Below are 41,688 nucleotides of genomic sequence, written 5' to 3'. Positions count from 1 at the left end.
ACGCTGCGCCTGGCCGTACCCGCCGAAGAGGTCGCCCTGCGCCCGGAGACCGCCGACATCTACGGCGTCAAGAGCCTCCCGGTCACCTGGGACGCGTAACCACAGGGCGCGGGCTCGTACCGAACGGTCGCGCCGGTAGGCGTCAGGTGAGCGGCCGAGAAGAGCAGCGATGAACGAGCAGCGCCGCCGGATCCTGCGAATACCAGCCGAGGCAAGAGTGACACCGCCACGGGCCAACAGAAGGGAGCACCCGATGACACAGGAAATCCGCGTGCAGGGTCTGGAGAAGTCCTCCTCACCGGCGCTGCGCGCGTCCGACGCGGACCGCGACCGGGTCACCGAGCTCCTGCGCATCGCCGTCGCCGACGGCCGGCTCGACCCGGTCGAGTTCGACGAGCGGCTGGACGCGGCGCTGACCGCCCGCACCCTCGACGCGCTGGCCCCGCTCGTCACCGACCTGGTCGCGGTGCCGGGCAGCGCCGGCGCACTCACGCTGCCGCTCGCCGGGACGCCCGCTGAGCCGGCCGCCGAACTGCTCACCATCAAGGAGCGGCACGGCTCGGTGCGCCGTGACGGCCGGTGGACGCTGCCGCACCGGCTGGCGCTGCGCACCGCGTGGTGCGACGTGCTGCTGGACCTGACCGGCGCCGTGCGCAGCTCACCCGAGCTGGTCATCGAGCTACGGGTGAGCGGCTGCAACGTGGAGCTGGTGCTCGCGCCGGGCATGGCGGTGGACGCCAACGGGTTGTCGGCGCGGCACAGCACGCTGGCGATCAGCAGGCACACCGACGACACACCGGAGGCGCTGCGCATCCGCCTGACAGGCCGGATGCGGCACGGACGGCTCGACGTCCGCCGGCAGACGCCGCCCCGGTGACGCGGCGCGGCTCGAACGGACGCACCGACCGGCTACCTGGCGCCCCGTCCTGGGCGAGTCACCAGCCAGCGGTCGATCTCACTGGGCCAGTCAGTATGCAGCGCTTCCTCATGACTCATCTGGAAACGTTCGGCATGGGTGCGGCGGCTTGTGAGCTGATCCGCCTCCAGCACCACGACCAGCTCGGACGAACTCGGCACGAACGTCACGTCGACCTCGTGCACCGCTCCGGCGTGATGGTCCGGAGGATAGAACTTGATCTTCTGGAGGAACGGCAGTCCGTGATACGCGTCCGCTTCTCGACTCGCCTGCAGGACAGCGGATTTGAAGGGACAGCCCAGTCGCGCGAACGCCTGCAGCACCCGTGACTCTGAGGGCGCTGGCCAGACGGCGACCCGGTCGAGATCGCTCCTGCCCACGTTCGTGGCGATCGCGACCTCGGTACGCACGCCCAGTGCCATGCCCGGCAGGTGCCGGCCGCCGATCTCGCTGATGGGTGTCCCCCACGGGACCGCGGCCCGGAAGGCGATCGCTCTTTCCTCGCCCGGCCGCAGGACGACCGGACCCGAGACCTGAACCTGCGAGAACTCCTCGATTGGATGGTGGCCGCCGCCTTCCTGCGCCGGCCGTGGCGAGGTGATCAGGCCGAGGCCGAGGCCGATCCGGTCGATCGCGACGTCAACGTCACCCCCCTTCAGCCGTACTTCGCCGGACAGCACACCGCCGGGCTGCGTTCGCGGTGTGGCCAGGAGCGTGACCACGGAGGGCGCGCTCGCCCCGCCGGCATCGGACAGCCGCATGAAGATCACAGTTGATCTCCCGCCTCGCAGGGATCGAGCCACTTGCCCGTCTGAACGACCAGGCTATGGCCTGAGTTCCAGTGGGTCATGACATCCTGTCGTCCCAACCCGATCAGGCGTCGAATGGCCTCGCCGCGCGGTGCGGTCTGAGCCGGTCGGAGACCGCGGCGGGTGGGCTGGCCTGCGTGCGCGCCGTCCGCTACAGCCCGCAGGATCGCGAGGTGCTGATCACGGGCAACCGGCACGAGGATGGGGCGGAGATCCGCGTGATCGACCGCGGCCCCGGTGTCGGCCTCGGCCTCGCGCTCTCACGGGGGCTCACCAGGAGCCCCGCATCGTGGCCGTGCCACACTAGCCGTTCATGATCTGGGCGAGCCGGTCCCAAGCCGGGGACGACGCTCCGGGCTGGGATTGCACGGCCAACCGGGCGATGGCCGCGTTCTGGACGGGGCGGGTCTCGGATCGGCTGTGGTGCTGGGTGAACCAGTTCCGGGTACGGTCCGCGAGGGCCGGAAGGCGCGGATCGTCCGGCGACCAGTCGTAGGCGGCGTCATGGTCGAGGTAGAGGGCGACGAACTCGGGGTCGCTCATGAGCTCGCGTTTTTCGGCGATCCACACGGCGGCGTCCTCCGGTGAGGCGGTCTGCATCAGGATCCAGCCGTCGCGTTCCAGGTTCCGCTGACGTTCGCTCACGCCGAGCCGGCGCAAGTCGTCGAGGTAGTCGGCGACTTCAGGGGAGACGAAGAGCCGGTCACCGCCGCGCAGCTGGGCGAGGTGCTCGCGGGTTTGCCCCAGCTGCGCGATGCGGTCCTGGAGATCGTGGTCGATCTCGGCGATGGCCGCCGTGAGCGTGGCCGGATCGGCCTCAAGAAGATCTTTGATGCGGACCAGGGGCACGCCCGCATGCGCCAGGGTCCTGATCTTGACGAGGTCGATGGCGTCTTGGGCGGTGTAGCGCCGGTAGCCGGAGGAGTCACGGTCGGGCTCGGTGAGCAGACCGCGCTGGTGGTAGTGGCGGATGGCCTTGATGGTCACTCCGGCGTAGTCCGCGAGCTGGCCAATCGTGAGCATGCCGGACATCCTTCCATCCGGTAGGTCGGAACGGTCAGGCCCGTCGGGTCAGGCGGCCGCCGCCGTTGCGGAAGCGCGCCGAGCCGTCGCGGACGTCGTGGTAGGAGACGAGCAGCAGGCGCAGGTATCCGTCGAACGCCTCCAGCGGGTATCCGGCGGGCGCGAAGAGGCCGGGCCGGATCGGCACGTAGCGCTGCGGGGGTGCGGAGGTCGTGCCGCCGGCGAACTCCGTGAAGATCCGCTCCTGCGAGGCGTCCGCCGGTTCGTAGGTGGTCCGCTCCTCGAGCTGGCCGTCGACGATGCTGACGTCGATGCGGAGCTGGTTGGAGCGGTAGGTGCCCACGTAGGGGGTGAGGTCGACGTCCTGCTCCACTTCGGTGACCAGCGTGGGGATCGGGACACCGAGGTGCTCGCTCAGGAGCCACTGGAGCAGCTGGTCCTGCAGCATGATCGCCCCGGGGGTGTTGCCGTAGGCGGTGAAGACCAGGTCGTGTTCGGGGACGACGCACAGGATGGACACGCCGCCGGGCGACGCGCCCGACATGGCCAGGACGGTCGTGTCGCCGAACGGGTACCGCACCCAGCCCAGGCCCATCGGGGGGACGTTCGGCGTCGCCATGTCGTACGAGACCTGCTGCATCACCGCGGTCGACTCGGCTGACAGGACGCGTGTGCCGGCGGGGGACACCCCGCCCGCGAGGTGGGTGCGTCCGAACGCGAGCAGGTCGGCGACCGTACCGATCGGCGTGCCGCCGGCCGGCCCCCAGGTGTCGGGCAGCATGAACATGCCTGTGGGCTTGGCCGCCATGGTCTCGGGGTCCGGGAAGTGGCCGATCGCCGTGCTGCGCAGGATGGCCTGCTCGGCCGAGGTGCTGGAGTCCTTCATGCCGGCGGGTGCGTAGATGTCGCGCTCGAGCAGGTCGGGGAAGGGCGTGCCGGTCACCACTTCCAGCAGGCGGCCGGCGACGATCATGCCGCCGTTGGAGTAACTGAGCTGCTCACCGGGCTCGAACAGCAGGCCGCAGTCGCTCGCGAGGCCGGTGACGTAGGTCTGCAGGGCGTCGCGGCCCTTGGCGTCGGGGAAGAACAGGTCCGCGTCGATGCCGTTGGTGTGGGAGATCAGATGCCGGACGAGGATCTTGTCCGCCGCGCCCGGCGCGTTCAGGGCGAATTCGGGAAGGTACGTCACGACCGGCGTGTCGAGGTCCAGTAGGCCACGATCGACCTGCTGCAGGACCAGCGTGGTGGTCAGGACCTTGGTGACGGAGCCGAAGAGGAACCCGGTGTCGGTGAGCATCGGCGCGCCGGTGGAGACGTTCGCGGTGCCGTGGGCGACAACCGTCTGCTCGCCGGCGTGGTGGACACCGGCGACGAACCCGGGGACGTTGTTGGACGCGCAGTAGGCGACCACCTGCTCGCGGATCTTGGCTTCGACGGTGTGCAGTGCGTTGTTGTTCATGCGACGATCGTCGGACCTTGACCCAGGGGCAGGGTCAAGCCCCGGCACCAAGAAGGCGAAACGGCGGATCAGCCAGCGCCCGCGTTGGACCTGGCGGTGCCCGTACGGCAGCACCAGCGCGAGCACGGTGAACCCGGCGACGGCGCGGCGCGGCCGGTTGCGGATGGCGGAGATGGTCACCGCGACCGCGCCGGACGGCATCAACCCGGCCGTCGCGGAGGCACCGTGCTTATGTCGTACGCCGAACCCGCCGCGCCCCTCGAACAGCGCGTCCGTCCACGTGGCCGGCGCGTCGGGCGAGGCCGACACCTCGGCCAGCCCCACGACGACGACCACAGCGTTCAGCCCGAGGAAGATCGTCACAGCGGGACGGCCACCCCGACCGCCTCGGCGAAGCCATCACTTCACTCGGCCCTACCGCCGCAGCACGAGAACCGGCCCAGAGTCGAACCCGGCATGAGCGAGCCGAGAAGCACCCAGGAGACCGTCTCCGCCGACAATGTCCCGCAGGTGGCAGCCACGGCGGGCGTGCCGGGCCGAACTCAGAACCGGAAGCGCACGATGCGAGTGGACCGTTTCATGCCCGGCAGCAGGTTCATGAGGCGGTACATGCGGCGGATGTTCGCGGGGGCCTTGGCCATCAGGAGCGGGGAGTCGTTCATCGGCGCCTCGTCGACGTACTCGAGCCGCGGGTGCCAGTCGGCCAGCGCGGCCGGGGTGTTGAAGCCGCAGTGGAACTGGGCGTCGTATTTGCGCAGCATGGGGTCCCATTTCGAGGTGCGCCACGCCCAGACCGACACCGTGTCGATCTGGATCTGGCCGGCGGGGAAGGCGTCGACGACGCTGGTCAGCAGCCGCCGGACGTCCGGCTCGGTCAGGTAGGGCACCAGTCCCTCGGCGATCATCAGCACCGGCCGGTCGTGGGGGATGCGTTCCAGCCAGGTCAGGTCGGTGGCGCTGGAGCCGATCAGGGTGTAGTGCTCGCGCGGCGGCAGGAACCGTTGCCGCAGTTCGATGACGGCGGGGTAGTCCAGGTCGTACCAGTCGACAGTGGCGGGCGGGTCGATCCGGTACGCCCGGGCGTCGAGGCCGCAGCCCAGGTGCAGGACCACCGCGTCGAGGTGATCGGTCAGGAAGCTCCGGGCCCAGTCGTCGTGGGCCTTGGCGCGGACCACGGCCACGAGGCCCAGCTGGCTGGTGCCGAATCTGCGCTGGTCGTAGCCGGGGTCGAGGCGGCGCATCACCTGCTCGGCGTATTCGTCGCCGAGGATCGGGTCCGGCAGCCGGTTGTCCAGAGCCTTGGCTTTGAGGACGGGGCTGAGGGTCTTCTGCACTCCGACGAGTTCGGTCTCCTTCACAACAGGGACGCTACTCTTATTTCACGAATTTCGTGAAATATCTGAATGATCTAAACTGTGAGGCCCACGACGAGGAGGGAGCCGCGGTGACGCGAGCGGACGAGGGCGCCATCGCCGGTTTCCGGGAACGGTTCGCGCAGATCATGGTCGAATCCGGCATGCCCCGGATGGCCGCGCGCGTGTACGCCGCGCTGCTGGTCACCGACTCCGGCAAGCTGACGGCCGCGGAGCTCGCCGGGCAACTGGGCGTCGGCGCGCCGGCGATCTCGGGAGCGGTCAAATACCTGGTGCAGGTGCGGCTGGTCGAACGTGGTCGCGAACCCGGCACGCGGCACGACTTCTGCCGGATCCACGAGCACACCTGGAGCCACTTCATCAGCCAGTCCGACCCGGTGCTGGTCCGGGTGCAGGCCGGCGCCGACGAGGGCACCGCGCTCCTGGGCCCTGACTCCCCCGCCGGGCGACGGCTGGACGAGACCGGCCGGTTCTTCGCGTTCATGCGCGAGGAGATCAAGCAGTCGATGGCGAAGTGGGCGCGGCTCCAGGCGCCCGGACGCGACACGGGCTGAACGGCCGGGTCGAGGACCAGCCATACCGCTTGACCTGCACGGACGACCGGGCCCTGGGATCGTGTTCGGCGCACCTCCGTGTTCGTCACCCACAGCGTCGAGGAGGCGATCTTCCTCGGCAGCCGCGTCATCGTGCTCACCAGCAGACCCGGCCGGATCGCCCTCGACCTCGACATCCCCCTGCCCCGCACCGGCCTGGAGCCCGACGAGCTCCGAGCCCTCCCCGAATACGCGGCGCTGCGTGCCACCGTCAGCCACGCCGTCCGCGACGCCGCCGGTTGAAACCCACCCGAACAGGAGCGCACGTGTCCACGTCACTTGCCGCCCAGCTCACCCTGCAGCCTGGTAGGAGAGGTTCGAGGTGAACCGTACAGGCGCGCTGGTACGACGACGGCAGCCGCGACTCACACGCGTCGTCCTGGCCGGTGTTGTGCTTGGCGCGGTATTGGCGATCGGAGTGTTCAGCCAGGCGGATCACCCACGCATCCAGTCGGGAACGTCCTGGCCGGTGATCGCGCGGTACTCGCGGGAGACCCCCGCGGAGTCGCCCGCGTGGGCAAGGCACAGCTGTGCCATGATCGTGTAGATGATGTCCCGGCCGTGGTCGGGCAGATGGCGACTGGCCGGCAAGGCGTGCAGCAGGGGTGCGACCGATTCGCGAAACCTGGCCTCCTCCACCAGGATGAGCCCGAGGACTGTCAGAGCCTGCACATACGACGGCATATGAGCGACCGAGTCGAGCTCGGCCAGCTGCGCGTACAGGACGACGGTCTCCTGCGCGAGCGGGACAGCCTCGGCGCGCCGCCCGACCCCCGCCAGCCGAAGCGCGCAGTTGTACAGCGAGAGCGCCAGATCCGGCAGATACTCGGCCCGGTCGAGCTCCACCATCTCCCGCCACAGGGCCACCGCCTCCTCGGCGACCGGGGCCGCCTCCGCCGCCCGCCCTGCCTCGGCCAGCCGCCCGGCGTGGTTGTTCAACGCGCTCGCCAACATGGGCAGGTGAGGCGGGCGATCGAGCTCCGCCAGCTCCCGCCACGAGGCCACCGCCACTTCGGAGTACGGGAGCGCCTCGGCCCGCCGCTCCTCGCCCACGAGCCGCAGCGCGTGCCTGGATGACAGGTCGGCCAGGCTCTCCAGCGTGGACACCAGCTCAGGAAGGCGAACGGCCGGATCCTGCCCGGCCAGCTCCCGCCGCAGCGAGACGGCCTCCGAGAAGAACCCGACCGCCTCCGCCTCGCGCCCGGACGGGACGAGCTTGAGCGCGTAGTTGTGCAGCGAGGCAGCCAGCAGAGGCAGGTAGGCTCTCCGGTCGGAATCGGCCAGCTCCCGGCACACGTCGATCGTCTCCACCGAGAGCCGGATGGCCTCGTCCATCCGTCCGGCCTGTGCCAACAGCCCGATGTGGTTGTTCAGCGACACGGACAGGTCGGGCAGGTGGGCCGCCGGGTTGAGCTCGGCCAGCTCCCGGCACAGGGTGAGGCTCTCCTCGGAGAGGGGAAGCGCCTCGTCCAGCCGCCCTACCCCAGCCAGCCGTCCGGCGTGCCTCTCCAGGGCGGTGGCCAGGTCGGGCAGGTAGGCGGCGGGGTTGAGTGCGGCCAGCTCCCGGCCGATGGTGACGGCCTCCTGCGAGAGCGGGACCGCTTCGGCCCGCCGCCCCATGTCTGCGAGCTGGAGGGCGTGGTTGATCAACGACGGGGGCAGGTTGGGCAGGTGGGCGGCGCGGTCGAGCGCCACCAGCCGCCGCCGCAGGAGAAGGGCCTCCTCGGAGTGCGGGAGCGCCTCGTCCAGCCGCCGCGCTTCGGCCAGCGAGGCGGCGTGGTTCGCCAGGGCGGTTGCCAGGTCCGGCAGGTGGGTGGCCGGGTCGGCGGCGGCCAGCTCACGCCGGAACGCGATGGCCTCGTCGAGCAGCGGGAGCCCTTCGTCCCGCCGGCCCAGCGACATCAGCCGCGTGGCCTGGTTGTTCAGGGAGGCGGCCAGGTTGGGCAGATGCCTGGCGCGGTCGAGCGCCGCCAGCTCGCGCATGATCTGGACGGCCTGCTCGCCCTCGGCGAGGGCGCGAGCGTGCAGCCCGGCATAGCCCAGGCGGATGGCCAGATCCTCGTGGACGCGGGCCTGCAGGGCGGGCTCCGTGGTGGCCGCCAGCCGATGCCGCACGAGCCGGGAGGTCACGGCGGCGATGCCGATGTCCAGGTCGATGTGCCGGTGATCCGGCAGGACGGCCGCGATGCCCTCCAGGAGATCGGGATCGATCCCGTCCAGCGCGGCCAGGGCGGCCAGGGTGGCGCTCCCGGCCTGCAGGGCCAGCTCGGGGTACGCATCCAGCAGCGGGTACAGCTGGCCGGCGGCCAGATGCGGCCATCGCCGCGCGGCCTCCACCAGAGTGGCCAGCGCGTGGGGCGCCCACACCCGGCCGGGGTCCTCCACCGGTGTCTCCTCCGCCGGCGCGAGCAGGCGGGCCGGTGCGCCGTCGGCCCATGGGTCGGCCGGGAACTCATGAGAATGGCCGGAGGTCATCAAGGCGACGAAGTCCTCGCCCAACCGGTCCGGGTACAAGGGCTCCAGGACCGTGTCCCGCGCCCCCGGGTAGCAGACCGCGTGATCCTTGAGAAGCTGCCCGGGAGCCTCTCCGGAGTCGATCCCGGCCAGGGCCAGCGCCGCCCTCCCGTCGGCGTGGCCGAGCCGGCCGGTCAGCGTGGCGGTGTAGACGACCTGCCCCAGCGCGTCGGGAGTCGTACGGAGCGGGTTGTCGCGAGTGGGCGCGGACATCGCCTCCCAGTGATCGCGCTCGCGGGCCAGGAGGAAGGCCGACACGGTCGCGGGGTCGGCGGGCGGGGGATCACCGCGGTCGTAGGCCAGCACCGCGGCCAGCGCGGCCATGTGCACGGTCAGCACCAGCCGGTAGGCCTCGTGGCGGGCCCACGCGGGTGGCGGGTCCACATTCCCGGCGTCCGGTATACCGAGCAACTCGGCGAACCGGTCACGCGCCGCCTCGAACAACCCGGCGCGCGTGACGCCGGGCCCGTCCTCCAGCGGTCCCAGCTCCGTGCGGCCGGGCGTCAGGTGGACGTCACGCTGGATCCGGTATGCCAGGCCCTGCCACCAGGTGCCGGACGGGCGGGCCAGCAGCAGCACGCGTACCGGCAGCCCCGCGCCGACGCGGGTGTCGGCCAGCAGCGACAGCACGTCGGCGGTGTCCCACCGCTCGGCGTAGTCCACCACCAGCAGCACCCCGGCGGCCCGCGCCAGATCGGGAACGACGAAGGGCTCGGGCGCGGAGCGGTCGCGCCGGTGGTGTGCCGCCAGCACCACCCACCCGTCTCGCTGCCATGTCCGCGCCACCTCGTGGGCCAGGCGCGTCTTGCCCTGCCCGCCCGCTCCGTGGATCAGCCGCACCGCGAGGCCCGGCCCGTCCCGCCAGCGCCGCAGGTCGTCCAGCAGGTCGCGGCGTCCGGTGAACGCGATCAGCCCGTTCGCCGCCTGCAGCAGGCCGCTGGGCCGCGCCCGGGCCTGCTCCGGCGGCGGGGCGGCGGCAGGGGCCGGCCAGACCGCCAGCCGGTACGGCTCCCCGCCGCCATGAACGATCATGTCGCCGGCGGCCTGGTAGATGCGCGCGAACCCCGAGCCGGTTGCCTGCTGGTGAACCCGGCGCACCCCTTCTGGACCGCTCATGACGGTCATCATCGGCCGTACCCGGGACCTGCGCCACCGCGCCGGGCTAATCGGGTCGTGATCATGTGGCCGGGAAAAGGGTTGGACGGGATGATGCTCGGGCTTGTAGCTTGCAGGCGACCGTGACACCGCCCGAGGAGGTGAGCCCCATGAACGCTGTATCGATGTGGGTGCTCCCCCTTGCCGTCACGGTCGGGCGATCGAGGTAGGTGTCGCCGGGAGCGCCTCGCCAACAAGGCACTCCCGAAAGGCAACACCTATGCACTCTCCGCAGGCCACCGCCGAGCTGTCGTCGAACGACAGGGTCGAGCGTGGCTCCACCGTGGGCGAGATCCCCGGAGTTCTCCGGTCGCCGGCCTCCGGCACCGATCCCGCGCCCCTCATCTTCGATGTGATCATTGCCGGGTGCGGGCCGACCGGTGCGATGCTGGCCGCCGAACTGCGGCTGCACGATGTGCGAGTACTCGTTCTGGAGAAGGAAACCGAGCCCGCGTCGTTCGTCCGCATAGTCGGTCTGCATATGCGCAGCCTCGAGCTGATGGCGATGCGCGGGCTGCTGGAGCGGATTGTCCAGCATGGAAGACGGCGTCCGGCCGGTGGTTTCTTCGCCGCCATCCCCAAACCCGCGCCCAAGGGCCTGGATTCCGCGTACGCCTATCTGCTGGGCATCCCGCAGCCGGTGATCGAGCATCTGCTCGAAGAACATGCGCTCGCACTGGGTGCGCACGTCAGGCGCGGTTGCGCGGTCACCGGTTTCGAGCAGGACGACCAGGGGGTGACCGTCGAGCTGGCCGACGGGCGACAGCTGCGTTCGCGCTACCTCATCGGCTGTGACGGCGCGCGCAGCACGGTGCGTAAACAGCTCGGCGTCGGCTTCCCCGGCGAGCCCTCACGCACCCAGACGCTGATGGGCGAGATGGAAGTGGGCGTGCCGCAGGAAGAGATCATCGCCAAGATGACCGAAATCCGGGAGACCCAGCAGCGATTCTGGCTCCGGCCCTTCGGCGAAGGCATCTACAGCGTCCTGGTCCCCGCCGCGGGAGTCAGCGATCGCGCGGAACCGCCCACCCTCGAGGATTTCCAACAACAGTTGCGCACCATCGCCGGAACCGATTTCGGCGTGCACTCCCCGCGCTGGATGTCCCGCTTCGGGGACGCCACCCGGCTGGCCGAACGCTATCGGGTCGGGCGGGTGCTCCTGGCCGGCGATGCGGCACACATCCATCCACCCATCGGCGGGCAGGGCCTCAACCTGGGCGTTCAGGACGCCTTCAACCTCGGCTGGAAACTGGCCGCACAGATCCGCGGCTGGGCCCCGGACACACTGCTGGACACCTACCAGGCCGAACGTCGTCCGGTCGCCGAGGACGTGCTGGACAACACCCGCGCCCAGACGGAACTGCTGTCCACCGAGCCCGGCCCGCAGGCCGTGCGCAGGCTGCTCACCGAACTGATGGACTTCAACGAGGTGAACCGCTACCTGATCGAGAAGATCACCGCGATCGGCATCCGCTACGACTTCGGCGAAGGCCCCGACCTGCTCGGCCGCCGCCTGCACGACATCGACGTGAAACACGGCCACCTCTACGGTCTGCTGCATCGCGGCCGCGGCCTGCTGCTGGACCGTACCGAACGCCTGACCGCCGGCGGCTGGTCAGACCGGGTCGATCACCTCGCCGATCCCACTGCGGCACTGGATGTCCCGTGCGTCCTGCTACGCCCCGACGGCCACGTCGCCTGGATCGGCGACGATCAGCACGACCTGGACGCCCACCTCTCCCGCTGGTTCGGCAAGCCCGCCGACTGATTCCGCCTGAGCAACCGAAAAGGCCCGTGAGAAGGATCGGTACGGCGGGTAGCGACTGACCGTCGGGAGGCTGGAGGCAGCATCAGCCGTGGTGCTCTGGCGCTTGGCATCCGAGTGACGACCGGAAGCCGGCGGAAGAGCACCACGGGGCGGATCGGCGCAGGCGCATCTGCAGCCGCCGAGCATGGGAACGTTCCAGGCTCGTCGCATTCAATTCTTGACGAAGTTAATTAGTGGTACGATCGCGCACATGCCGCCTCGCCTCGCTGTCGCCACGCGCGCTGAGACCGCCGTCTTCACCATGGTGCTCGTCCAGGGTCCGGTTTCCCGGGTGGAGATCGCCAGGCGCAGTGGCCTGTCGTCCGCGGCCGTGACCAAGGCCGCCCGCCCGTTCATCGAGGCCGGCTACCTGGAGGAGCTGGCGGCCACCGAGCGGACGGGGCCCGGCGCCGGACGTCCGGCCAGCCCACTGGCCATCAGGCCGGACCGGGAGTTCTTCACCGGTGTGAAGATCACCGACGACGAGCTCATCGGCGTGGTGACCGACCTGCGCGCCCGCCCGGTGGCCTCGGCGCACCGGCGACTGGCCACGACCTCGGCCGAGGGCGTGGTCGAGGCGCTGGCCGAGCTGGTCGGCGAGCTGCTCGCCACCGACCCCGCCTACCGCGAGCGCTGCCATTCGCTGGGCCTGGCCGTCTCGGGCGACGTGGACAAGGCGCACGGGATGGTGCGCTACTCCCCCTTTCTGGGCTGGCACCAGGTGCCGCTGGCGCGGCTGGCGGCCGAGGCGACCGGGCTGAGCGTCACCGTCGAGAACGACGTCAAGTCGCTCACCGTGGCCGAGCAGTGGTTCGGAGACGGAGTGGGCGCCTCGTCGTTCGCGCTCGTCACCGTGGGGATCGGGATCGGCTGCGGGCTGGTGGTGAACGACCGGGTGGTGGCCGGCGCCCATGGCGTGGCCGGGGAGATCGGCCACATCCCTGTCGGCGGCGACGAACCCGTGTGCCACTGCGGCGGAAGCGGGTGCGTCGAGGCCATCGCGGGGACGGCACCCCTGGTCGCGGCGGTGCGCGCGGTCACCGGTGACGCTTCCATGGACATCGACGCGGCCATCGACGCCGCTCACGCCGGGGATCAGGCCGTGCGTGAGGTGTTCGACCGGGCAGGGCACGCCATCGGCCTGGCCATGGCCGCGATGGCGAACCTGTTCGGCCCCGAGCGCATCATCGTGACCGGTGACGTGGGCGGCCTGGCCGCCTACGACCTGTTCGAGGAGCACCTCAACCGGTCCTTCGCGGCGCAGGCGTTCGGGGCGGCGGCCGACTGCCGGCTGCTGCTGCGGCCGCGCACGTTCGAGCAGTGGGCGCGCGGCGCCGCCGCGGTCGCCATCCAGACCCTCTTCACCTGAGCAGGGAGCGTCGAGTGAGCGTGGCACCCGGAATCTGGCAGCCGCACGACCAGGCCGAACGGCGGGAGGAGGTGCGCATCCCGGCGGCGGGTCTGGAGCTCACGGGCACGTCCGCGGCCGCGCTGACCTGGACGGTGCACGAGGAGAGCCCGGGGGTCGTGGAGGTGCGGGTCGTCCCCGACCGGGCGGCCGAGGTGCGGCTGGGCTGGCGGGTGCCCTGCGTGGACGCCACCGCCTTCTGGGCCGCCGACGGTGGTGAGCATCGCGGGCTGCCGCCCTTCTGGCGCAGGCCCCGCACGGCTGCGCTGGAGAAGAACGCACCGGTCGGGTGCCTGATCGGCGCCGGGGACGTGGCCCTGTGCACGTTCGCGGCCGGTGAGGTCGTCAGGCCCGTGCGCACCCGGACCGGAGTGGTCGAGGAGACCGGCGAGTTCGGGTTCTGGGTCGAGCACGAGGCCGATCCCGGAACCGGTCTGCTGCTGCGGATCGACCTCTCCCGGCGGCACTTCGCGACGACGCTGGCCGGTGTGGCGGACTGGTGGGGCACCCTGCACGGCCTGGGCCGCGACGTCCCGCTCGCGGCGCGGATGCCCGCCTACTCCACCTGGTACGCCATGCAGCAGCACGTCGACGCGGCCGGCGTGGAACGGCAGGCGGGCCCGGCGGCAGCGCTGGGCTGCGAGGCGATCATCGTGGACGACGGCTGGCACAGCGACGACCGGGGGCGCGGCTACGGCTATGTCGGCGAGTGGCAGCCTTCCCCCACCTCGTTTCCGGATATTTCAGCGCATGTCGCGAAAGTTCATGGCGAAGGTCTCGCCTACCTGCTCTGGTACGCCCTGCCCTTCGTAGGCCGCCACACCAAGCTCTGGGATCGCGTGCGACCGTACACGCTGGTCTACAAGGAGCACATGAACGCCGCCATCCTGGACCCGCGCTACCCCTACGTCCGCGACCTGCTCGCGGGCCACCTCACGCGGGCGGTCACCGAATGGGGCATGGACGGCCTCAAGATCGACTTCATCGACCAGTTCGCCGTCGAGGACCCGCCCCGGCCGGGCCCCGAGGCCGACTGCGCCACGGTGAACGAGGGGGTGCGCAGGCTCCTGGCCCAGTTGCCCGAGGAGTGCCTGGTCGAGCTGCGGCAACCGTACGTGAGCCCGGGCCTGTGGCCGTACGCCACGATGATCCGCGCCTCCGACTGCCCGCTCAGCCCGGCGCACAACCGGCAGCGCACCGTGGACCTGCGGCTGATCGCCGGGCCCATGGCCGTGCACGCCGACATGCTGATGTGGCACCCGGACGAGAGCCCCCAACGGGTCGCGACCCAGCTCATCAACGTGCTGTTCGCGGTGCCGCAGATCTCGGTCGACCTGACCACGCAGACACCGGCGCAGGCACAGGTGCTGCGGTTCTGGCTGGCGTTCTTCCGGCAGCACGTCGATGTGCTGCAGCGGGGCGACTTCGCACCCGCGCGCCCTGACCTGGCCTACCCGCAGGTGACGGCCCGCTCCGGCGACACGGTGATCGTCGGCAGGTACGCGCCGATGCCCGTGGCGGCGCCCGCCACCGGCACGCTGTGGGTGGCCAACGGTGACGCCTCCACTGACGTGCTGCTCCAGACCTCCCACCCCGGTACGGCCCGGGCCACGGTCCTCGACTGCCGGGGCCGCACCCAAAGCGACGACTTCGTGGACCTGACCCCCGGGTCGGTGGAGATCACCGTCCCCGAGGGCGGGCTGCTACGACTGGAGACCACCGCGTAGCCGGTCCAGGAACTGCGCCTCGTACAGCGAGGGCGGGAGGAGCCCCGGCTGGTTCGCACCCTCGATGTAGCCGGCCGGTTGCTGGAAGGGGCCGTCGCCGGTGACCGTGCCGTGGCAGCCGATCGCGTAGTTCTGCGCGGTCGGCGGCTTCTGGACGATCAGCCTGCTGGTCGCGACGTCGCAGTTCCAGGCCACCGAGTGGGCCGCCGACCAGCCGTGCGAGGTGCCGTAGCGGCCCCGGTTGTACAGGCCGAGCGTGTAGTCGTAGTGCGGGTCCACGTCCTTGTGGCCGTCGAACAGCAGGCCCTGGGACCAGCGGCGGTGACCCTCGCTGGAGTTGAGGGCGTACTCCGACGTGCCACGCAGGAACACCACACCGGACACCGTGCTGTGGCCGTTGGAGACGAAGGCGTGCCTGGCCTTGTAGGCGTGGCAGTCGCGGAAGAGCACCTGCTGCGAGTAGACGTAGGTGTTGAAGTTGTAGCGCCTGCTGCCGGTGACGATGCTGACCGGGTCGATGGCCCGGCAGTTCGCGACGGTGGCCCGGGTGGTCTCCTGGGTGGCGACGCCGGCCTGGGTGAAGTGCAGCATGGTGCAGTCCCGCACCCACGAGTCCTCGGTCCGCAGCAGGACGATCGCGTTGTAGGCGTGCTCCTCGTCCTGTTCGGGGTCGCCGTGGTACTCGATGTCCACGCGCAGCCGTTCCACGCCCACCTCGGTGACGAGCCCGGCCCGGTCCCACCTGAAGAGGAAGGAGGTGGCGTGGGCGCGGTTGAGGTGGTTGAAGACCGGCACATCGATCTTCACGACATTTCCTGATACGTCGCGTACATAGCGGTTGTAGTAGATGGGGTGCTCGCCGACCTTCCACGGCGGCCCCACGTCGTGGCCGCCGTAGTCGATGGCCTTGAGCCACTCCTCGGTGCAGGGATGGGTGATGATGATGTTGTCGCCCGGGCGCAGCGTCCCCGGGTCGGCCACTGCGAACTCGCGCGACCCCACCTGCACGAACCCGGTGGTGATGTCGGTACGGGTGCCCGGCACCTCGCCCGTCCAGCCACCGCCCGCGGCACCGCCGACCACGATGACGTCGCGATCCTCAGGTGTGTTCCCGGTGGCCTTGATGATCGTGTCCGTGGCCGGGTCGCCGCCGTCGCCCACGCCGCGGAGCACCGTGCCGCTGGCCCGCACGTACAGGGTGCCCGCCACCGGGTACACCCCGGGCAGCATGAGCAGGGCGCCGCGCCGGGCGCGGGGCAGTGCCGCGATCGCGTCGAGCGCCGCCTGGATGTGAGCCGTGTTGTCGCCCTCGATCGGGCGGATGGTCTTGACGACCGGCACGTGCGGGATGGGCCGCTCGCCGTTGCGGTAGCCGGCGTGGCTGAAGTCGGGGATACGGTTGCCCTCGGCGTCCTGCTCGTAGACCAGACGTCCGTGCCGGTCGTGGCGCACGAGCCGGGACTGCCAGATCGTGGTGGCGCCCGCGGGCCGCGCACCGGCCGCCGCCAGGGCCAGCGCGCCGCCCGCGGTCAGCACGGCGCGCCTGCTGAGGTTCTGTCTCATGGGCTGATGACAATCTTGTCGAGCTCGGGTGAGCGAGCGGTGTGGCTGTAGAACCGGATGGTGTTGACGCCGGCCACCAGGTTCACCGGCACGGTGGCGGTGGTCACCGTGTCCTTGGTCCCGGTCATCGGCACCTGGACGGCGTCACCGCCGTTGACGCTGACCGAGAACGTCTGTGAGCCGTCCACCAGCGCGTGCACGGTCAGCTGCCGGGGCCCGGTGGTCTCCGACAGCACGCCCTTGACCACGGCGTAGTCGTAGATGTTGCCGCCGATGAGGATCACCTTCCGGCCGCCGGAGCAGACGGCGCAGTAGGCGGGCTCGGCCGCGCCCTCCCAGACGTTGCCGACCCGTTCGGCCTCGTACGTGCCGGGGCTCCGGTCCGGCGGCGGCAGCCGCACCGGCGGTGTCGCCGGCCCGAGCTGCTCCGCCTTGAGGTCTTTGACCAGCAGGTACGTCTCCTGCAGCCCCGCGCTGTTGATGCTGCGGTAGATGCCCCACTTGGGCCGGTTGTACTGTTCCTGTGTCCACCACAGGTCGACGTTCTCGGCCTTCTGGTCGACGATCGTCCGCCGCCCGTCCTTGAGCACCCAGCGCAGGTAGCCGTCGTCGCCCGACCTGAACTCGATCGTGGTGTCGATCCACCGGTTCTGGATCGGCACGAGGTCGGCCGTGGCGAAGTCGTGGGACTTGTTGTCCTCCAGCGTCCAGTAGCGGGCCGCGATCTTCGGCACGCCGTTCACGACCGGGAGCGAGAGCTGCGCGAGCGGCGTGCCGACGTCGGAGTTCTTGAGCTGCCAGATGTGGGTGAAGCTCGTGGTCGCGTCGAGGGTGTCCGGGATGTACATCTGGTAGCTGATCCGCCAGGTCTCGTCCTTGCGGATCTCCAGCGGGCGGCCGTCGGCCGCACGCATGCCGCGTACCTCGTTGCGCATGCGGTCGGACCCGTCGCGGTCCTCGAGGTGGGCGTCGAACCGCCAGGCGTTGCCCTGGACGCGCACGTGCGGCTGGCCCTCGGGGTGTGAGCCGCGCCGGTCGTCCTCCAGCGCTTCGAAGGCGTTCACCCCGTCGCGCCACGGGGCCGGATTCCACCGCGTCTCCCAGCGGGGAGCCACGGCGTGGGCGGGCGGGGCGATCGTGAGGATCAGCGCGAGCGCCGTCAGCACGCCCGCCGCCCGCCGGCCGCGCGTCCGCATCGAAGAGCTGCCGGGCGTCATGAGAGCGTCACTCCGTCCAGGTCGGGCGCGCTCGCGCTGTCGTTGAAGAAGCGGATGGCGTTGGCGCCCGCGTTGAGCTGCACGGTGATGGCCTTGGAGACGGGGTTGGCCCAGTCCGGACCCGTCAGCGAGACCGTCTGCGGTGCGCCGCCGTTCACGCTGACCTGGAAGCTGCGGGTGCCGCTCACCACGCCGCGGATGGTGAGCTGACGGGCGCCCGCGGAGGAGGACTGGACGTTGAGCGTGACCGCGTTCGCGGAGCCGCCGCCGATCCAGCCGACCTTGGTGCCGCCCGAGCAGCCGGAGCAGGACGCGGTCCGCGCCGTGCCGCTGAAGGAGCCCTGCTCGGCCTCGTAGGACGAAGGATCCTCGGCGCTGCCGGTGAGCTGGTGCGCCTGGAGGTTCCTGATCAGGAGGTAGGTGTCCTGCAGGCCCGAGCTGTTGATGCTGCGATAGATCCCCCACTTGGGCCGCAGGTACTCGTCGTCGCCACGCCACAGGTCGGTGTCGTCCAGGCGCTTGTCGACGAGCGTGGTGGAGCCGTCCTTGAGCGTCCAGCGCAGGTAGCCGCTGTCGGCGGCCTTGAACTCGAAGGTGGTGCTCAGCCACTTGCCCTGGATCGGGTTGAGATTCGTGCTGCCCACCTCGTGGGTCTGCTCCGCTTCGTCCCAGTACCGGACGTTGATCTTCGGTGTGCCACCGGAGATCGGCAGCGACATCGTGTAGAGGGGCGCACCGGATCCGGGTGTCTTCATCTGCGCGATGTGGGTGAAACTGCTGGTGGCGTCGAGCGAGGTGGGGATGTACAGCTGGTAGCTGATCCGCCAGGTCTCGTTCTCGAGGATCTTGAGGTACGTACTGCCGCTGCCGGTGCGCATGCCCTTGACCTCGTTGCGCTGCCGGTCCGAGCCGTCGCGGTCCTGGGTGTGCATGTCGAAGCGGTAGGCGTCCCCGGAAACGTAGATGTGCGTCACGCCGGGATGGGAGTCGGCTCGGTCGTCCTCGATTCCCTCGAACGCCTCGGCGACGGTGTCGTCCGCCGGGTTCGGGCTCCAGCGCGGCGTCCAGGCGGCGGCCGAGGCGGCGGGGGCCTGCAGGGCCGCGACGGCGGCGAGGGCCAGGGCGGCTAAGCTCGCGGTCGATCGCTTCGTCATGGGGTTTCTCTCTTCAGGTGGAGGGTGAACCCGCCGTTGAGGGCGACGGCGAGGTCGAGCTTGTCCCCGGCGCAGACGGTGACCGTCTCGGCGAGGATCCGATCGCCTGGGGCGTCCCGGTAGATGTCGGCCGCCCACTCCCCGTCACCGAGGAAGCCGAGCGGTACCGTGAGCGTGCGGGCCTCGCCGGACACGCCGGCACCGACGTACCACTCGCCGCCGCTCCTCCTGGCCAGCACGATGTGGTCGGCGGGGTCGCCGGACAGCAGCCGCGTCTCGTCCCACGCGGCCGGGACGGCCGACAGCAGCCGCAGCGCCTCCGGCCTGGCTTCGTAGGCCTCCATGCTGTCGGCGAAGTGCTGGATCCCGGACTCGAAGAGCACCGCCAGGGCGAGCTCGAATCCGGCCGAGATGGCGCGCACCCCGGTGAACGTGCACGGCGTGAAGTCCATCGGCCCCTGCACGTTGCGGGTGAACGCCAGCGACAGGTAATGGGTGGCCGGGTAGAGCGGCTCCTTGCCGGGCTTCGGCTTGATCCACTCAGCGCCCTTGACCGCCTCGGCGGTCATGAAGTGGGGCCAGGTGCGCTCGGTGCCGCGCGGGATCGTGCCGCCGTGGAAGACCACCATGAGCTCGAGCCGGGCGGTGGCCGCCAGGACGGCGTCGAACCAGCGCATCCGGTCCTGGCCGTCGGACTCGGTGAAGTCGATCTTGACGCCGGCCGCGCCCCACTCCTTCCACAGCGCGAGCTTCTCGCGGTGCTCCAGCTCGGTGTCGACGTGCTGCCAGTGCGACCAGAGCCACACGCCGACGCCCCGGTCGCGGGCGTAGGCGATCAGCTCTGGCATCCACTCCTTGTTCCAGCCGGCGTCGGCCAGCACGTACGGCCAGCCGTGGGCGGCGGCGAAGTCGACCCAGCGCTTCTGGGCGCCCAGGTCGCGGGTGGAGGGGCCGTCGGACCACCACGACCAGGCGGCCGCTCCCGGCCTGATCCACGAGGTGTCCTCGACCCTGGAGGGCGCGGCGAGGCTGGTGACCAGGTCGCTCTCCACGATCGTGGCCAGGTCTCCCATGATCGTGGTACGCCAGGGCGTGGTCAGCGGAGAGGCCGCGGTCACGTACGGGTCGGGCAGGTCGAGGCGGAAGGCCCGGCCGTCGAAACGCAGGCGTGACCCGGCGTATCCGCTGTCGAGGCCCGCCTCCGTGACGAACAGCCACGTGTCACCGGTCCGGAAGAGCGACGGGTAGCCGTACAGGATGGGCTCGGCGGCGGCGACCGTGGTGTGCCGATGGATCTCCTCATAGTCACAGCGGCCGTTCTCGTACGGGAGCAGGACCGCGCGAGCGTCGGCCGGCACCACGTATTCCGACATTTCCTCGACCACGGTGACCGGCCCGCTCCATGGCACTACATACCGATATGCCACGGCGCCTGCGCCGACACGTACCTGCAGGTCGAGCCGGTGCCCGTTCTTGGTGAACGACAACGTCCACTCCCCTGCCACGTACCGGTGCTCGCGCCGCTTCCCCGTCACCGTCCGGTAGGACTCCTCGACCTGCCGCTCCGACATCCCGGCGAGCCTCAGCCCGGTGCTCAGGTCCTCGTGCGCGGTGCGAAGACCGAGCCTGGACGGCTCCACCACGACCCGCCCGGCGTGCCGCAGTTCCAGCGTGAGCTCTCCCGCAGCGGAGAGGGCGAGCGCCGCCTCCACGTCCCCGTCGTTGAGCGTCCAGTTCGGCACGTGGCCCTCCAGGAGTCAAAGAGATAGGAGGAGTCGATCGCAGCCAGCTGACCGGTCCATGCCCCGCCGGCGGCGGCAGATGAAGCCGTCCGGCTCCCCTCACAGTGGGCATGAGCCTAGGTTGAGACCGGTTTCAATTCAATTCTTGACGAAGTTAATTACCAGGTCTACGGTACGGCCATGCCCCATGGATCAGAGCGAGACGACCAGAGAGCCGGCAACATTCATCCGATCTCTTCCGCAAGACTGGCAGAGTTCCGTGAACAGCGCTTCGGGTTGTTCGTTCACTGGGGGCTGTACGCGCTCGCCGCCCGCCATGAGTGGGTCAAGCAGCGCGAGCGGTTGACGGACGAGCAGTACCAGCGGTACCTGGACCACTTCGACCCCGACCTGTTCGATCCGGATGCGTGGGCGGAGGCGGCGGCCGGGGCAGGCATGCGCTACCTGGTGCTGACCAGCAAGCACCACGACGGCTTCTGCCTGTGGGACTCGGCCCACACGGACTATTCGGTGGCGCACACGCCGTACGGCAAGGACCTGGTCGGCCCGATCATCGAGGCGTTCCGGGCGCGCGGGCTCGGGGTGGGGCTCTACCACTCGCTGATCGATTGGCACCATCCGCACTTCCCGATCGACGGTCTGCATCCGGCGTACCACGAGGGGGTGAGCAATACCGGCCGAAATATCGAGCTATACCGCTCCTATTTGCACCACCAGGTCGAAGAGCTGCTTACCCGCTATGGCCGAATCGACACGATGTGGTTTGACTTCTCATATTCGACGAGAGTCAGGAACGGCCGGCTCACACCCGGCGGAAAGGGCGCGGCGGACTGGCACTCGGAGGAGCTGGCCGCACTGGTCCGCCGGCTGCAGCCGGACTGCCTGATCAACGACCGTCTGGAGATCCCGGGCGACTTCACCACGCCCGAGCAGTTCCAGCCGGCCGCGCCGCCGGCCCGGGTCTGGGAGGCCTGCCAGACGCTCAACGGCAGCTGGGGCTACGACCGCGACAACCTCGACTACAAGCCGGTGGACCTGCTGGTGCGCATGCTGGTCGACACCGTCTCCAAGGACGGCAACCTGCTGCTCAACGTCGGGCCCAACGGGCGCGGCGCCTTCGACCCCCGGGCGCTGGCGACGCTGCGCGGCATCGGGGAGTGGACGCGGCTGCACGGCCGCGCCCTCTACGGCGCCGGCCCGAGCGCGTATCAGGCGCCACCGGACTGCCGCTACACCCAGCGTGACGACCGGCTCTACCTGCACCTGTTCGCCTGGCCGTACAAGTATCTGCACCTGCCGGGGCTGGCGGGCAAGGTGCGTTACGCCCAGTTGCTCAACGACGCATCGGAGACCCGCACGCTGACCCCCGACCCGGCCGTGGACAGCGGGCACACGAAGCTGGGCGCGCTGCCGCCCGGCACCCTGACCCTGCAGCTCCCCGTGCAACGGCCCGACGTGGCGGTGCCGGTGATCGAGCTCTTCCTGTGAAAGGCCCACCCCCATGGAGATGAACCGTCGGCAGATCCTGGCCCTGGCGGCTGCGGCCGCGGCCGCGCCGGTGTTGTCCGCCTGCGGCGACAGCCGCACGCAGAAGCAGGCCGCGGCCCCGGTCAAGTCGGGCGCGCAGGTCATCGACCCGAACCGGCCGGGCAGCGACGCCTGGCCGTTCGAGGAGGCCGAACAGCTCAACAACTCGCTGACCTGGCCCAAGACGAGCGTGCCCGACCCGGCCACCAAGATCGTGATCACCGTGGCGCTCACCACGGACGCCGTCACCGAGGTGCGCAACGCGCAGTTCGACTTCTTCTTCAAGCAGCGCCACCCGAACATCGAGATCAAGCGCGAGTCGGCGCCGTTCGACCAGTTCCTCACCAAGTACATGACGCAGGCGGCCGGCGGCACGCTGCCCGACGTGCTCTACAACCACTACTCCTGGACACAGAACCTCGTCGCCAACAAGGTCCTGCATCCCCTGGACGACTACATCGGCAAGACGCCCGAGTTCGACATGGACGACATCCCGCAGTCCGGGCTCGGCTACTTCAAGCGTGACGGCAGCCTGTACGGCCTGCCCACCGACATGGCGCCCAAGCTGCTGTTCTACAACAAGGACCTGTTCGACCAGGCCGGCATCGCCTACCCCGACGAAACCTGGACCTTCGACCGCCTCTTCGAGACCATGCGGAAGATGACCAGCGGATCGGGCGTCGAGAAGGTCTACGGCTTCTCCCCGATGCCCAAGCCGTCACCCGACCTGACCGCCGTGTTCCTCCTCCCCTACGGCGGGCGGTTCCTCGACCAGGCCGAGTCCAAGGTGATGATCAATGAGCCGGCGGCCAGGGACGTCATGGCCCGGTGGCTGGACCTGCTGATCAAGGACAAGGCCGTGCCGAGCCTGGCCGAGCTCCAGCTGCTGGAGAAGGTGGATCCGTTCAAGTCCGGGCATGCGGCCATGATGATCAACGGCGCCTGGCTGATGCTGGAGCTGTCCAAGCAGAAGGCCTTCAAGTGGGGCGCCACGCACGTGCCCAAGGGGCCCGAGGGCCGCTTCACCCCGGCTGTGGGCAGCGCGCTGGTGATGGCCGAATCGTCGCAGAACAAGGACGCCGCCTGGATCTACATGTACGAGTGGCTGTCGGCCTCCGGCTACAAGTTCCGCCGGGTCGCCGCACCGGCCCGTCAGTCCGCGTGGGAGGACAACGCCAAGGCGCTCGGCATCCCGGCGCAGGAGGTGAAACTGGTCAAGGAAGTCCTGGCCGACTACGCCTCCGACGACGGCGTGCTGCGGCTGCCGGCCAGCAAGAAGGTCGAGAACACCGCCGCGCCGGTCTGGGAGCGGGCGATGCTCGGCAAGATCGGCGTGGACGACGCGCTGAAGGAGATCGCCGGCAAGGTCACGCCCGTCCTGGCCGAGAACAAGGTGGCATGACCACCGTGAGCGCCACCAGCACGCTGGCCCGCCGGGAGGCCCGGCGCTTCCACCTGTTCGTCTCGCCATGGCTGATCGGGTTCGTGCTCTTCAGCGCGGGCCCGATCGTCGCCGCGGTGGTGCTCAGCTTCATGCAGTGGAACCTGCTCCAGCCGCCGAAATGGGTGGGCCTGGCCAACTACGAGCGCATGCTCGGCGATTCCGAGTTCTGGGAGTCGATCGAGAACACCGTGCAGTACGGCGCGGGGGCGGTGGCGCTCGGCGTCACGTTCACCTTCCTGCTGGCGATGCTGCTCAATCAGCCACTGCGCTTTCAGGGCCTGTTCCGTACCGTGATGTACCTGCCCTCGGTCGTGTCGGGCCTGGCCACCGCGCTGCTGTGGCTGAACATCCTGCACCCCGACTACGGACTGATCAACAAGATGCTGGCCTCGGTCGGCATCGAAGGACCCGGCTGGCTCGCCTCCCAGGAGTGGGCCATCCCCGGGCTCGTGCTGATGAGCGTGTGGGGCGCGGGCAACACGATCGTCATCTACCTGGCGGGCCTGCAGGGCATTCCGAAGACGCTCTACGAGGCGGCCGAGATCGACGGCGCCGGATGGTGGCGCAGGTTCTGGAGCGTGACCGTGCCGATGATGTCGCCGGTCATCTTCTTCAACGTGGTGACCGGCTTCATCGCCGCGTTGCAGAGCTATGTGCTCATCCTCGTCATGACCGAGGGCGGCCCCGGCAACGCCACGATGGTGCTGGGGCTCTACATCTACCGGCACGCCTTCGTCTACTTCGACATGGGATACGCGGCCACGCTGTCGTGGGCCATGTTCGTGCTGGTCATCGTCGTGACCGCGATCCAGTTCAGCCTGGCCAGGCGCTGGGTGCACTACGAGTTCAAGTGAGGTACGCCGAGTGCTCGTCGAAACCGCGACGCATGACCGGGGACCCGCGCGCACCAGGCCGGGCCCGCCCCTGACCTCGGAGCAGGCCGAGCGGATCAGGCGGATCCGGCGCAGCGGCGCCTACGTCCTGCTGATCGTCAGCTCGGCGGTGTTCCTGTTGCCTTTCCTGTGGATGCTGACGACCTCGCTGAAGTCGGACGCGGAGAACCTGGCCTTCCCGCCGCAATGGTTCCCCGATTCCTTCCACTTCGACAACTACGTCAAGGGCTGGACGGGCTCGTTGCCGTTCGACAGGTTCCTGCTGAACACCATCGTGATCACCGCGCTATCCATGGCCGGCAACCTCATCTCCTGCGTGCTGCCCGCCTACGCCTTCGCCAGGATGCGGGCGCGGGCGGCCGGCTTCATGTTCGCCGCGCTGCTGGCGACCATGATGATCCCGCGGGAGATCACCCTGGTGCCGAAGTTCATCATGTTCTCCGAACTCGGCTGGGTGGACACCTACCTGCCGCTGGTCGTGCCGGAGTTCTTCGGCGTGGCGCTCTACATCTTCCTGCTGCGGCAGTTCTTCACCACGATCCCGCAGGAGCTCATCGACGCAGCCCGCATCGACGGCGCCTCCGAACTGCGCATCCTGTGGAGCATCATGCTGCCGCTGGCCAGGCCGGCCATCGCGGCGATCTGCCTGTTCTCCTTCGTCGGCAACTGGAACCAGTATCTGGAGAACTCCATCTACCTCCGCTCGATGGAGAAGATCACTCTCGCGCAGGGCCTGGGCATGTTCAACGGCCAGTACGTCACCCAGTACAACCAGATGATGGCCGTCGCGCTGTTGTCGATGCTGCCCATCCTCGTCGTCTTCTTCCTGGCACAGAAGACGTTCATCCGGGGCGTCACGCTCACGGGAATCGCCGGAAGGTGAGCTCTTGAATCACGAACTGCAGCCGTACCGCGGCGGACCGGCCACCAAGGAGGCGGGCGACGGTGCGTAGGAGCACGCTGGCGGACATGCGCGCGGGGGTGTCGCTGCCCGGCTTCCGGGTGGCGTCCGGTGGGGTGTCGACACTCCGCCCCGGCCAGGTGAGCCATGCGCACGAGGCTCACACGCACGTGGACCCGGAGATCTTCCTCATCCTCTCTGGCAGCGGAAAGGTCCACATAAACGGCGAAATTTCACACTTTTCTGGGGGCGATGTGCTCATCGTGGAGGCCGGCGAGGATCACCACCTGGAGGCGGTCTCCGAGGTGGTCACCACCTGGCTGCACCTGGAGCCCGCATGACGCCCGCCGTGGGGCTGGGCGGCGGGCCACTCGGCAACTACGTGCGCGCCGTCTCGGACGCGCAGGCCGCCGCGGTGATGGAGGCCGCCTGGGAGGGCGGCATCCGCTACTTCGACACCGCCCCCTTCTACGGGCTCGGCCTGTCGGAGCGGCGCATGGGCCGCGCACTGCGCCTGCGGCCCCGGTCGGAGTTCATCCTGTCGACCAAGATCGGCCGGCTCGTACGCCCGGGTCCGGGCGACAACGGCGGCTTCGCCGTACCGGATGACCGGCACGTCGAGTGGGACTTCAGCCGCGAGGGGGTCCTGCGCAGCGTCGCGGAGTCCCTCGACCGCCTGGGTCTCGACCACGTGGACATCCTCCTCATCCACGACCCGGACCGCCACTGGCCGCAGGCGCTGAACGAGGCCTATCCGGCGCTGGCGGACCTACGTTCCCAGGGCGTCGTGCGGGCCATCGGTGTGGGCATGAACCAGTCCCCCATGCTGGTGGACTTCGTCAGGCACACGGACCTCGATCTGCTGCTGGCCGCCAACCAGATCACCCTGCTGCGCCGCACGGCCTTCGACGAACTGCTCCCGCTCTGCCTGGATCGCGGGATCCCGGTCATCGCCGCCGGCCTGTTGCACCGCGGCCTGCTGGCCGGATCGCAGCCACCGCCGGACGCGCCCGCCGAGGCCCACGCACTCGCCGCCGTGTGCGCCCGGCACGGCGTCCCGCTGCCCGCGGCGGCCCTGCAGTTCCCGCTGCGGCACCCGGCCGTGCGTACGGTCCTCGTCGGGGCCCATCACCCGGCCCACATCGCCGCCAACCTGCGGGCCCTCGACCACCCCGTCCCGGCCGCCCTGTGGGACGACATCGCCTCTCACTCCACGACCCCCCGGTGGTGACCATGCCTTCTCGACGCTCTCTGCTCAAGGCCGGAGGATCCCTCGCCGCGGCCACACTCCTGACCGGGACCGGCCCGGCGGCGGCCGAGTCCCGGCCCCCCGATCCGTGGCGCAAGGTGCCGGACATTCTGCGTAAGATCCGGCCTCCCCGGTTCCCGAGCCGGAAGTGGGACATCACCGCGTTCGGCGCCGTGGGCGACGGCACGACCGACTGCACGGCGGCCTTCCGGGCGGCCATCGACGCCTGCCATCGCCGGGGCGGCGGCCGGGTCGTGGTGCCGCCGGGACGTTTCCTCACCGGTGCCGTCCACCTGCTGAGCAACGTCGAGCTGCACGTGTCGGAGGGCGCGGTGATCGCCTTCAGCACCGATCCGAACGCCTATCTACCGGTCGTCCTCACCCGCTGGGAAGGCACCGAGTGCTACAACTACAGCCCCTTCATCTACGCCCACGGCCAGCGGAACATCGCGGTCACGGGCAGGGGCACGCTCGACGGCCAGGCGCGGCAGGGCCCCTGGGAGAGCTGGTACGCCAACGGCGGGCCGCAGGGCGGTGACCAGCGGGCGCTGCGGAAGATGGGCGACGACGGCGTGCCGGTGGAGGAGCGCGTGTTCGGGGCCGGCCACTACCTGCGTCCCGCCATGGTGCAGTTCGTGAAATGTCAGAACATCCTGGTCGGCGACGTCACGATCCTCGAGCCGCCCATGTGGACCGTGAACCCGGTCCTGTCCACGAACGTGACCGTGCGCGGCATCACCGTCGTCAGCACGCTGTACAACACCGACGGCTGCGACCCTGAGGCGTCGTCGTACGTGCACATCCAGCACTGCCGGTTCAACACCAACGACGACTGCGTGGCGGTCAAGTCCGGGCGTGACGCCGACGGCCGCAGGGTGGGCGTGCCCAGCGAGAACATCGTGGTCCAGGACTGCTTGTTCTCCGGCCGCTGGGGCGGCATCACGGTGGGCAGCGAGATGTCGGGCGGGGTGCGCAACGTCTTCGCCGAGCGGTGTGTGATCAACTCCCCGGACTTCCCCGGCAACTACCCGGTGAAGTACCCCGTCTACATCAAGGCCAGCAAGAAGCGCGGCGCCTTCATCGAGGGCGTCTACGTACGCGACTTCACCGGCGGGAACGTGGACCGCGAGGTGATGTTCGTCAACATGGCCTACAACAGCAACGAGGGAGGCACCGAGCCGGTGTCGGTGCGCGACATCCGGATGGAGCGGACCCGGCTCGACGGCGCCGACGCCGTGCTCAACCTCGTCGGCCTGGAGACCGACCACCTGACCGGGGTCCGCCTGGAGAAGTGCGTGTTCACGAACGTCACCGGCCCGGACAAGATCGCGTACACGGACGGGCTGAGCCTGCGCAAGGTGTTCGTCAACGGGGTGGAGCAATGAGACACCTCCTCGCCGTCCTGATCCTGCTGGCGACGGCCGGGGTGGCGCTGCCCGCGCGGGCCGAGGCCGGACAGCCGGTGCGCGGGTGGACGATCCTGTCCGACAGCGATGCCGGGGCCGACGCCGTGATCGCCGCCGCGAAGCCGTACAAGATCAATCACCTGCAGCTGAGTCACGAGATCGTGCACGACCTGCGGGAGGTGCGCGACCCGGCCAAGCGGGCGCAGGCCAACCGGCTCACCAACGCCGCGCACGACGCCGGGATCGCCGAGGTGGCGATCTGGGACCACTCGCTCTACGACCTGAGCTACTACCCGGCCGAGTTCCGCACCGGGCCGGGCGGCACCATCGACCTGGACGACCCGGCGTTCTGGGAGTGGTTCAAGCAGGACTACCGGGAGATGCTCGATCTGGTGCCGGACATCGACTCGGTGGTGCTGACCTTCATCGAGACCGGCGCACGGGTGGAGCGGCAGCACTCGGCGAGGCTCGCCACGGCCGAGCAGAAGCTGGCCTACCTGGTCGACCAGGTCGCCGACGTCATCGTCGGCGAGCGGCAGCTGGGGCTCTACCTGCGCACCTTCGGCTACTTCCCGGAGGAGATGGAGCGCACGATCGGCGCCATCGCGTTGGTGCGCAACCCGGACGTCAAGGTGATGGCCAAGGCGACGCCGCACGACTTCTTCCTCACCCACCCGAACGACGCCACGATCTCGCGGATCGGCAGGCCGGTGCTCGTCGAGTACGACGCGGCGGGCGAGTACAACGGCCAGGGGAAGATCGCCAACGCGTGGCCCGAGGAGCACGTCAAGCGGCTGCGCCACTATCAGCGGCTCCCGAACGTGATCGGCTACGTGGCCAGGACCGACCGCTACGACGACTCCAGCGTCATCGGCACGCCCACCGAGATCAACCTGTACGCGCTGGCCCGGGCCGCCGAGGATCGCCACATGAGCGTGGAGACGATCTATCAGGAGTTCGCGGCCAGGACCTACGGGCGGGCGGCCGCGCGTGACGTCGCCTCGGCGCTGTCGAAGTCGTACGAGATCATCACCTCGGTGCTCTACAGCCTCGGGACGAACACCGCCAACCACTCCCGGCTCGACTACGAGCCGTACTGCTCCAGCTATCACCGCAGCGTGTCCGGCAAATGGATCGAGCCGCCCGTCACCTATGTGCGTCACGGCGTGAACAAGCGGCTCCACTTCTGGATCGACGTGGTCGAGCACCTGTCGCCGGCCGCCTGCAAGGCCGATCCCACACTGGCGCGGGAGGCGCAGTACGTGCTGGACCGGGGCTGGGTGACGCCGGGCGACCACATGACGCCCACGTACCTGCGCTATGTGCTCACGGAGAAGGAGCACGGGGTGCGGGTGGCCGAAAGCGCGCTGCGCGACATCGCCAAGGCCGGGAAGCACCTGTCACCCGAGCACTTCCAGCAGCTCCACGCGTACTTCGAGCGGACCCTGCTGACCGCCAGGCTGCACCGGGCGATCGCGGCGGCGTACTTCGGGTACCGGATCTACGTCCGGGACGAGCGGCAGCGGACCCGGGCGATGCGGCGCCTCATCTGGGACGGGCTCGACCAGGCTCAGCACATCGCCGAACGGATCCGCACGTACCCGGTGCCAGCGGCCGATGGGGAGTGGAACTGGATACAGGACGCGGCCGAGGCCGCCAAGTACCACGACCGCATTTCCATGGGCTGGGACCGATATGGGGGGATAGCGGTCCCTCGCCCTTGACGGTCAGGTGCGGATCGCCACGGCCTCGAACCGGATCCTCGAACGGGAGCGGAAGCGTCGGGGAGCAGCGCCATCACGCGGTGATCGAGGTGTTGTCGGGGACGAGCATCTGTCGGGCGCCGTGTCAGGGGTCACCCGCCGCCACCGCAAGTCGATCGGAGCCAGAATGGCGGGCGCTGAACCCCGGGCAGCAGGCCCCGCTGATGCCCGTGCACCTGACGGGCGGCGAGACGCTCGCGCGGGTCGCGGCGAAGTGGGACTTCACCTGGGAGAGTGCGGTCACCGCACCGGCCGCTCACCGCGTCGTGGTCATTCGCCCTGTAGCAGGATCTCCAGGAACTCCTGTGGCGCGTCCCTCCAGACGTCGTGGCCACTGTCCAGGGTGTGGACCCGCCAGGCCACGTCGTCGGCCAGCCGGTCGCGGACGGCGGTGAACGGCGTGCCGTCCCACCCGGACAGGTACACGTAGTCCCGGGTCTTGACGTCGCGCAGGCCGGCCGCGTCCAGCCGAATCCGCTGGAGGAAGGAGGCCAGCGGATGCGCGGTCACGCGCGGGTCGCGGCCGGGGGGCGGCTGGACCGCGTACCCGTCCGCCGCCGCGCCGTCCAGGAACAGGCTGCGGTAGACGTCTGTGGTCAGGTCCCAGCAGGACTGGCCGTCCTCGGGTACGTAGGCGTCGCAGTAGACCAGGCGGCGCACCACGCCGGAGGTGGCGCGGTCGGCGGCACCGGTGATGACCATGCCGCCGTAGCTGTGCCCGACGAGCACGGCGTCGCTGACCTCCTCAGCAGCGAGCACGGCGAGCACGTCGTCAACGTGGGTATCCAGGTTGACGGTCGCAGAGTTCAGGTGGGCGCGGTCGCCGAGGCCGGTGAGCGTCACGGTCAGCGCCCGGTGTCCGGCGGCGCGGAGCCGGTCGGCCAGGTCGGAGAAGTACCAGCCGCCGCGCCAGCCGCCGGGAACGAGAACGAAGGTTGCCATTTGGGCGTCAACGATGCCTTGATCGCGCTGATTCCTGCCCACGTCATGGGTGCTTCGCGCGGGCCCTGGCGGTGAACGGCCAGGCGCAGGTCGGTGGCGGACGCTGTTCGCCGGGCCAGGCCGCCCCGGTGCTCGGCTGGGTCGCCGCCTCGGCCGTCTCGGCACGCAGTTGCCACGCGGGCGTGCTCGATCAGTTCGAGCGCGCGGCGTCGGCCTGTCGCTGCTGCTGGAGGCGCGCGTTGATCCAGCGACCATCGAGGCGATCGTAAAGAGCGAATCCCCCGAATGGCGAAGTAACGGGAATCGGCCGGAGCGCGTCGTGTACGTGGTCGGCTTCGGCTGTACCCGTTGGCGGGTCAGTGCGCGAACACGTCCGGGAAGCCGAACGTCGCGACCAGCGCGGGATCGTGGAACTTGATCACGCGGGAGACGCCGGTGGCGGTGGCGGCCAGCACCACGGCGCCGTCGGCCCGGAGCCCTCCGTCCGCGTCCCGGTGGTACACGACGGCGGCGGGTTGGCCGTTGGCGGTGGTCGCGATCATCCGCCAGTCGCCCGGTGTGCCCAGCACGTACGCGTCGAGCGTGTGGATGCACATCGCCCGGCCCGGCTGCCAGTCGCGGAATGGCGTCGCCTCCAGCGTGGCGTCCGTGCGCAGCACCTGTTCCAGCAGGCCGGCGTCGGAGCGCTCGAAGGCCGCGAGGTAGCCGTCGAGCAGCGCGCGTGCCCGTTGGTCGGTCGGTTCGAGCAGTTGGCCTGTTCATGGACTGGGTCTTCGGGGCGGCCGGGAAGAACTGGCCTCTCAAGGAGGTCGCGGCCAACGGCGGCCAGCCCGGATTCGCCGCCTATCGACGCGTCGGCGACGGGTACGACCTGCACACACTCCAGATCTTCACCGTCACCGACGAGGGCATCAGCCGGAACTCGGTCTTCCAGGATTCCAACGTCTACGCGACTTTCGGCCTGGCGGTCAGGCTCGACGACCAGGGACTTGCCATCGCCGAAGCCTAGTGCGGTGACCGTTCGCTTTCGAGCGTCATGCCGCAGGGCTGGTCGGCCCCAGCGGTGTCCGCAGGCCGGGGTTTCCCCGCGGCTGCTGTTGAGCGCGTTCGCCCGGCACGCGCCCTGACCGCCCACGACCAGGTCCGAGCCAGAGGATGAGAGAACGTTTGGTACGGCGGACGGGGCCCCCAACTCGGGTCTGCAGATGCCTGGAGCGTTCAGCGTCCCCTGCGTATGTAGGCGCGGAGCGACAGCGGGACGAAGATCGCCAGCAGCGCGGCCGACCAGAGCAGGACGGCGGTCACCGGATGCGCGAGTGGCCAGGCCACGTTTCCGGACGGGGCGCCCGGGTTGCCGAACAGCTCCCGTGCGGCGGCGGTGAGCGCGCTCACCGGGTTCCAGTCGGCCAGGAAGCGCAGCCAGCCCGGCATGCCGTCGGTCGGGACGAACGCGTTCGACAGCATCGTGAACGGCAGGCCCAGCGGCACCATCGCGTCGGCGACCTGGTCGTTCTTCACCGCCAGGCCCACATAGACGCCCACCCAGCTCAGCGCGTACCGCAGCACGATCATCAGCAGGAACGCCTGGGCCGTGGGGATCAGGCCGCGGTGCGGCTGCCAGCCCACCAGCAGGCCCGTACCCACCATGATGGCCAGCATCAGCAGGCCGGTCAGCAGGTCTGCGCCGGTCTGCCCGAACGGCACCGCCGAGCGCGCCATCGGCATGGAGCGGAACCGGTCCATCACGCCGCGGGAGGCGTCGGTGGCCACCCGCGTCATGACCCCCAACCACGCGGAGAAGGTCACCATCGCGAACAGGCCGGGCATGAGGTACTCGCGGTAGTCGCCGCCGTCCGGCACCTGGATCGCGCTGCCGAAGACGTACCCGAACAGCACGACCATGATGACCGGGAAGATCAGCGCGGCGATGATCTGCCCGGGCTCCTGCCGCAGCCGGCCCAGCTCGCGGCCGACCAGGGTGAGTCCGTCGGTGAATGTCCAGCGCAGGCGGCCGAGGGGCGGGGTGAGGGCGGTCATCGGACGGGCTCCTTGTGGTCGGTGAGGCGCAGGAACACCTCGTCGAGGGTGGGGCGGCGCAGGCTCACGTCGGCGGCGGCGACTCCGGCGTGGTCGAGCTCGCGCACGATGTCGGCGAGGCGGAGGCCGGTGGCGGGCAGGGCGACGCTGAGCCGGTCGGTGTCGGTCGTGGTGGGTTCGGTGCCGGTCAGGGTCTTCAGGACGGTGGCCGCCTCGGGCATCGCGGCGGGGTCTTCCAGGGTGACGTCGAGGCGGTCGCCGATCGTGGCCTTCAGCTCGTCGGGCGTGCCCGTGGCGATCACCTGCCCGTGGTCGACGACGGCGATGTCGTCGGCCAGCTGGTCGGCCTCGTCCAGGTACTGCGTGGTGAGCAGCACCGTGGTGCCGTCGGCCACCAGCTCGCGGATGCTGTCCCAGATCTCGCCGCGGCTGCGCGGGTCCAGGCCGGTGGTCGGCTCGTCCAGGAAGAGCACCTCGGGGCGCAGGATGAGGCAGGTGATCAGGTCGAGCCGGCGCCGCATGCCGCCGGAGTAGCCGGCGACCTGCCGATCGGCGGCGTCCGTCAGGCCGAAGCGCTCCAGCAGCTCGTCGGCCCGCCGGTGCGCCTCGCGGCGGGGCAGGTGGGAGAGGCGCCCGAACATGCGCAGGTTGCCACGGCCGGTGAGCTTCTCGTCCACGGCGGCGTACTGACCCGCGAGCCCGATCCTGGCGCGCACCTTGCCGGCCTCGCGGACGACGTCGTATCCGGCGATGCGGGCGTGCCCGGCATCGGGATCGGACAGGGTCGCCAGGATGCGCACCGCGGTGGTCTTGCCCGCGCCGTTGGGTCCCAGCACGCCGCAGACCGTTCCTCTCGGAACGCTCAGGTCCAGCCCCCGCAGCGCATGGGTGCCGCCGAAGGACTTGTGCAGCCCCTCGGCGACCACGATCGGATCCGTCACGATCCCTCCACTGGGTACTTTGTACGCGGTCATGGCGGCCAGGCTAAGGGACCGGGTACTATGTACGCAACCAGGAGGGGGGACGATGACCGACGCCGAGTACGTGAACATCTGGATGCGCCCCGAGCGCCCGGCCTACGGGCCGAAACCCACCTACAGCCGCGCCCAGATCACCGAGGCCGCCATCCGGATCGCCGACGCCGAGGGCCTGGAGGCCGCCACCATGCGGCGGATCGCCGCCGAGATCGGCGCCGGCGCGATGTCCCTCTACCGGTACGTCCCGAGCCGCGACAACCTCGTCGAGCTCATGGCCGACCGGCTCCAGGGCGAGATCGACGTCGAGGGCATGCCCTCCGGCGACTGGCGCGCGGATCTGACGCGCTACGCCGACGGGCTGCGGGCCATGTGGCTGCGGCACCCGTGGATCGCCACCGTGCAGCGCTCACTCCCCAGCTTCGGCCCCAACCAGCTACGCCTGATCGAACGGCTGATGGGAGTGCTCGACCCCTTCGTCTCCATCGACGAGAACCTCGGCCTCATCGCCATGCTGAACGGCTACATCGAGGGCACCGTCCGCGAGGAGAACAGCTCGGCCATGGAATTCCGCCGCAGCGGGCTCAGCGAGTCGGAGTGGATGGCGCGCAGCTACCCGTACATCGACCGGCTGGTGAAGAGCGGGGAGTACCCGATCTTCACCAAGATCGTGATGGAGGCGCGCCAGCCGCACCTGAGCCGCGACGAGCAGTTCCGGTACGGGCTCCAGCGCGTCCTCGACTGCATCGCCGCGGCCCTCCCGTCAGCGGCCGAGTCTCACCGAGAGGGGCGGGAAGAACAGGACGGGCCTGGGCAGGACTCGTAGTCGACCATCACAGAGGGCATCAAGAACGACATAGACGCACAAGCCATTCCTAAACGCCCACCGAAAGGCGCAGCGGCGGCCCGAACCTGGTCACGCGTGGAGTTGCACGGTGGTAGGCGGCGCTGAGGCGGAGGGAGGAGGCCGAGAGCACCCACCGGGAACGGGTGTTCGCCGAGCTGGACGCCGAAGAGTTCCCCCAGCTGAGCAAGGTGGCCGGGCGATGGGAGGAGCTGACCGCCCGCGACACCTACGCCAAGGGCGTGCGCGCCCTCGTGAACGGGCTTCTCCCGTAGAAGCGGCGTCCGCCAGGGGGACCGCGTTCACGAGCGCCGGACGAACAGCTCATCCGCGATCCCGTGTCTAGCTGGTCGGTGAGTCCCGGCTCTCACAAATGACCGTTTCCAAGAGAAGATCACCGACACGCCTCACGGGACGACCGACAGCCTCGGATCCTTGTGCTGGCCTTGAAGGGCTCGGGCTCGTCGTACGCGTCGCCGACCCCGAGGATCGGCGCATGGGAAGCCCCAGCGGGGGGACGTGACGCTGAGGCGGCGCGCCGCGGGCCCGGTACGAAGCCCGTGGACGTCGTCTCCCGCCGGGGATCGAGAACCCGACGAGATCGCGGGCGCCCGGACCGGACCTGAGCGCCGGGACGCGTGCCTTCGTGGTTATAAGGGGAAGGGAGTTCCGCATGACGCCGAAGCAGCCCAAGACCGAGCTCGACGCCCGCTACAGCTCCGCGCTGAACCCGCGCCCGGGCGCGGAGAACGTCACCGCCACCGACTGGGCCGAGGCCGAACGCCGGCTACGGGCCGCCGAGGTCTTCTGGATCACCACGGTCCGGCCGGACGGCCGGCTGCACGTCACGCCACTGATCGCCGCCTGGCACGACGGGGCGCTGCACTTCAGCACCGGGCCGGGCGAGCAGAAGGCGAAGAACCTGGCCGGTAATGCCCACTGCGCACTCACCACAGGGCACAACTCGCTCTCCCAAGGCCTCGACATCGTGATCGAGGGCACGGCGGAGCGGGTGACGGATCCGGCGCGGCAGGACGAGGTCATCGCCGCGTTCGAGGCGCAGTACGGAGACCACATCACCTCGCCGGAGGGGACCTTCTACGGCTTCGGCGACAGCATCCGCAAGGGCAACGACCTGCTGTTTGCGGTGGCACCCGGCACGGCGTACGGCTTCGGGCACGACAGCCAGGTGTTCAGCCACACCCGCTACACCTTCTAGCGGGCGGAGTTCCAGGACCAGGGCAACTCGATCGCGGCTCTCGCACGCACCGACGGGGTAGGCCGGGCCGGCATCCGGCCTGACGTGCCTCGACGCACTTCATGCGACTGACCGTCACACGATTTCCGGTCTGCCAGGCCGGGCGCCGAACCCGGCTCAGCCGCAGTTGCCCCAGGACTTCCAGCGCGATTTGCCGACGGCGGCATCGCGTCCGTCATCCCGAATCGTCCCCATGTAGCTGACGCACCGGCCCTTGCCGTAGGTCTTCACTGGTCCCAGGTAGTGCTTGACGCTCCGACCCTCATTCTCGCCGCTCGCGCGTGAGTTGGCCCCCTGCGTCTGCGTCGTGATCGTGGCCATGGTGAAGGTGGGGATGCCGACATTCGAGGTCTTGATCGTGGTGACGCAGTTGTAGCCGGTCCTGCGGTTGTACAGCAGATAGACGTAACCGAGGACACGTTTGGAGGGCGTCTTCACGGCCTGCTTGCTGTGGGCGACCCGAGCGAAGCCGGAACCGCACACCCGCTCCGGGGTGACGGCGGAGGCGGCCGCGTACGCAGGATTGACCATGACCCCTCCGATCGACAGTGCCGCGGCAAGGAGCATCGTCGTCGTTGACTTGCGCATTCAGCCAGCCCTTCTCAACCGTCTCCCGCCATCCGGGACCAACAGTTGATCATCTTGCCGGATGATTCCACACCGAATGACCGAATGGTCGAATTAGTGCGTGCTTGTTGCCGCGGAGACCGACGCGTTCGTCTCGGTGGACGAACAGTCGCCCACCTGGGTGTCGGTAAGAACCCCCGCCGCAGGCCCAACCGGTTGATCTTGCTCGCGGCCGGCCCACCCGCGACTTGCCCCGACCCCGGCTCTTCGACGTCCGGCCGTCGGTCGAGGCCCTTTCGTCGAGGACGCCGTCCGTCGCCTCAGGCCTCGAACGCCCTCGCCGAGACTCCCTGCTCGCGCGAGCCTCCCCGGCCTGAACCCTGGTCTCTCTCCTGATCCTGCCCGCCGGCCACGCCCTCCAGCATGGCCAACCGCGTCACAAGCCACCGCTGTGCGGCTCGTCGATGGGGTCAGCGCCTTCTGAGCAGGGTCACAACCAGCAGCGCGATCACGGCCATGAGCACAGCGCTGACGCACGCCGCCACGTGGAACCCGTCGACGAACGCGGCGCGGGCGGTGCCGAGCAGCTCCACCGCGGGTTCCGTGGGCAGGCGCTGCGCCAGCGCCACCGCAGCGCTGAGGCTGTCGCGGGCGCCGTCGTCGGGAACGACTGCGGTGGACAGTTCTGCCCGGTAGGTCGCGGTGATCACACTGCCGAGCAGCGCGATGCCGAGTGCGCCGCCGAGCTGGGGCGCGGCCGAGGAGATGGCCGCAGCCGCTCCGGCTCGCTCTGCGGGCGCGGAGCCCACGACCATGTCCGTGGCCAGCGCCATCATCGGCCCCAGCCCGGCCGAGACCACGACGGCTCCCGTGATCAGTACGGACAGCCCGCCGGTCTGCGTGAGCACCACGTACCCCACGGCGGACACGCCCAGGCCGACCCCGATCACCAGCGGCGGGCGCACCAGGCGGGCCACCCGGGGAGCCAGCGTCGAGCCGACGATGACGCCCACCGCGGGCGGAGCCGTCCACAGGCCGGCCTCCAGCGGCGACATGCCGTGCACGAGCTGGAGGTATTGAGCGATCGCGTAGTTCGAGCCCCACAACACGAAGATGCCGAGCGCCAGGGTGGCCGCCGCGACGCTGAACGTCCGGTCGCCGAACAGCCTCAGGTCGACGAAGGGATCGGCCAGTCCGCGCTGCCTGCGTACGAACACCCAGGCCAACGCCGACCCCACCACGATCGCCGCGACGGACTGTGCAGTCAGGCCGTCGGCCGCGATCTGCTTGAGCCCGTAGACGACCGGCAGCACCGCCACCAACGACAGCAACGCACTGACCAGGTCGAGCCGCCCCGCGCCCACGTCGCGGTGCTCGGGCAGCAGCCACGGCCCCAGCGCCAGCAGCACGACCATCACCGGTACGGCCAGCAGGAACGCCGAGCCCCACCAGAAGCGGTCCAGCAGCCAGCCGCCCACCAGCGGCCCGATCGCCGTGCCGCCCGAGACGCTGGCGACGATAACCCCGATGGCCACCGTCCGCTGCCTGGCGTCGGTGAACATGGACGTGGCCAGCGAGAGCGTGGACGGCATCAGCGTCGCCCCCGCCATCCCCATCAACGCCCTGGCCACGATCAGGCTCCCCGCGTCGGGCGCGTATGCGGCCAGCACCGAGACCAGACCGTACGCCGCCGCTCCGATCAGCAGCAGCCGGCGGCGGCCGATCCGATCGCCCCAGGCCCCCATGGTGATGAGCGAACCGGACAGCAGGAAGGCGTAAATGTCGACGATCCACAGCAACTGGGTGCTGCTCGCCCCAAGATCCTTCCCGATGGCGGGGACCGCCAGGTTGGTGACCGTGAGTTCCAAGGACGCGAGCAGCGCGGGCAGCGCCAATACGGCCAAGCCGGTCCATTCACGTCTTCCGGCCTTGATCGTTGAAGTCGTCATGGATCAAAGATCCGACCTCAAGCAAACTTGAGGTCAAGCCCTTCTGCCGGACCACGTATTCCATCGCCCTAAGAGAACGGAGTCACCTTCGCACCGGGGTTCGGTGAACGGCGGGCCGTTCTCGCCGGGAGTGCGGCTCCGCGGCACAGAGGGAAGGGGAGAGCCGGGCAGAACTTTCCGATCACCCCTGGCGACCTCGATCGCGGCGAGCGGTTCAGTGGTCGTGCTGCTGCGCGGCGCAAGGGCGCGGCGTCCGGGCCCGGCCGGTAGGCGGCATGGAAGCGGGACGACGAGGCCCACCTCCGACGGCTCACCCCGCCTTGCCCGGAGCGCCATCGGTCCTACCGGGTGCCGGAAGCCGCCGCCTGAACCGTCGCCCTGGCCCAAGCCGTGGTTCCCGGCCGTGGTGCTTGCCCCAGAAGGCCGACCGTCTCGCCGAGCCGGCCGACGCCCCCCGGCGAGACGAGGGCCTCCTGGGCGGTCCGGAGGCTCCCGCCAGGGCGCAACAATGATCCACCGACTTTCGAGTGCGTGTTCAAAGTGAGCTGTATCAGGGGCGGCGAAGGCTCTCTCTGCACGCCCGGACAACCGCGTAGGCGGTTGCGGCGGCAGGGGGAGACGATGTTTTCAGCGGTCGAGTACGTCAAGCGTTACGAGGCGGCACCCGATAAGCAGACGGTCGAGCAGTTGCAGAAGCTCGTGGACGTTTCGGGGCTGGGGGCGGACGAGCAGTTCGTGGTGGCGCTGCTGAACGCCGTCTCGGCGTCCGACTTTCCGCTCGCGGCCGCGATGCGGGAGATCCGCAAGGCGCTGGCGGAGGCCGCGGAGATCCGGGAACTGGGAGACTGGTGGAAGGAGAAGCTCGACGCCTATGTCGCGAACATCGGCGAGGAGTCGTTCGAGATCGCGGCGTTCCTGCAGGGGTGCATGAGCGGCGGGCTCTCGCTCGATCACAAGGACGCGGTGGCGGGGCAGGCGCTGGTCCTGGCCACGCCGCTCGTCCTCGTCCGGCAGCCGGTCTTCGAGGAGCGGGCGAACGTGGCCGGCTTACTGGGCGACTACCGGTATCAGACGGACGTGATCGAGGTTGGTATGGGGCTGTTCGAGGTGGCCGCCGGACTGCGGACGGAGGCGGACTTCAAGGGCGCGTCCAAGCTGGGCATCCTGCAGTTCGCCTCGAGCGACCGGGTCGCCACGTACGACGGCGTGACGGTCGGCAACAGGTTCACCAACGCCTTGGACACCAGCAAGCGGCCCTGGTACAAGGGCGTGTGCGCGCCGATCGTCCCAGGCGCCCCGACGGCCGTGGCGCCCAACGACGCACCGCGATGGGGTCTTCCGAAGGTTTGGGCCAAGGGGCCGAAGCTGCGCGGCATCACCATCAGGGACACCTTCGTCACCCACGTCGTCGTGGAGGTCGCGCCGACCAAGTTCCACAAGTTCTTCACCTGCGAATGGGCCTTCACGGTCGACTACGACGCCGCGGACCCCGGCGCGGCCAGGGCGGGCTACCAGGTGACGGGTCAGCGGTTCGAGAGCGGTGAGATCGCGCTGACCGGCCAGGAGCCGCTGACGGGCGACTATCGGGATCAGGTCACCAAGTAGGGGACCGCGCAGGTCGCTCGTCCCTCGAATGCCATGGATTCGGCCCCGAACGATCAACGGCCATTCGGGGCCGAATCGGTTGGGCCGCTCAGCCGGTTACCACATCGCGCAGAAGCGCGAATCGCTCCCTGGCAGGTGGGACAGACCAGGGACTCTGCCCCCTGGGGAGTGCTCTTGCCCCGGTCACCGTCTGCACGGGCACCCACCCGGTGGACGCGTCTTCCAACCGCGCGGCAGTGACGCCGGGGGCAGGCGAGTCGCTCATGCGATCACTGTGCCCTCCAAGCGTAGGCAGGGGCCGTAAGTCGCTGCGTCGCAGGTGGCGAGGCCTATGGAGGCGTCGGGGCGGTGTTGGTCAGGGCCGTGTCCCCCACGTCGGCGCACCCTGCCCGCCTGCTCCGCTCCCACACGATGCGGCAGCCGGGATCGTGGCGTGGATCGGACGGTCAGGGGCGGCTACGGCGGGCTGCGACGAGGACCGGACCGCCCTGGACCGTGGGGAAACGCCGTACCTCTGCCAGCCCGGAGGCATCGAGCATCTCCGCAATGTGATCCGTGTTGTACGAGTTGCCTCCATTGCGTACGGCGGTCCAGCCGGCGACGGCTTGCCGCAAGGGGTCGGCAGCTGCGGGATTGGTGCCCACCACGATCCAGCCGCCTGGCCGGAGAGCCTCGACCAGGCGGGGCACGGCCACGTTCAGTGCCGCTTCCGACAGGAAGGGTGCGGGAAGCCAGGTGAGGTCATACGCTGCCTCCTCCGTCAACTCCGTGACATCCAGACAGAGCAGGGACACCCTGCCTGCAGCGTCCGGTTCGGCCCGAGCCAGTTCCCTGCGGCCCAGATCGAGCACTCGCTCCAGCATGTCGATGCCCACGACTTCGGCACGGGGGAATTCGCGGGCGACAGCGAGGGCCAGTGCCGCCACGCCAGTACCGACATCCAGGATGCGGCTGCCTTCGCGATCCAAGCATTCGGACAGCCCAGGCAATTGCGGAACGACCCTGGTAGCAAGCGCTCGGCCGGTCGCGGCGGACGCCCGTCCCTGGCTGAGCAGAACCTCATCGTCTTGCTGGGACCAGGCGCTGTCGGACGCGTCGTCTGCTGCGGCGGAGAGTGCCTGACGCAGCGAGCTCAGACGCGCTGCCATCGCGCTGCCGGCCGCCGCCCCATCGGCGTACACCAATGACGGGTGCGCAACCAGCCCAGTGTCGCCCCTACGGACCAGCCCGACCGCCTCGAGCACGGCAGTGCGCTGCGGATTGGCCATCAGCACCTCGCTGAGTGGTGCCGTGCCCGCATCGCGCAAGGTGGCGACCATGGCGGCCAGTGCCCACGACGCAGCGTCCAGCATGGCTGCTGGTTCGTGACCAAGGCTCAGATCGAAGACCGAGGCGGAAAATGAAGGTTGCGAGGACATGTGAACCTTTTCGATAGACAGCAAACTTGTCGTATTAAGGCGCCACAGGACGTCGGAACGGACACCCTACAACTCACGCGCGTGCACACTACCGGCACCCCCTGACCGCGCGCCCATCGCCAGCTTTGGGCTCCTGGTCTCTTCTCACAGGTCAGAGCGTGATGATCTTCTCAGGACCTGACCCTCGAGGCACCTGCGGTCGGGCCATCTCGCTGGCGGTCCGGATCTTCGCGTGACGGCGGTTGCGGGCCCGCCGCCGCGGCCGCGTGCGCCTCCGCCGCCCGGCCGGCGGGGAAAACCGCTTGAACCGGGACCCGGAACAGCCCCCGTACGGCGAGGTCCGCGGCGAGCGCGAGCCCGTGGCACCCGTCCGGCTGGCCGCCGTACCGGCCGAGCGAGAGGCGCACTCCGCGGTCGGGACCCGTGAAGTCCGAGAGCGTGACCACCGGCT

35 protein-coding genes and 1 pseudogene (1 of these 36 only partly in view) are annotated in these 41,688 nt (G+C 69.7%); 19 read left to right on the top strand and 17 right to left on the bottom strand.

Translation table 11 applies throughout. The features are described 5' to 3' along the window. Positions 1-253 precede the first annotated feature (253 nt). Positions 254-877: a DUF1707 domain-containing protein gene (locus AB0J69_RS15845; protein ID WP_364117384.1), complete on the top strand. Its 624-nt coding sequence runs from the start codon at positions 254-256 to the stop codon at positions 875-877. A gap of 32 nt (positions 878-909) precedes the next feature. Here AB0J69_RS15845 and AB0J69_RS15840 read toward each other — a convergent pair whose 3' ends face one another. The 4 genes from AB0J69_RS15840 to AB0J69_RS15825 all read right to left on the bottom strand — a co-directional run bounded on the left by AB0J69_RS15840 (position 910) and on the right by AB0J69_RS15825 (position 5,565). Continuing rightward, positions 910-1,677 carry a sporulation protein gene (locus tag AB0J69_RS15840; protein WP_364117398.1) on the bottom strand — a complete coding sequence of 256 codons (768 nt, stop codon included), beginning with the start codon at positions 1,675-1,677 and terminating at the stop codon, positions 910-912. A 351-nt stretch (positions 1,678-2,028) separates the two neighbouring features. Next, on the bottom strand, positions 2,029-2,748 hold the full coding sequence (locus tag AB0J69_RS15835) for a MerR family transcriptional regulator (protein WP_364117382.1): 720 nt from the start codon (positions 2,746-2,748) through the stop codon (positions 2,029-2,031). 34 nt (positions 2,749-2,782) lie between these two features. Continuing rightward, positions 2,783-4,570, bottom strand: a complete 1,788-nt coding sequence (locus AB0J69_RS15830) for a serine hydrolase domain-containing protein (RefSeq protein WP_364117380.1) — start codon at positions 4,568-4,570, stop codon at positions 2,783-2,785. Positions 4,571-4,749: 179 nt separating this feature from the next. Then, positions 4,750-5,565 (bottom strand): class I SAM-dependent methyltransferase, encoded by an 816-nt coding sequence (locus tag AB0J69_RS15825; RefSeq protein ID WP_364117378.1) that lies wholly within the window; start codon positions 5,563-5,565, stop codon positions 4,750-4,752. 86 nt (positions 5,566-5,651) lie between these two features. On the opposite strand from AB0J69_RS15825, the gene AB0J69_RS15820 reads away from it, so the two are divergent. Both AB0J69_RS15820 and AB0J69_RS15815 read left to right on the top strand, forming a co-directional pair. Further along, a complete protein-coding gene (locus tag AB0J69_RS15820) occupies positions 5,652-6,134 on the top strand; it encodes a MarR family transcriptional regulator (RefSeq protein ID WP_364117376.1) in 483 nt (160 codons plus the stop codon). A gap of 78 nt (positions 6,135-6,212) precedes the next feature. Further along, positions 6,213-6,416: a hypothetical protein gene (locus AB0J69_RS15815; protein WP_364117374.1), complete on the top strand. Its 204-nt coding sequence runs from the start codon at positions 6,213-6,215 to the stop codon at positions 6,414-6,416. A gap of 192 nt (positions 6,417-6,608) precedes the next feature. On the opposite strand, the gene AB0J69_RS15810 is transcribed toward AB0J69_RS15815, so the two are convergent. Further along, entirely contained in the window at positions 6,609-9,803 is a 3,195-nt protein-coding gene (locus tag AB0J69_RS15810; protein ID WP_364117372.1) for a tetratricopeptide repeat protein, read from the bottom strand. A gap of 382 nt (positions 9,804-10,185) precedes the next feature. On the opposite strand from AB0J69_RS15810, the gene rox reads away from it, so the two are divergent. From rox to AB0J69_RS15795, 3 genes are all read left to right on the top strand, one after another. After that, on the top strand, positions 10,186-11,610 hold the full coding sequence (gene rox, locus AB0J69_RS15805) for a rifampin monooxygenase (protein ID WP_364117396.1): 1,425 nt from the start codon (positions 10,186-10,188) through the stop codon (positions 11,608-11,610). Between the two features lie 250 nt (positions 11,611-11,860). Next, entirely contained in the window at positions 11,861-13,018 is a 1,158-nt protein-coding gene (locus tag AB0J69_RS15800) for an ROK family transcriptional regulator (protein WP_364117370.1), read from the top strand. 14 nt (positions 13,019-13,032) lie between these two features. After that, positions 13,033-14,784, top strand: a complete 1,752-nt coding sequence (locus AB0J69_RS15795; RefSeq protein WP_364117368.1) for a glycoside hydrolase family 36 protein — start codon at positions 13,033-13,035, stop codon at positions 14,782-14,784. Here the strand turns inward: AB0J69_RS15795 and AB0J69_RS15790 are convergent. From AB0J69_RS15790 to AB0J69_RS15775, 4 genes are read right to left on the bottom strand one after another with little or no spacing between them, the layout of a single operon-like run. Next, a complete protein-coding gene (locus AB0J69_RS15790; RefSeq protein WP_364117367.1) occupies positions 14,761-16,347 on the bottom strand; it encodes a hypothetical protein in 1,587 nt (528 codons plus the stop codon). The two genes, AB0J69_RS15795 and AB0J69_RS15790, sit on opposite strands and share 24 nt — an antisense overlap. Further along, positions 16,344-17,543, bottom strand: coding sequence for a hypothetical protein (locus AB0J69_RS15785; RefSeq protein ID WP_364117365.1), 1,200 nt, complete (start codon positions 17,541-17,543; stop codon positions 16,344-16,346). The genes AB0J69_RS15790 and AB0J69_RS15785 overlap by 4 nt, the downstream gene beginning before the upstream one ends. Positions 17,544-17,560: 17 nt before the next feature. Beyond that, on the bottom strand, positions 17,561-18,718 hold the full coding sequence (locus AB0J69_RS15780) for a CBM35 domain-containing protein (protein ID WP_364117363.1): 1,158 nt from the start codon (positions 18,716-18,718) through the stop codon (positions 17,561-17,563). After that, positions 18,715-20,460, bottom strand: coding sequence for a glycoside hydrolase family 97 catalytic domain-containing protein (locus AB0J69_RS15775; protein ID WP_364117361.1), 1,746 nt, complete (start codon positions 20,458-20,460; stop codon positions 18,715-18,717). Before AB0J69_RS15775 ends, AB0J69_RS15780 begins: the two co-directional genes overlap by 4 nt. A gap of 180 nt (positions 20,461-20,640) precedes the next feature. Here AB0J69_RS15775 and AB0J69_RS15770 point away from each other — a divergent pair, with 180 nt between their 5' ends. The 8 genes from AB0J69_RS15770 to AB0J69_RS15735 all read left to right on the top strand — a co-directional run bounded on the left by AB0J69_RS15770 (position 20,641) and on the right by AB0J69_RS15735 (position 29,604). Then, positions 20,641-21,948 (top strand): alpha-L-fucosidase, encoded by a 1,308-nt coding sequence (locus AB0J69_RS15770; RefSeq protein ID WP_364117359.1) that lies wholly within the window; start codon positions 20,641-20,643, stop codon positions 21,946-21,948. A gap of 19 nt (positions 21,949-21,967) precedes the next feature. Next, positions 21,968-23,389, top strand: coding sequence for a sugar ABC transporter substrate-binding protein (locus AB0J69_RS15765; RefSeq protein WP_364117357.1), 1,422 nt, complete (start codon positions 21,968-21,970; stop codon positions 23,387-23,389). After that, positions 23,386-24,285 carry a sugar ABC transporter permease gene (locus AB0J69_RS15760; protein WP_364117356.1) on the top strand — a complete coding sequence of 300 codons (900 nt, stop codon included), beginning with the start codon at positions 23,386-23,388 and terminating at the stop codon, positions 24,283-24,285. Before AB0J69_RS15765 ends, AB0J69_RS15760 begins: the two co-directional genes overlap by 4 nt. 10 nt (positions 24,286-24,295) lie before the next feature. Next, positions 24,296-25,207 (top strand): carbohydrate ABC transporter permease, encoded by a 912-nt coding sequence (locus tag AB0J69_RS15755; protein ID WP_364117354.1) that lies wholly within the window; start codon positions 24,296-24,298, stop codon positions 25,205-25,207. Between the two features lie 62 nt (positions 25,208-25,269). Continuing rightward, positions 25,270-25,566, top strand: coding sequence for an AraC family ligand binding domain-containing protein (locus tag AB0J69_RS15750; protein WP_364117353.1), 297 nt, complete (start codon positions 25,270-25,272; stop codon positions 25,564-25,566). Continuing rightward, the gene (locus AB0J69_RS15745) at positions 25,563-26,456 is read left to right on the top strand and encodes an aldo/keto reductase (RefSeq protein WP_364117351.1); all 894 of its coding nucleotides are present in this window, start codon (positions 25,563-25,565) and stop codon (positions 26,454-26,456) included. The genes AB0J69_RS15750 and AB0J69_RS15745 overlap by 4 nt, the downstream gene beginning before the upstream one ends. A 2-nt stretch (positions 26,457-26,458) precedes the next feature. Beyond that, complete coding sequence (locus tag AB0J69_RS15740; RefSeq protein WP_364117349.1) at positions 26,459-27,859, top strand: glycoside hydrolase family 28 protein; 1,401 nt, start codon at positions 26,459-26,461, stop codon at positions 27,857-27,859. After that, positions 27,856-29,604 carry a hypothetical protein gene (locus AB0J69_RS15735; RefSeq protein ID WP_364117347.1) on the top strand — a complete coding sequence of 583 codons (1,749 nt, stop codon included), beginning with the start codon at positions 27,856-27,858 and terminating at the stop codon, positions 29,602-29,604. Before AB0J69_RS15740 ends, AB0J69_RS15735 begins: the two co-directional genes overlap by 4 nt. A gap of 309 nt (positions 29,605-29,913) precedes the next feature. Here AB0J69_RS15735 and AB0J69_RS15730 read toward each other — a convergent pair whose 3' ends face one another. Then, positions 29,914-30,585, bottom strand: a complete 672-nt coding sequence (locus AB0J69_RS15730; protein WP_364117346.1) for an alpha/beta hydrolase — start codon at positions 30,583-30,585, stop codon at positions 29,914-29,916. A 356-nt stretch (positions 30,586-30,941) separates the two neighbouring features. Beyond that, positions 30,942-31,244, bottom strand: coding sequence for a hypothetical protein (locus tag AB0J69_RS15725; protein ID WP_364117344.1), 303 nt, complete (start codon positions 31,242-31,244; stop codon positions 30,942-30,944). Positions 31,245-31,345: 101 nt separating this feature from the next. On the opposite strand from AB0J69_RS15725, the gene AB0J69_RS15720 reads away from it, so the two are divergent. Then, entirely contained in the window at positions 31,346-31,594 is a 249-nt protein-coding gene (locus tag AB0J69_RS15720; RefSeq protein ID WP_364117342.1) for a hypothetical protein, read from the top strand. A 209-nt stretch (positions 31,595-31,803) separates the two neighbouring features. Here the strand turns inward: AB0J69_RS15720 and AB0J69_RS15715 are convergent, their stop codons facing one another. Further along, positions 31,804-32,622, bottom strand: a complete 819-nt coding sequence (locus AB0J69_RS15715; RefSeq protein ID WP_364117340.1) for an ABC transporter permease — start codon at positions 32,620-32,622, stop codon at positions 31,804-31,806. After that, on the bottom strand, positions 32,619-33,563 hold the full coding sequence (locus tag AB0J69_RS15710) for an ATP-binding cassette domain-containing protein (protein WP_364117338.1): 945 nt from the start codon (positions 33,561-33,563) through the stop codon (positions 32,619-32,621). The genes AB0J69_RS15715 and AB0J69_RS15710 overlap by 4 nt, the downstream gene beginning before the upstream one ends. Before the next feature lie 85 nt (positions 33,564-33,648). Here AB0J69_RS15710 and AB0J69_RS15705 point away from each other — a divergent pair, with 85 nt between their 5' ends. The 3 genes from AB0J69_RS15705 to AB0J69_RS15695 all read left to right on the top strand — a co-directional run bounded on the left by AB0J69_RS15705 (position 33,649) and on the right by AB0J69_RS15695 (position 35,659). Beyond that, positions 33,649-34,422 (top strand): TetR/AcrR family transcriptional regulator, encoded by a 774-nt coding sequence (locus AB0J69_RS15705; RefSeq protein ID WP_364117336.1) that lies wholly within the window; start codon positions 33,649-33,651, stop codon positions 34,420-34,422. A gap of 164 nt (positions 34,423-34,586) precedes the next feature. After that, a complete protein-coding gene (locus tag AB0J69_RS15700; protein WP_364117334.1) occupies positions 34,587-34,715 on the top strand; it encodes a hypothetical protein in 129 nt (42 codons plus the stop codon). Positions 34,716-35,113: 398 nt separating this feature from the next. Beyond that, on the top strand, positions 35,114-35,659 hold the full coding sequence (locus AB0J69_RS15695; protein ID WP_364117332.1) for a pyridoxamine 5'-phosphate oxidase family protein: 546 nt from the start codon (positions 35,114-35,116) through the stop codon (positions 35,657-35,659). 156 nt (positions 35,660-35,815) lie between these two features. On the opposite strand, the gene AB0J69_RS15690 is transcribed toward AB0J69_RS15695, so the two are convergent. After that, entirely contained in the window at positions 35,816-36,286 is a 471-nt protein-coding gene (locus AB0J69_RS15690; RefSeq protein WP_364117330.1) for a hypothetical protein, read from the bottom strand. Positions 36,287-36,735: 449 nt separating this feature from the next. Continuing rightward, positions 36,736-38,214, bottom strand: coding sequence for an MFS transporter (locus AB0J69_RS15685; protein WP_364117328.1), 1,479 nt, complete (start codon positions 38,212-38,214; stop codon positions 36,736-36,738). Between the two features lie 621 nt (positions 38,215-38,835). On the opposite strand from AB0J69_RS15685, the gene AB0J69_RS15680 reads away from it, so the two are divergent. Continuing rightward, positions 38,836-39,819 carry a hypothetical protein gene (locus tag AB0J69_RS15680; protein WP_364117326.1) on the top strand — a complete coding sequence of 328 codons (984 nt, stop codon included), beginning with the start codon at positions 38,836-38,838 and terminating at the stop codon, positions 39,817-39,819. Between the two features lie 446 nt (positions 39,820-40,265). On the opposite strand, the gene AB0J69_RS15675 is transcribed toward AB0J69_RS15680, so the two are convergent. Together AB0J69_RS15675 and AB0J69_RS15670 are read right to left on the bottom strand one after the other, a co-directional pair. Further along, the gene (locus tag AB0J69_RS15675) at positions 40,266-41,261 is read right to left on the bottom strand and encodes a class I SAM-dependent methyltransferase (protein ID WP_364117324.1); all 996 of its coding nucleotides are present in this window, start codon (positions 41,259-41,261) and stop codon (positions 40,266-40,268) included. A 146-nt stretch (positions 41,262-41,407) separates the two neighbouring features. Beyond that, a pseudogene (locus AB0J69_RS15670) lies at positions 41,408-41,688 on the bottom strand (NADP-dependent oxidoreductase) (it continues 694 nt past the right edge of the window).

Origin of the sequence: Nonomuraea sp. NPDC049709, from assembly GCF_040674815.1 — a bacterium.
In the GTDB taxonomy this organism is placed as follows: Bacteria; Actinomycetota; Actinomycetes; order Streptosporangiales; family Streptosporangiaceae; genus Nonomuraea.
This window is presented reverse-complemented; position numbering and strand designations above follow the sequence as displayed.

Coding starts and splice junctions, on each gene's coding strand:
- AB0J69_RS15845 (WP_364117384.1), top strand. CDS start 254: ATGACACAGGAAATCCGCGTGCAGGGTCTGGAGAAGTCCTCCTCACCG.
- AB0J69_RS15840 (WP_364117398.1), bottom strand. CDS start 1,677: ATGCGGCTGTCCGATGCCGGCGGGGCGAGCGCGCCCTCCGTGGTCACG.
- AB0J69_RS15835 (WP_364117382.1), bottom strand. CDS start 2,748: ATGCTCACGATTGGCCAGCTCGCGGACTACGCCGGAGTGACCATCAAG.
- AB0J69_RS15810 (WP_364117372.1), bottom strand. CDS start 9,803: ATGAGCGGTCCAGAAGGGGTGCGCCGGGTTCACCAGCAGGCAACCGGC.
- AB0J69_RS15800 (WP_364117370.1), top strand. CDS start 11,861: ATGCCGCCTCGCCTCGCTGTCGCCACGCGCGCTGAGACCGCCGTCTTC.
- AB0J69_RS15790 (WP_364117367.1), bottom strand. CDS start 16,347: ATGAGACAGAACCTCAGCAGGCGCGCCGTGCTGACCGCGGGCGGCGCG.
- AB0J69_RS15785 (WP_364117365.1), bottom strand. CDS start 17,543: ATGCGGACGCGCGGCCGGCGGGCGGCGGGCGTGCTGACGGCGCTCGCG.
- AB0J69_RS15780 (WP_364117363.1), bottom strand. CDS start 18,718: ATGACGAAGCGATCGACCGCGAGCTTAGCCGCCCTGGCCCTCGCCGCC.
- AB0J69_RS15770 (WP_364117359.1), top strand. CDS start 20,641: ATGCCCCATGGATCAGAGCGAGACGACCAGAGAGCCGGCAACATTCAT.
- AB0J69_RS15765 (WP_364117357.1), top strand. CDS start 21,968: ATGAACCGTCGGCAGATCCTGGCCCTGGCGGCTGCGGCCGCGGCCGCG.
- AB0J69_RS15760 (WP_364117356.1), top strand. CDS start 23,386: ATGACCACCGTGAGCGCCACCAGCACGCTGGCCCGCCGGGAGGCCCGG.
- AB0J69_RS15745 (WP_364117351.1), top strand. CDS start 25,563: ATGACGCCCGCCGTGGGGCTGGGCGGCGGGCCACTCGGCAACTACGTG.
- AB0J69_RS15740 (WP_364117349.1), top strand. CDS start 26,459: ATGCCTTCTCGACGCTCTCTGCTCAAGGCCGGAGGATCCCTCGCCGCG.
- AB0J69_RS15735 (WP_364117347.1), top strand. CDS start 27,856: ATGAGACACCTCCTCGCCGTCCTGATCCTGCTGGCGACGGCCGGGGTG.
- AB0J69_RS15730 (WP_364117346.1), bottom strand. CDS start 30,585: ATGGCAACCTTCGTTCTCGTTCCCGGCGGCTGGCGCGGCGGCTGGTAC.
- AB0J69_RS15720 (WP_364117342.1), top strand. CDS start 31,346: ATGGACTGGGTCTTCGGGGCGGCCGGGAAGAACTGGCCTCTCAAGGAG.
- AB0J69_RS15715 (WP_364117340.1), bottom strand. CDS start 32,622: ATGACCGCCCTCACCCCGCCCCTCGGCCGCCTGCGCTGGACATTCACC.
- AB0J69_RS15705 (WP_364117336.1), top strand. CDS start 33,649: ATGACCGACGCCGAGTACGTGAACATCTGGATGCGCCCCGAGCGCCCG.
- AB0J69_RS15695 (WP_364117332.1), top strand. CDS start 35,114: ATGACGCCGAAGCAGCCCAAGACCGAGCTCGACGCCCGCTACAGCTCC.
- AB0J69_RS15690 (WP_364117330.1), bottom strand. CDS start 36,286: ATGCGCAAGTCAACGACGACGATGCTCCTTGCCGCGGCACTGTCGATC.
- AB0J69_RS15685 (WP_364117328.1), bottom strand. CDS start 38,214: ATGACGACTTCAACGATCAAGGCCGGAAGACGTGAATGGACCGGCTTG.
- AB0J69_RS15680 (WP_364117326.1), top strand. CDS start 38,836: ATGTTTTCAGCGGTCGAGTACGTCAAGCGTTACGAGGCGGCACCCGAT.